Below are 55,687 nucleotides of genomic sequence, written 5' to 3' on the forward strand. Positions count from 1 at the left end.
CCCCCGAGGTCGTACGGGCGGTGGAGAGCCTCGCGCGGCTTCCCGACGGGCTCAAGGGCAAGCTGGCGGCGGAGCTGGGCGGCATCTACGTCGGCCAGGGCGGCGTGCCCGACCTGGACGACATGGGTTATCTGCGCGGCGCGCCGCTGCCCTCGGGCCGGGCGACGTGGGACGTCTGCGCCGGAGCGTACGGCGACCGCAAGGTCGTGGTGGGGGACCGGCCCTCACCTACCCCCGACGTGATGATGCACGAGATCGGCCACGCCCTCGACGACGTGGACGCCCCCCGCGACGAGTGGGTCTCGGACTCCCCGGAGTTCGCCGCCCTCTACGAGCAGTGCGTGCCGGTCCTCGCCTCGGCCTTCCACCTCCAGCCGGGGAACCTGGGCCGCAAGGAGTTCTTCGCCGACGCCTTCGCGGCCATCGCCTCCCGGCAGCGACCCGCCCTCGTGGACATGCTCGGCGGGGACACGCGGATGGCGCTCAATGTCATGCTGTTCTTCAACCGGCGCTACGGAATCTAGGTGATCTGGGATGTACGTCATCCGGCTCGCTGACGGGACCCTGCGCGTGCCGCAGAGCCTGTCCAGCGATGACGGGCGTCTGATAGGCAACGCGTACGTGGAACTCTCACCGGGGGACCCCGACTACGACCGCTGGCTGCCCGAGGCGCTGACCGAGGAGGAGATGGCCGCACGGCGACGCCGGTGGCGTGAGGAGAACGACGAACTGGAGCGCGAGTTCCTGGCCTTCAAGGCGGAACAGGACAGCTAGAGACGCCGGGGTGACTCCACGGTGACCCTGCGGCTTCCGGGTAGGGCGCGCAGGATCACCGATGGTGTGACGTCATAAGTCGTCAGACGCGGGGGGACTCACCTGCCGGCCGTTCGGCCGTCAATACGTCCTCGCCGCGCAGAAGGGCGTGCACTTCCGACTCGCGGAAACGCCGGTGCCCTCCGGGGGTACGGATGCTGCTGATGCGGCCTGCCGCGGCCCAGCGTGTCACCGTCTTTGGGTCGACCCGGAAGAGGGCGGCAACCTCTCCGGGTGTCAGCAGACGCTCGCTGCTACTCTCCACAATCTCTCCCCCTCGCATCCCGCTTCCTGCCAGCGGGCGGACAGGTAACCAGTGTGCCGAGCGAAGCCTGATATATCCGTGCTTTTCAACAAAGATCACGGGTTGTTATCGACTGACTGCCCGATTGTTATATGATAGAGCCTCTTTGGGACTCTCGTGGGTGTTTCTTTACGTAACTGATGTGTTGGGCACACTAGCAGCGCTCGCGCTGGATGCGAAGAGCGCCACTCCCATACCACGCTCACTTTGTGGACGCAGTGGCGTAGCCTCGACGATGTGCATCCCGCCATCGTTTACACAGCGTCTCGGCTCGGCCTGCTGGCCGTGAGCATCGGCGTGCTCTACCTGCTCGGCCTGCGAGAGCCCTTCATCCTGCTGGTCGTGGCGTTCCTCGTCAGCGGAGTGGCCAGCTATGTCCTGCTGTCCAAGCAACGCGACGCGCTCAGCGCACGAATCGCCAAGAATCGGGAGTGATCACGGCAGCGGGAACATGCCGATCCGGGCATGGTACTCGTGACCGAGCCGGATTGTGTCACTACCAACCAGTAGCCCAGCCGGATGGGCGAGAAATGCTTTGACGCCGATTCCGCGGTCTCTGGTGGGGTTCCACGACAGGGCTCTGCCGGTGGTCGGATGGATCGCCCCGATGCCCGGCCGCGCCACCGCGCCCGGGCCGGCCGAGTCGCTCCCTGTCGGGTTGTCGAGCCAGCGCTGGTGCCCCCCGACGTAGACGGCGGACCCGGTCACCGCGACCGCGTACAGCGAGTCGCCGCCGGTGTGGTTGACCCATGTGGGCCGGGTCCCGCCCCGTACATGGGTCTCGAAGCGCGCTGCGCTGTCGCACAGCTTGCGCGGGCCCCCGGGGCCTCCGCTGGTGACCACCACGAAGTAACGGCCGTCAGGGGCGAAATCCAGGCCTCTGACGTAGCTCGGGAAGGCCGCGCTGCAGGAGGGCGCGTAGGCGTCGGTCCGCCAGTCGGCGACCTTCGCGCGGGCGGCGCCCACGTCGATCAGGCCGAGCTGGGGGCGGGACAGGCCGTCGAGGGTCGTGAAACTGCCGTCGACGGCCAGCCGGCTCCCGCTCAGCGCCATGGCGTGGACCCTGGTGCGCGATCCCCGGGGCGCTCCCGGTGTGATCGCGAACTCCGGGTCCACGGCGCCGGTGACGGCGTCCACCCGGGCCAGTGCCGTACGAGGCGTGCGGCCGACGTGGGTGAAGTCGCCGCCCAGGTAGAGACGGGAGCCGCTCCGGACGAGGCTGGTGACCGAGCCGCCGAAGGCGTGAGCGCGGAAGCCGGTAACCGGGGAGCCGTCGGACAGCCGCAGCCGGACCACCTTGCGGGTCGTGACCCCGTCGGTGGCGGAGAACCCGCCGCCGGCGTAGACCGTGCCGTCGGCGCCGGCCGCCAGGGAGGTGACCGCGCCGTTGAGGTACGGCTCGAAGCCGTGGACGATCCGCCCGGTGGCCAGGTCGTAGGCGAAGATGTTGGTGCGTTCCAGGACTGCGGAGTCCCGCGCCTCGCGCACCTCCGTGAACGAGCCGCCGACCACCACCGTGCCACCCACCAGGGTGATGGCGTTGACGATGCCGTCGAGCACGTGGGGAGTGGTGTCCACCGGGTCGGCCGAGACGACCCGTCCGTGCGCGACGGAACCGGCGGCGGCGACACCGGGCGGAGCGGCCAGCGTCGCGGCGACGGTCAGCGTCGTCGCGGCCAGCGTCGCGGCCGGCACGGAAACGGTTCTGGCAAGCATTCACCAAGTCCTAGCAGACCCTTGGTAATCGCGTCGCTACTTTCCGTGGATTGCCCGCTCAGGCCTAGGCTTGTCCCCATGACGCGCGCTTCGCTGGACAAGCAACCGCACGAGGTCGCCTCGATGTTCGATCGCACGGCCCGGCGCTACGACCTGATGAACGACCTGCTGTCCCTGGGACAGGACCGTTTCTGGCGCAAGGCCACCGCGGACGCGGTCGACGCCGGGCCCGGCGAGCTCGTGCTCGACCTGGGCGCGGGCACGGGCACCTCGACCGACGCCTTCACCGCGCTCGGCGCCCGGGCGATCGCCTCCGACTTCTCCCTCGGCATGCTCCGCACCGGCGTCGAGAGGCGGGGCGGCTCCGGCATCTCCGGTGGCGGGGTGCGCGGGGTCAGCTTCATCGCGGGCGACGCCCTGAAGCTGCCGTTCGCCGACGACTCCTTCGACGCGGTGACGATCTCCTTCGCCATCCGCAACGTCAACGACACCGAGCAGGCGCTGCGCGAGATGCTCCGCGTGGCCAAGCCGGGCGCCCGCCTGGTGATCTGCGAGTTCTCCCGCCCGACGAACGGCGCCTTCGACCGGGTCTACACCGAGTATCTGATGAGGATGCTGCCGGTCGTGGCCGGGGCGGTCAGCTCCAACCCCGACTCCTACGAATACCTCGCCGAGTCGATCAGGTCCTGGCCGGCCCAGGCCGAGTTCGCCCGGATCATCCAGCGTGCCGGCTGGAAGAAGGTCGCCTGGCGCAACCTCTCCCTGGGCATCGTCGCCCTGCACCGCGCCTACAAGCCCGCGTCCTGAGGCGCTCCGGTGCCTTCTGGGGTGTTCCGGGGCGTTCCGTCCCCCGACCCGGAGCGCCGTTGCCCCGGGTCTTCTCTCCGTACGGCTACCGCCGGAACTCGATGATGACGACGTGCCCCCACCGCGCGTGGGGGCGGACGGCCGCCTCACCGGCGAAGCAGGCGACCTTGATCTCCGGGAGATAGTCCTCGAAGAGTTCGAGGCTCATCCCCGACCTGCACCAGACGTACAGCTCCAGCCGCCCGTCCCGGTGCGGGATCGTCCCCATCACCAGGGGCAGCCATTCCTGCGGGGTCCGCATCGAGGTCCTCTGGCACAACCCCTGGAAGCGGTGCCTGACGACCAGCCCGCGGAACTGGTCACCCACCGCCCGCCGGGCCGGTGGGCAGCCGGCCGCGGCGATCAGCGGCAGCAGATAGACCGGCAGCCACACGGGCTGCTCGGCCAGTTCCGACACCACCGGGACGACCCCCGAGGCGACGAGGATCTCGACACGCCACCGGATGATCCACCCCAGCTGTGCCAATGGTCCCCGGGCGCGGGGAATGCGAGGGTGGTACCGGGGATGCCCCGGCCACCCGGGAGGGTCATCGCCCATGGGCCCCTCCCACCCGCTTCCCCCCGCCGGACCCGACTCCGACAGGTTCCGCGGCGACCCGGGGAGACTCCCCGGTCCCTGTCGTTGGCCCGGTCCCGGACACGGCCTCGCGGCTGTCCCGAGTCGGACTCTCGCCCTTGTCTCCTGTCCCGATCCCGGATGCGGCCTTCACCGGAACCTCGGCCTTGCCGCCGTCCTCCGGCAGGCCGGAGACGTTCTCCCGGCCGCCGTCCGGGTCCAGTCCGAGCCGGTCGAACCGGGGATCCCGGTACCGCCTGACGAAGAGAGTCGCCTTGACGACCCGCCAGCCGTTCCGCTCGGCGAGCCTGTCGTCCTCCTCCCAGATTTTCCGCTCCGCCTTTTCGATAAGGCGGGTCCGTAACCCCTTGCGGGGTTGTCGTGACGGAGTAGCGTTGGACATGTTCCACGGCTCCTGTTCCCGTCGCTGATGAGATGAGGGGGGCTGCGGGATTCCGGGCGGATGGGTCGCAGCCATCCGCCCGTTCGCGTGGATGCTCGCTTCTCCGGCCGTGGAGCTACGGAGGATGCGCTGTCGCGGTTGCCGGACTCACCTGGATGTTTTCCCCTCGTCGCCTGGTATGGCGGGATAAACTCAGCATGTGCCGCAGGGACGCCCCGTGCAATTCCCGCAGGGATGATGCGCGGGAGTCCTGGCGGGATGAAAACCGACCTTCCCGGCAAGGATTGCAAACCCTTCCTAAAGGGCATACCTACAAGGTTTGCGAAAGGAGAGCCTGGGTGACCGGAACCGGAAGTCCCACACTCCGCCGCCGCAGGCTCGCCGTAGAGCTGCGCCGCTTACGCGAGGCTGCCGGTCTCACCGGGGTCCAGGTCGCCAAGGAACTCCGCTGGTCCACCTCCAAGGTGTCACGCCTGGAGACGGGACAGGTGGTTCCCCAAGAGGGGGATGTGGAGAAGCTCCTCCGATATTTCAACGCCGATTCGGAGACGAGTGGACGGCTGCTCGGCCTCACGCGGGACGCTCATCGCAAGGGGTGGTGGGAAAAGTATGCCGAGGATATGCCGGAGCAGGTGATCACCCTCGCCGGTCTGGAGGACGAGGCCGCGGAGATCCGTTCCTGGTATGCCAACGTCGTGCCAGGAATGCTCCAGACGTATGGCTATGCCTCGGTGATCAACGGCCTTTACCAATCGCTTCAAGCCTTGCCTTCTGGAAAGATCGAGCGCCGGACTCAGTTTCGTTTGCGGCGACAGGAGCTACTCACCTCGGGAAAGTTGGATTACTCCACAATCCTCGACGAGGCGGTGCTCCGGCGACGTTACGGCAGCCAGGAGGTCATGAAGGAGCAGCTCCGCTGGCTACTGGAGGTGTCGGATTCTCCCAACGTGAGTATTCGTGTTCTTCCTCTCGACGCCTCTCACCCCGCGGATGGGAGCCACTTCATCCTCATGAAATTTCCGGAGGTTCCCGGGCTCGGCACCCTCTATGACGAACTTCTCTACACCGAGGATTTCCCCGTTTCCAGCCTTGCTGAGGATGAGAGCGTTGTGTACATGTATTCAATCCTCTATGGGAACCTTGAGAAGGTGGCCCTCGACCAGCGGCAATCCAAGAAACTGATCGCATCGCTCGCCCGATGATGCGTTGCACCCCCGTTCGACTGCGATAGCTGCTAGGTTGACGATCCCATTTTTCATCTGTCGCATACGACTCTGGAGCATCAATGGAGCTATCTGTTCTCCATGCTCAGAACCTTCCGTGGCGGAAGAGCAGCTTCAGTACGGGCACTGGAGAGTGCGTCGAGATCGCTCCGCTTGCTGGAGACGGCATTGCCGTGCGTGACTCCAAGGACCCGTCCGGGCCGGTGCTGACCTTCACTCGCGGGGAGTGGCGGGCCTTCGTCGCTGGGGTCAGGAACGACGAGTTCGACATCTGAGACGGCCCGATCTTGAGCCCCCGTGAGTCGCTTGTCGGCTTGCGGGGGTTTTCGCATGTCGGATCCGGGCAACGGGGGATAGATCGCCGATCCCGCCTGACATCAAGGGTGGGGAAGGCGTTAGACTGCCGCCCGACAAGTTTGTGAAGACCTTCACAAAGGAACGAAAGGCCCCTTACCCCGAGGCCGTCGAAGCATGTAGGACAGGACAGGTCCCGTGACCGTGCCAGCCGCCCCGCAGCGGAGTGTCGCTGAGGCTGACGCCGACGTCATCGTCGTCGGCGCCGGGCCCGCCGGGTCGACCACCGCTTTCCACCTCGCACAGGCCGGACTCGACGTCCTGCTGCTCGAGAAGACCACATTCCCCCGTGAGAAGGTGTGCGGCGACGGGCTGACGCCCCGAGCGGTCAAGCAGCTCATCGCGATGGGGATCGACATCAACGCCCCCGGATGGGTCAGGAACAAGGGCCTGCGCGTCGTCGGCGGGGGGCTGCGCTTCGAGCTGGACTGGCCGGAGCTGGCCAGCTATCCGGACTTCGGGCTGGTGCGCACCCGGCAGGACTTCGACGAGATCCTGGCCGCCAACGCGGTGCGGGGAGGCGTGCGCCTGCTGCAGGGCGTCAACGTCACCGGGCCGATCCTCGACGACCGCAGCGGCCACATCGTGGGCGTGACGGCCAAGAAGGACGGAGAGGACGTCTCCTACCGCTCCCGCCTGGTGGTCGCCGCCGACGGCAACTCCACCCGGATCTCCCTGGCGATGGGGCTGCACAAGCGCGAGGACCGCCCGATGGGCGTGGCCGTACGCACCTATTTCACCAGCCCGCGTCACGACGACGACTATCTGGAGACGTGGCTGGAGCTGTGGGACGGCGACCAGCTGATGCCCGGCTACGGCTGGATCTTCGGCGTCGGCGACGGCACCTCCAACGTGGGCCTGGGGCTGCTGAACACCAGCGAGTCCTTCAAGGGCATGGACTATCGTGACCTGCTCAAACGTTGGGTCAAGAACATGCCTTCGGAGTGGGGCTACACCGAAGAGAACATGACGACCCCGATCAGGGGCGCCGCGCTGCCCATGGCCTTCAACCGGCAGCCGCACTACACGCGGGGCCTGGTGCTGGTCGGCGACGCGGGTGGCATGATCAACCCGTTCAACGGCGAGGGCATCGCGTACGCGATGGAGACCGGCCAGATCGCGGCCGAGACCATCGTCCAGGCTCTGGGCCGGGCCACCCCCGCGCAGCGTGAGCGCGTGCTGCGCGCTTACCCCCAGATCCTCAAGGACGCATATGGTGGGTACTTCACTCTAGGACGCGGCTTCGTGGAACTCATCGGCCGCCGTGGCGTGATGAACTTCGCCACCCGTCACGCGCTGCACCATCCCGGGCTGATGCGCTTCGCGCTCAAGCTGCTTGCTAATCTCACCGACCGGCGAGGCGACGCATCCGACAGGATCATCAACGCTCTGTCGAAGGTCGCGCCACCGGCATGACCTCACAAAACACGCGGAACCCGGAGCGAGCCGAGATGATCGCCCTGCCTAGACTTGTGAAACACACCACTGTGACGAGCTACGCGCCAGCGCGCGTGGAGATGGGAGAGGAGGCGTAGCGATGGAGCTGTACGCACCCATTCTGGTGCTCGCCGTGCTCGCGGCGGGCTTCGCGGTCTTCTCGGTGACGATCGCGCCCTTCACCGGACCCAAGCGCTGGAACCGCGCGAAGCTCGACGCTTACGAATGCGGCATCGAGCCCACCCCCCAGCCGGTCGGCGGCGGTCGCTTCCCGCTGAAGTACATGATCACCGCGATGCTCTTCATCGTGTTCGACATCGAGATCATCTTCCTCTACCCGTGGGCGGTCGCCTTCGACCAGCTCGGGCTGTTCGGGCTGGTCGAGATGGTGCTGTTCATCGTCACCGTGCTCGTCGCCTACGCGTACGTGTGGCGCCGCAAGGGTCTGGACTGGGATTAGGACTATGGGACTTGAAGAGAAACTCCCGAGCGGTTTCCTGCTGAGCACGGTCGAGCAGGTCGCCGGCTGGGCACGTAAGAACTCGGTCTGGCCGGCGACCTTCGGCCTGGCCTGTTGCGCCATCGAGCTGATGTCCACCGGCGGTCCCAAGCACGACCTGGCGCGCTTCGGCATGGAGCGCGCCTCGGCGTCTCCGCGGCAGGCCGACCTGATGATCGTCGCGGGGCGGCTGTCCCAGAAGATGGCCCCCGTCCTGCGGCAGATCTACGACCAGATGGCCGAGCCCAAGTGGGTCATCGCCATGGGCGTGTGCGCCTCCAGCGGGGGCATGTTCAACAACTACGCGATCGTGCAGGGCGTGGACCACGTGGTCCCGGTCGACATCTACCTGCCGGGCTGCCCGCCGCGGCCCGAGATGCTCATCGACTCGATCGTCAAGCTGCACGACAAGATTCAGAACATGAAGTTCGGCGCGCACCGCGCCAAGCAGATCGACGAGCTCGAACTGCAGGCGCTCCGGACGCTGCCGCTGATCGACCAGGGAAACGCCAAGTGAGCCGGAGCGGCCGATAATGAGCACGGACAACCTTCCCGGGGTGCCGGAGGAGCCGATCGCGCGCCTGGGCATGTTCGGTGCCCAGGACTCCGGTGACACCTCCGGTTACGGCGGTCTGGTCGTACGGCGCGCGCCGCGGCTGTCGACCCCCCGCCCCTACGGCGGCTACTTCGACACCGTCGCCGACGAGCTGGAGCGCGCGCTCGGCGGCGACCTGGCCGACGCGGTCGAGCGCGTGGTCGTGGACCGCGGCGAGCTGACCTTCCACGTCAAGCGCGAGCGCCTGCTGGAGGTTCTGCGCCACCTGCGGGACGACCCGGCGCTGCGCTTCGAGCTCTCGCTGGGCGTCTCCGGCGTGCACTATCCGCACCTGGAGGGTGAGGAGCTGCACGCGGTGTACCACCTGTGCTCGATCACCCACAACCGGCGGCTGCGCGTCGAGGTGTCCTGCCCCGACACCGACCGGCACATCCCGTCCAGCGTGTCGATCTACCCGACGCACGACTGGCACGAGCGTGAGACCTGGGACTTCTTCGGGATCATCTTCGACGGCCACCCGGCGCTGACCCGGATCATGATGCCGGACGACTGGGACGGGCACCCCCAGCGCAAGGACTACCCGCTCGGCGGCATCCCGGTGGACTACCGCGGCGCCGAGATCCCCCCGCCGGACCAGAGGAGGTCGTACAAGTGAGTGCTCCTTACGAGGAGACCACGGAGGGCAAGGTCTACACGGTCTCCGGCAACGACTGGACCGAGCTGGTGGCCACGCTCAGCGGTCAGCAGGACGAGCAGCTCGTCGTCAACATGGGCCCGCAGCACCCGTCCACGCACGGCGTGCTCCGCCTGATCCTCAACCTGGACGGCGAGACGGTCACCGAGGCCCGCACGGCCATCGGCTACCTGCACACCGGCATCGAGAAGACCTGCGAGTACCGCACCTGGACCCAGGGGACCACGCTGGTCACCCGGATGGACTACCTCTCGCCGATCTTCAACGAGACCGCCTACTGCATGGCCGTGGAGAAGCTGCTGGGCATCACCGAGCAGATCCCCGAGAGGGCGCAGGCCATCCGGGTGATGATGATGGAGCTGACCCGCATCTCCTCGCACATGGTGGCCATCGGCACCTTCGGCATGGAGCTGGGCGCGACCACGCCGTTCCTCTTCGGGACCCGCGAGCGCGAGCTGGTGCTCGACGTGATGGAGTACATCACCGGCCTGCGGATGAACTTCGCCTACGTCCGGCCCGGCGGCGTCTCCGTCGACCTGCCGGCCGGGGCCGTGGACAAGGTCGGCGAGCTGCTCAAGGAGATGCCCAAGCGCATCAAGGACATGCGCAAGCTCCTCGACGCCAACCCGGTCTACCTGGCGCGAACCAAGGACGTGGCCTACCTCGACCTGACCGGTTGCATGGCGCTGGGCATCACCGGCCCGATGCTGCGGGCCGCGGGCCTGCCGTGGGACCTGCGCAAGTCGCAGCCGTACTGCGGCTACGAGACCTACGACTTCGAGGTCGCGACCCAGAAGACGGCCGACGTCTACGGCCGCTACCTGGTCAGGATGACCGAGATGGAGGAGTCGCTCAAGATCGTCGAGCAGGCTCTGGACCGGCTGGCCGGCCCGCTCAAGGGCCAGCGCGTGATGGTGGACGACAAGAAGATCGGCTGGCCCGCGCAGCTCGCGCTGGGTCCCGACGGCTACGGCAACTCGCCCGACCACATCGCGCACATCATGGGCGGCTCGATGGAAGCGCTGATCCACCACTTCAAGCTGGTGACCGAGGGCTTCCGGGTCCCGGCCGGTCAGGCGTACGCGAGTGTGGAGGGGCCTCGCGGCGAGCTCGGCGCCCACGTCGTCAGCGACGGCGGCACCAAGCCGTACCGGGTGCACTTCCGTGACCCGTCCTTCACGAACCTGCAGGCCGTACCGGCGACGTGCGAGGGCGGCATGGTCGCCGACGTCATCTCCGCCGTGGCCTCGATCGACCCGGTCATGGGAGGTGTGGACCGATGAGTGGACCGATGAGCGGTTCGCCGAAGGAGAGCCCCGCGGACTACTCGAGCCCCAAGGGCAGCACGACCCTGAACCCCTCCGAGGAGGGGGTCGCGGTCGTGAGCCCGGGCGAGGAGGGGCGGGTGACCGCGCGCGGGAGCTACTCGCCCGAGGTCCGCGAGCGCCTGGAGCGGGACGCCAAGGAGATCATCTCCCGCTACCCGAGGACGCGCTCGGCGCTGCTGCCGCTGCTGCACCTGGTGCAGTCGGAGGACGGCTACGTCTCGGACGCCGGCCAGGAGTTCTGCGCCGAGATGCTGGGCCTGACCAAGGCCGAGGTCGTGGGCGTGTCCACGTTCTACACGATGTACAAGCGCCGCCCGATGGGCGACTACCACGTCGGCGTGTGCGTCAACACGCTGTGCGCGGTCATGGGCGGCGACCAGATCTGGGACGAGCTCTCCGAGCACGTGGGCGTCGGTCACGACGAGACCAGCCCGGACGGCAGGATCTCGCTGGAGCGGCTGGAGTGCAACGCCGCCTGCGACTTCGCCCCCGTGATGATGGTCAACTGGGAGTTCTTCGACAACCAGACCCCCGCCTCGGCCAAGCAGCTCGTCGACGACCTGCGCGACGGCAAGAACGTCTCGCCGACCCGCGGGCCGAAGAAGCTGTGCACCTTCAAGGAGGCCTCGCGCGTGCTCGCGGGCCTGCCCGACGACCTGGCCGGCGACGGCCCGTCCGCCGCGGGCGCCTCGCTGGAGGGCCTGAAGGTCGCCAAGGCCAACGGATGGAAGGCCCCTGAGGCATGACGACTCTCACTCCGGTCCTCACCGCGAACTGGGACCGGTCCGACTCCTTCACCCTGAACGGCTACGGGGAGTACAAGGCCGCCAAGAAGGCGCTGGGCATGGACCCCGACGCCGTCATCCAGGCGGTCAAGGACTCCGGCCTGCGCGGCCGCGGCGGCGCGGGCTTCCCCACCGGCATGAAGTGGGGCTTCATCCCGCAGGGTGACGGCAAGCCGCACTATCTGGTGGTCAACGCCGACGAGTCCGAGCCCGGCACGTGCAAGGACATCCCGCTGATGATGGCCAACCCGCACTCGCTGGTGGAGGGCGTGATCATCACGTCCTACGCCATCCGGGCGAACCAGGCCTTCATCTACGTGCGCGGCGAGGTCCTGCACGTCATCCGCCGCCTGCACGCGGCGGTCCGCGAGGCGTACGAGGCCGGCCTTCTCGGCAAGGACATCTTCGGCTCCGGCTACGACCTCGACCTGGTCGTGCACGCCGGCGCCGGCGCCTACATCTGCGGCGAGGAGACGGCCCTGCTCGACTCGCTCGAGGGCTATCGCGGGCAACCTCGTCTCAAGCCTCCGTTCCCGGCGGTGGCGGGCCTGTACGCCTGCCCGACTGTGATCAACAACGTCGAGTCGGTCGCGAGTGTTCCCTCGATCATCGCCAACGGCGCCGACTGGTTCGCGCGCATGGGCACCGAGAAGTCGACCGGCTTCGGCATCTTCTCGCTGTCCGGCCACGTCACCCGGCCGGGCCAGTACGAGGCGCCGCTCGGCATCACGCTGCGCGAGCTCCTCGACATGGCGGGCGGCATCCGCGCCGGCCACCGGCTGAAGTTCTGGACGCCCGGCGGATCGAGCACGCCGATCTTCACCGACGAGCACCTGGACGTGCCGCTCGACTTCGAGTCGGTCGGCGCCAAGGGGTCCATGCTCGGCACCCGCGCCCTGCAGATCTTCGACGAGACGACCTGCGTGGTGCGCGCGGTGATGCGGTGGACCGAGTTCTACGCGCACGAGTCCTGCGGAAAGTGCACCCCCTGCCGGGAGGGCACCTACTGGCTCAAGCAGGTGCTCATCAGGCTGGAGAAGGGTCAGGGCACCGAGGAGGACCTGACCACCATCACCGACATCGCCGACAACATCCTGGGCCGCTCCTTCTGCGCCCTGGGCGACGGCGCCACCAGCCCCATCCACTCCTCGGTGAAGTACTTCCGCGAGGAGTATCTCAAGCACTTCGAGATCGGCGGTTGCCCGTTCGACCACGCTCCGTCCACGGCCTGGGGGGACGCGAAGTGATCAGGGGAGCAGCCAGCAAGCACATCACCGTTTCGGTCATGGGGCCGACGGAGGAGGCGCCATGACGGTAGAAGCGAGCACCCCGGCCCAGGCGCCGGTGGAACTGGTCACCCTGACCATCGACGGGTTCCAGGTCAGCGTCCCGAAGGGCACGATGATCATCCGGGCGGCGGAGCTGCTCGGCATCCAGATCCCGCGCTTCTGCGACCACCCGTTGCTGATCCCGGCCGCCAACTGCCGCCAGTGCCTGGTGGAGATCCCGGACGCGGGCAACGGCCGCGGCTTCCCCAAGCCGCAGCCCTCCTGCGCCATCGAGGTCGCCCCCGGCATGGTGGTCCAGACCCAGCTCACCTCCCCGGTCGCCGAGAAGGCCCAGCGCGGTGTCATGGAGCTGCTGCTCATGAACCACCCGCTGGACTGCCCGGTCTGCGACAAGGGCGGCGAGTGCCCGCTGCAGAACCAGGCGATGTCCAACGGCCAGGGCGAGAGCCGCTTCCAGGAGAAGAAGCGGGTCTTCGCCAAGCCGGTGCCGCTCTCGACCGAGGTGCTGCTGGACCGCGAGCGCTGCGTGCAGTGCGCCCGCTGCCTGCGCTTCTCCGAGGAGATCGCCGGTGACCCGCTCATCGAGTTCTTCGAGCGCGGGGCCAAGGAGCAGGTCGGAACCGCCAACGGCGAGCCGTTCCAGTCCTACTTCTCGGGCAACACCATCCAGATCTGCCCGGTGGGCGCGCTGACCAGCGCCTCCTACCGCTTCCAGGCCCGTCCGTTCGACCTGGTCTCCACTCCGACCGCGTGCGAACACTGCGCCAGCGGCTGCTCGCTGCGCACCGACCACCGCCGCGGCCGGGTCACCCGCCGCCTGGCCGGCAACGACCCGGAGGTCAACGAGGAGTGGAACTGCGACAAGGGCCGCTTCGCCTTCACCTACGCGACGCAGCCCGACCGGCTGAAGACCCCGCTCGTCCGTAACGAGGAGGGCGTGCTCGTGCCGACCTCCTGGCCCGACGCGCTCGCCGTCGCGGCCCAGGGCCTGGCGGCCGCCCGCGGCCGCGCGGGCGTGCTGGTCGGCGGCCGCGTCACCGTCGAGGAGGCGTACGGCTACGCGAAGTTCGCCCGGATCGCCCTGGGCACCAACGACGTCGACTTCCGCTCCCGGCCGCACTCCGCCGAGGAGGAGCAGTTCCTCGCGCACGCCGTGGCGGGCAAGGGCATCGAGGTGCGCTACCGCGACCTGGAGCAGGCCCCGGCCGTGCTCCTGGTGGGCTTCGAGCCCGACGAGGAGTCGCCGATCGTCTTCCTGCGGCTGCGCAAGGCCTGGCAGCGCAGCAAGCTGAGGATCTTCTCGATCGCCCCGTTCGCCACCGCCGGACTGGGCAAGATGAACGGCACGCTCATCCCGGCCACGCCGGGAACCGAGCCCGACGTCCTGGAGTCCCTGGCCTCCGGTGCCTCTCCGGCCGCCGAGGCGATCAAGCTGCCGGGCGCCGTCATCCTCGCCGGCGAGCGGCTGGCCACCGTCCCGGGCGCGCTCTCGGCGCTCCTGCGGCTGGCCGAGGCCAGCGGCGCCCGCCTGGCCTGGATCCCGCGTCGTGCCGGTGAGCGCGGCGCCATCGAGGCCGGCGCCCTGCCGAGCCTGCTCCCGATCGGCCGTCCGGTCGCCGACGAGACCGCCCGCGCCGAGGTGGCCCGGGCGTGGAACGTCACCTCGCTGCCCGACACCCCGGGCCGCGACACCGCGGGGATCCTGGCGGCGGCGCGCAACGAGGAGCTGGACGCCCTCGTCGTCGCCGGCGTCGACCCCTACGACCTGGCCGACCCGGAGGCCGCCCTGGCGGCCCTGGAGAACACGCCGTTCATCGTCAGCCTGGAGCAGCGCGCCAGCGCGGTCACCGACCGCGCCGACGTGGTGCTCCCGGTCGCCGCGGTGGCCGAGAAGTCGGGCACGTTCGTCAACTGGGAGGGGCGCGGCCGTACCTTCGAGGAGGCCCTGCACGTCACCGGTGTGATGAGCGACCTGCGGGCCGTCTCCGCGATCGCCGACCACATGGACGTGCACCTGGGCCTGCCGGACGCCGCCGCCGCCCGCCGCGAGCTGGCCGCGATCGGCGCCTGGCGGGGCCCGCGGGCCGCCGCCCCGGCGGTGGGCACCCGCGCGGTGCCGGCCCCGGCGGCCGGTGAGGCCATCCTCGCCACCTGGTACCGGCTGCTCGGCGAGGGCCGGCTGCAGGCCGGCGAGCCGTACCTCGCGGGCACCGCCCCGGCGGCCGAGGCGCTGGTGTCACCGGTCACCGCGGCCGAGGTGGGCCTCGTCGACGGCAGCAAGATCACTGTCAACTCCGGGCGGGGTTCGGTGAGCCTGCCGGTGCGCATCGCCGATCTGCCCGACCGGGTGGTGTGGCTGCCCGCCGGCTCCGACGGCTGCTCGGTGACCCGCGATCTGCGCGCCGCGGCCGGTGACATCGTCAAGATCGGAAGTACCTCATGAGCGGGAGAGAAACCGGCGCAGTGAGCGAAGCGGCCCGCGAAGCACCGGCGGCCCGCGCAGCGAATGGGGAGCGGTGAACGACTTATGAACTCGTGGTCTCTTCTGGCGGCCGCGCCGGCCGAGCCGGCCCTTCCGAGCCTCGACGACTTCGGCAAGGATCCCATCGGGATCATCATCCTCAAGGCCGCGGTCATCTTCATCGTCCTGATGCTGGGCGTGCTGTTCGGCGTGTGGTTCGAGCGCAAGCTCATCTCCCGCATGCAGAACCGGTACGGCCCCAACCGGGCGGGTAAGTTCGGCCTCCTGCAGTCGGTGGCCGACGGCCTGAAGATGGGTCTGAAGGAAGACCTGATGCCGCGGACCGTGGACAAGGTGATCTACTTCATCGCCCCGGTCGTGCTGTCGGTCCCCGCCTTCATGGCCTTCTCGGTCATCCCGATGGGCCCGAAGGTCAACATGTTCGGCGTCGAGACGCCGCTGCAGCTGACCGACCTGCCGGTCGCGGTGCTGCTGGTGCTGGCCATGGCCTCCATCGGCGTCTACGGCATCGTGCTGGCCGGGTGGGGCTCCCGCTCGCCGTACGCGATGCTGGGCGGCCTGCGCGCGAGCGCCCAGGTGGTCTCCTACGAGATCGCGATGGGCCTGTCGTTCGTGGGCGTCTTCCTGTTCGCGGGCACGCTGTCCACCTCGGGCATCGTCGCGGCTCAGGCCAAGGGCACCACGTTCTCGCTGGGAGGGCTCGACATCCCGATGCCCTCCTGGTACATGATCCTGCTGCTCCCGTCCTTCCTGATCTACATCGTCACGATGCTGGGCGAGACCAACCGGGTCCCGTTCGACCTGCCCGAGGGCGAGGGCGAGCTGGTCGGCGGCTTCCAGACCGAGTACTCCAACTCGCTGAAGTTCGCCGTCATCATGCTCGCCGAGTACGTCAACGTCTTCGTGGTGTCGGCGGTCTCCATCACCCTGTTCATGGGCGGCTGGCACGCCCCGTGGCCGATCTCCCTGTGGGACGGCGCCAACACCGGCTACTGGCCGCTGCTGTGGTTCTTCGGGAAGATGGTGCTGCTGTTCGCCTTCTTCATCTGGTGCCGCGCCTCGCTGCCCCGCGTGCGCTACGACCAGCTCATGGCCCTCGGCTGGAAGATCCTCATCCCGGTCAACCTGGCCTGGATCCTGCTGGTGGCCACCATGCGGGCCCTGCGCCTGGACACCGCCGACCGGACCGCCGTGATGATCCTGGGCGCCGTCGTGCTCGTCGGGTGCCTGGCCATCTGGCTGCGTTTCGACACCGTCCTGCAGCGGCGCAGGGAGGCCAAGGCCGAGCAGGTCGAGGCCGAGTTCAAGACGCTCGAAGCCGAGCCCGCCGCCGGCGGCTTCCCGGTGCCTCCGCTCGACCTGCCGCACTACCGCGGGGCGACGGCCGTGGAGGCGCGCGCAAACACGACTGCGGAGGTTCCCAGTGGGAGCAACTGATTGGTTGAACCCCATCAAGGGGTTCGGCGTGACCTTCCACACGATGTTCAAGAAGGTCGAGACGGTCAACTACCCCGAGGAGAAGCGGCCCACGGCTCCGCGCTTCCACGGCCGGCACCAGCTCAACCGCTGGCCCGACGGCCTGGAGAAGTGCGTCGGCTGTGAGCTGTGCGCCTGGGCGTGCCCGGCCGACGCGATCTACGTGGAGGGCGGCGACAACACCGAGACGGAGCGCTACTCCCCGGGCGAGCGCTACGGCCGCACCTACCAGATCAACTATCTGCGCTGCATCCTGTGCGGCCTGTGCATCGAGGCGTGCCCGACGCGCGCGCTGACCATGACCAACGAATACGAGCTCGCCGACTCGACCCGTGAGAGCCTGATCTACACCAAGGAGATGCTTCTCGCGCCGCTCGGCCCGGGCATGGAGGCTCCGCCCCACGCCATGCGTCTCGGCGAGACCGAAGAGGACTACTACCGGCTGGGACGCAACAATGGGTGAGACCATCACGTTCTGGGTGCTGGCGGTCACTTCCGTGGCCGCGGCGCTCGGGCTCGTCTTCAGCCGCAAGGCGGTCTACTCGGCGCTGATGCTCGGCGTGGTCATGCTCTCGCTGGCCGTGCTGTACGCCGTCCAGGACGCGCCCTTCCTCGCCGCGGTGCAGATCATCGTCTACACCGGCGCGGTCATGATGCTCTTCCTATTCGTGCTCATGCTCGTCGGCGTGGACTCCTCGGACTCCCTGGTCGAGACGATCAAGGGGCAGCGGTTCTGGGCGATCATCGCCGGTCTGGGCTTCGCCATCCTGCTGGCCCTGGCGGTCGGCAACGTGGCCTTCAGCCCCGCCACGGGCCTGGGACAGGTCGTGGCGAGCAGGGACGGCAACGTCCCCACCCTGGCCGCCTCGATCTTCACCCGGCACGTCTTCGCCTTCGAGGTCACCTCGGCGCTGCTGATCACCGCCGCGCTCGGCGCGATGGTGCTGGCCCACCGCGAGCGGGTCCGGCCCAAGGCCACCCAGCGCGACCTGGCCCGCGCCCGGTTCGCCGGTCCGCAGCCCTCGCCGCTGCCCGGTCCCGGCACCTACGCCCTGCACAACGCCATCGACATGCCGGCCCTGCTGCCGGACGGCACGGTGGCGGTCACCTCGATCAACCGGGTGCTCGCCCGGCACGAGATGGAGGAGGGCTTCGAGCCGACCGATCCGGAGAAGGCCGCGCTCATCAAGCAGGTCCTGCAGAAGGACGACGCCAGGGACGCGGATCCGGCGGAGGGTGACAAGCCCATCCAGGTGAAGGACGCGCTCCAGGACGAGAACGCGCTTTCCGAGGAGGACGGCAAGTGACCACCCACTACCTGGTGCTCTCCGCGCTGCTTTTCGCGATCGGGGGCGTCGGCGTGCTGGTACGGCGCAACGCGATCGTGGTGTTCATGTGCGTGGAGCTCATGCTCAACGCCTGCAACCTGGCGTTCGTGACCTTCGCCCGGCAGCACGGCAACCTGGACGGCCAGCTCATCGCCTTCTTCGTGATGGTCGTGGCCGCGGCGGAGGTCGTGATCGGCCTCGCCATCATTGTGATGATCTTCCGAACCCGCAGGTCGGCGTCCGTGGACAACGCCAACCTGCTGAAGTACTGAGGAGTGCCAGGTGCAATCTCCTGCTGAGATCGTCCAGCACTCCGGTGGGGTGATCGGGGTCTCCTGGCTGATGATCGCGCTGCCGCTGCTGGGCGCCGCGATCCTGCTGCTGGGCGGCCGCCGTACCAACAAGTGGGGCCACTTCCTCGGCGTCGCCATGTCGCTGGGCGCCTTCGTGGTGGCCGTGCTCTCCTTCGTGGAACTGCTCGGCCTGAACCCCGAGGACCGCCGCCGGGCGTTCGAGCTGTTCGAGTTCATCCCCGGCATGGTGAACATGGGGATGCTGATCGACCCGCTGTCGATCAGCTTCGCCCTGCTGATCACGGGTGTCGGATCGCTGATCCACATCTACTCGATCGGCTACATGTCGCACGACCGCGACCGCCGCCGGTTCTTCGCCTACCTCAACCTGTTCGTCGCGGCCATGCTCCTGCTGGTCCTGTCGGACAACTACGTCGGCCTGTTCATCGGCTGGGAGGGCGTGGGTCTCGCGTCCTACCTGCTGATCGGGTTCTGGCAGCACAAGCCCAGCGCGGCCACCGCCGCGCAGAAGGCGTTCATCGTCAACCGCGTCGGCGACTTCGGCCTGCTGATCGGCATCTTCACGATCTGGACGACCTTCGGCTCGCTGGCCTTCGCCGACCTCACCCACCAGGTGACGGGCCAGGCGTCGGAGGGCACGCTGACCGCGATCGGCCTGCTGCTCCTGCTCGGCGCCTGCGGCAAGTCCGCCCAGCTCCCGCTGCAGTCCTGGCTTCTGGACGCGATGGAGGGCCCGACCCCGGTCTCGGCCCTCATCCACGCCGCGACCATGGTCACCGCCGGCGTCTACCTGGTGGTCCGCTCCGGCGCCTTCTTCGAGGCCGCCCCGACCGCGCAGCTGGTCGTCACCATCGTCGGCGTCGCCACGCTGCTCGCCGGTGCGATCATCGGTTGCGCCAAGGACGACATCAAGAAGGGCCTGGCCGGTTCGACGATGTCGCAGATCGGCTACATGATGCTCGGCGCGGGCCTCGGCCCGGCGGGCTACGCCTTCGCGATCGGCCACCTGATCACGCACGGCTTCTTCAAGGCCAACATGTTCCTGGGCGCCGGCTCAGTCATGCACGCCATGAACGACGAGGTGGACATGCGCCGCTACGGCGCGCTGTTCTCGGTCATGAAGGTCACCGCGGTCACCTTCATCATCGGCTACCTCGCGATCATCGGCTTCCCGCTGCTCTCCGGTTACTACACCAAGGAGGGCATCATCGAGACGGCGATGCACCACAACGAGATCCTCGGCTGGCTCGCCGTGCTGGGTGCCGGTCTGACCGGCTTCTACATGTCGCGGATGGTCTTCATGACCTTCTTCGGCAAGAAGCGCTGGGCCGAGGACGCGCACCCGCACGAGTCGCCCGCGGTGATGACCGTGCCGCTGATCATCCTGTCGATCGGCTCGATCGGCCTGGGTGCCTACCTGGTCCTGGGCAACCGGTTCCTGACCTTCCTGAGCCCGGCGGTCGGTCTGCCCCAGCCGGCGGACATGCCCGAGCCCCACGTCTTCGGCGTGGGCCCCGCGGCCCTGGCCACGCTCGCCCTGGTCGCCGCCGGCGCCGCCTTCGCCTGGTTCCGGTACGGCGCCGCCGAGGTGCCCGCCGTCGCCCCGCGCGGCTCCTTCCTCACCACCTTCGCCCGCCGCGACCTGTACGGCGACGCCCTGAACGAGGCGCTGCTCATGCGCCCCGGCCAGTGGCTGACCCGCATCGCGGTGTTCTTCGACAGCCGCGGCGTCGACGGCCTGGTCAACGGGCTGGCCGCGGGCATCGGCGGAACCTCCGGGCGGCTGCGCCGCGTGCAGACCGGCTACGTCCGCTCGTACGCGCTGTCCATCCTCTTCGGTGCCGCCGCCGTCGTTGGCGCGCTGCTCTACGTAGGGAACATGTGATGCCCTGGCTCTCGATCCTGATGGCCGTGCCCGTACTGGGCGCGGTCGGGGTGGCACTGCTCCCCAAGGGCAGTGACAAGCTCGCCAAGCAAGTGGCCCTGCTGGTCTCGCTGGTGGTGCTGGGACTGACCGTCGCCATGGCGGTGCAGTTCAGCCCCAACGGCAACCGCTTCCAGTTCGAGGAGAAGTACTCCTGGATCCCCAGCTTCGGGGTCCACTACGGCGTCGCGGTGGACGGCATCGCGCTCGTGCTGATCGCGCTGTCGGCGATCCTCGTGCCGATCGTCATCCTGGCCTCCTGGCACGACGCCGAGGGCGCCGTCGCGGCGCCGGTCCGTGACGCCAAGGGCGCCACGGAGACCGCCGACGTCAAGACCGAGGTGGTCCCGCCCAAGCGCTCCGCGAAGACCTACTTCGCGCTGCTGCTGGTGCTGGAGGCCATGATGATCGGCGTCTTCGCGGCGACCGACATCTTCCTCTTCTACGTCTTCTTCGAAGCCATGCTGATCCCGATGTACTTCATGATCGGGTCGTACGGCGGCGTGCAGCGGTCCTACGCGGCCGTCAAGTTCCTGCTCTACTCGCTCTTCGGCGGCCTGCTCATGCTGGTCGCGGTGATCGCGCTCTACGTGGTCGCCGAGAAGAACACCTTCATGTTCCCCGAGCTGATCGGGGCCATCCAGGACCCGACCACGCAGAAGTGGCTGTTCGCCGGCTTCTTCATCGCCTTCGCGATCAAGGCCCCGCTGTGGCCGTTCCACACCTGGCTGCCCGACGCCGCCGCGCAGGCCCCGGCCGGCGCCGCGGTCCTGCTGGTGGGCGTGCTGGACAAGGTCGGCACCTACGGCATGCTCCGCTTCTGCCTGGAGCTGTTCCCGGAGGCGTCGAAGTTCTTCACCCCGCTGGTCATCGTGCTGTCGGTGGTCGGCATCATCTACGGCGCGATCGTGGCCATCGGCCAGACCGACATGAAGCGCCTGATCGCCTACACCTCGATCTCGCACTTCGGCTTCATCGCGCTGGGCGTCTTCGCGATGACGCAGAACGCCCAGTCGGGCGCCACGCTGTACATGGTCAACCACGGCTTCTCGACCGGCGCGCTGTTCCTGGTCGCCGGGTTCCTGATCTACCGCCGCGGTTCCGCCCAGATCGCCGACTACGGCGGCGTGCAGAGCGTCGCCCCGCTGCTGGCGGGCGCCTTCCTGATCGCCGGCCTGTCTGGTCTCTCGCTGCCCGGCCTGGCGCCGTTCGTCAGCGAGTTCATGGTCCTGATCGGCACCTACGAGCGCTACGCGGTCCCGGCCATCATCGGCGCGACCGGTGTGATCCTGGCGGCCATCTACATCCTGTGGATGTACAAGCGCACCATGAACGGCCCCACCGCCGAGTCGGTCAAGGGCTTCACCGACCTCAACGGCCGGGAGAAGTGGGTGGTGGCCCCGCTCATCGCACTGATCGTCGCGTTCGGCTTCTACCCGAAGCCGCTGCTCGACGTGATCAACCCGGCGGTGGACAAGACCCTGACCAACGCCCAGGTGACGGACAAGCAGCCCGTCTCCACCGTCGCTGAGAAGAAGGGGGCCGGCCAGTGAACGGCGGCACCATCGAGGCGCCAACGATCGAATACGCCCTGCTCGCGCCGATGCTGCTGGTCTTCGGCGCGGCGATCGTCGGCGTGCTGGTCGAGGCGTTCGCGCCCCGCTACCTGCGCAAGTCGATCCACGTGCCGCTGACCCTCCTGGCCCTGCTCGGCGGCTTCCTGCTGACGATCCTGCAGGCGGTCAGGGACGGCGTGCCGACCACGCCGGCGGCCATGGGCGCCGTCGCGGTGGACGGCCCAGCCCTGTTCATCTGGGCGATCATCCTCATCCTCGCCTTCGTCAGCACGCTGCTGATCAACGACGACGAGCAGTTCGTCGCGCAGGCGGCGGCCGTACCGGGAAGCACCGACGAGGAGGAGGCGGTCCGCAGCGGTTACGCGCAGACCGAGGTCTACCCGCTGCTGCTGTTCTCGGTCGGCGGCATGCTCCTGTTCCCGGCCGCCAACGACCTGCTGGTCATGTTCGTGGCCCTGGAGGTCCTGTCCCTGCCGCTGTACCTGCTGTGCGGCCTGGCCCGCCGGCGCCGCCTGCTGTCGCAGGAGGCCTCGGTCAAGTACTTCCTGCTGGGCTCGTTCTCCTCGGCCTTCTTCCTGTACGGCGCCGCGCTGCTGTACGGCTACGCCGGGTCGCTCGACCTGAAGGCCATCAGCGCCGCGCTGGGCACGGTCGCCGGTCAGGACACCCTGCTGTTCGTCGGCATGGCGATGCTCGGCGTCGGCCTGCTGTTCAAGATCGGTGCCGCGCCGTTCCAGGCGTGGAAGCCCGACGTCTACCAGGGCGCGCCCACCGCGGTCACCGCCCTGATGGCCTCCACCGTCCTGGTGGCCGCCTTCGGCGCCGTGCTGCGGGTGTTCTGGGTCGCCCTGGGCAACCTCGACTGGGACTGGCGCCCGGTCATGTGGGGCGTCGCGATCCTGACGATGATCGTCGGTGCGATCCTGGCCATCACCCAGACCGACATCAAGCGCATGCTGGCCTACTCCTCGATCGCGCACGCGGGCTTCCTGCTCACCGGTGTGATCGCCACGGGCGCCTTCGAGCAGAACCGGGAGGCCCTGTCGGCCATCCTGTTCTACCTGGCGGCCTACGGCTTCACCACGGTCGGCGCCTTCGCGGTGGTCACCATGGTCCGCGACGCGGGCGGCGAGGCCGGGCACCTGTCCCGGTGGGCCGGTCTCGGCAAGCGGGCGCCGGTGCTGGCGGGCATCTTCGCGTTCTTCCTGCTGGCCTTCGCCGGCATCCCGCTGACCAGTGGATTCTTCGGGAAGTACGCCGTGTTCTCGGCCGCGGTGGCCGGTGACGCGCTGCCGCTGGTCGTGGTGGGTGTGGTGACCTCGGCCATCGCCGCGTTCTTCTACGTCCGCGTGATCGTGCTGATGTTCTTCAGCGAGCCGGCCGCCGACGGCCCGACTGTGGCGATGCCCACCATCGGCACCTCGGCTGTGGTGGCCCTGGCCGCTGCGGCTACCGTAGTGCTCGGGGTCTTCCCGGAGCCGGTGCTGAACCTGGCTGACCAGGCCGCGTCCGCGTTGTTCATTCGCTAGGGAGTCGGATACTCATGGCTGCGCCACCGGTTGTTGATCTGCCGCTCGTCGACGAACGGCTGGCGCAGGACCTGGCGGCAGGCCTGGCCCAGGTCGAGAAGCTGCTGCGGTCCTCGGTGGAGAGCGAGGACGCCTTCGTCACCGAGACGTCCAAGCACCTCATCGAGGCGGGCGGCAAGCGGTTCCGGGCGATGCTCGTGCTGCTGGCCGCCCAGTTCGGCTCGCCGCAGGCCCCGGGGGTCGTGCCCGGGGCCGTGGTCATCGAGCTGACCCACCTGGCGACGCTCTACCACGACGACGTCATGGACGAGGCCCCGGTCCGCCGGGGCTCGCCGTCGGCCAACGCGCGGTGGGACAACACCGTGGCCATCCTGACCGGCGACTACCTGTTCGCCCAGGCGTCGGAGATCCTCGCCGACCTCGGTTCGGAGATCATCCGGATCCAGGCCCAGACCTTCTCCCGCCTGGTCCGCGGCCAGATCCGCGAGACCATCGGCCCCCGCCCGGGGGAGGACCCGGTACGGCACTACATCGACGTGCTGGCCGACAAGACCGGTTCGCTGATCGCGACCTCCGGCCGGTTCGGCGCGATGCTGAGCGGGGCCGATCCCGAGGTGGTCGAGCGGGTGACCGGCGCCTGCGAGGCCATCGGCGTCGCCTGGCAGCTCAGCGACGACCTGCTGGACGTCGCCTCCGAGTCCGCGGAGTCGGGCAAGACCCCCGGCACCGACCTGCGCGAGGGAATCCGGACGCTGCCGGTGCTCTACGTCCTGGCCGGGGACGACCCGGCCGACGCGCGCCTGCGCGAGCTGTTGGCCGGCCCCGTGGCCGAGGAGGACGTCGAGGAGACCCTCCGTCTGCTGCGCGCCAACCCCGCCATGGGGCGGGCCCGCGCCGAGCTGATCTCCTGGGCCGACCGCGCCCGCGCCGACCTGTCCGGCCTGCCGGACATCCCGGCCCGCGCCGCCTATCTGGCGCTGTGCGACTACGTGGTGGAGCGCTCGGGCTGATCCCGGTGGCTTGTTGTGCGTGCATTTTTTGTGCGTGCACGTATACTCCGGGTCGAGTGGCTCATCACAGAAGGAACTCACAATGACGTGGGATCTGTTCGCACTGCTGTACGCCCGGGTGGAAGCCGAGCTGGCCAAGACACTGCAGCGAGGCCACGGCCTCGGACTGTCGGAGTACCGCGCGCTCAGGCAGCTGGCCGGCTCCTCCTGCGGTGAACTGCGCATGCAGGAGCTCGCTGAGGCCGTGGGGCTGAACCAGAGCTCGGTGACCCGCCTCATCGCCCGGCTGGAGGAGGCGGGGCTGACCCGCCGGACGCTCTGCTCCGACGACCGCCGCGGCGTCTACTCCGTGATCACCGACGCGGGACGGGCCCGCCTGGCCGAGGCAGGGCCCGCCTACGAACGCTCGCTGGAGGCCGCTCTGGAGCGGGCGGAGGAGGATCCGGCGCTCAAGCCGCTGGTCGCGGCGGTACGGGGAGCCGGGGTCCCTTCCGTGTAGGGACGGCTCCGCTCAGGCCGGGACGGGCTCGCTCTCCCGCAGCCTCTCGGCGCGACGGGACTCGCGGGCCGTACGCAGGCTGTCCCAGGTGAAGACCGACAGGGCCAGCCAGACGATGGCGAAACCCGCCCACCGGCTGGCGGGCATGACCTCGTGGGCGATGAACACGCCGCACAGGAACTGCAGGACCGGCGCGATGTACTGCAGCAGCCCGATCGTGGTGAGCGGCACCCGGATCGCGGCGGCGGTGAAGCACAGCAGCGGGACGGCGGTGACCACGCCGGCCCCGGCCAGCAGCAAGGCGTGCCCGGCGCCCGCGGTGCCGAAGGTGGCCGTGCCCTGCTGCTGGAGATAGAACAGATAGCCCAGCGCGGGCAGGAGCAGCACCAGCGTCTCGACCGCCATGCTCTCGGCCGCGCCGACCTGCGCGATCTTCTTGACCAGGCCGTAGGTGCCGAAGCTGGCGGCCAGGACCAGGGCGATCCACGGCAGCCGGCCGTAGTCGACGGTGAGCACGACGACGGCCAGGGCGCCCAGGCCGACCGCCACCCACTGCAGGCGCCGCAGGCGCTCCTTGAGGAGGAAGACCCCGAACAGGACGCTGACCAGCGGGTTGATGAAGTAGCCGAGGGAACTCTCGACGACGTGCCCGGTGTTGACCGCGTAGATGTAGACGCCCCAGTTGACCGTGATGATCACTGCGGCGAGGACCAGCAGGCCGAGCTTGCGAGGGGTGCGCACGAGCTCGCGGATCCAGCCCCAGTGCCGCCGTACCGCGAGGATGGCGAGGACGGCGACGAGCGACCACGCCATGCGGTGCGCCAGGATCTCCAGGGCCCCGGAGGGCTTGAGGAGCGGCCAGTAGAGGGGGAACAACCCCCACATGGCGTAGGCGGCGACGCCGTACAGGACACCATGGCGTGATTCAGGCATGTCACCTATTTTGACTACTTACCCGATTTAATACAAATTAGCAGTGCTTGTCCAATGGTTAAGAAATCCTTACGGGAACATCGCGGACCCCTGCGCGGTTGCAGAGATCTGAGAAGGTGTCAGGAGGAGGTTCACGATGGGCTGGCTGTTCGGCAAGGACAAGACTTCCATGGTGTCCCAGGAGAACGCGCTCCCGGGACGCGAGACGCGCATGCCGGTGCCCGACCGCCACATGGTCCTCGACGCCCCGCTCGCCCCGCCGTACCCCGAGGGCGCCGAGATCGCCGACTTCGGCCTCGGCTGTTTCTGGGGCGCCGAGCGCAAGTTCTGGCAGACCCCCGGCGTGGTGTCCACCTCGGTCGGCTACGCGGGCGGCTACACCCCCAACCCGACCTACGAAGAGGTCTGCACCGGCCTGACCGGCCACACCGAGGTCGTCCGCGTGGTCTTCGACCCGTCCGAGGTCTCCTACGAGGAACTCCTGCGCGTCTTCTGGGAGGCCCACGACCCCACCCAGGGCATGCGCCAGGGCAACGACGTCGGCACCCAGTACCGCTCGGCCGTCTACACCCACTCCCCCGAGCAGGAGAAGTCCGCCCTCGCCTCGCGCGACGCCTACCAGAAGGTGCTCACCGAGTCCGGCTACGGCCAGATCACCACCGAGATCGCCCCCGCCGGCGAGTACTACTTCGCCGAGGACTACCACCAGCAGTACCTGTTCAAGAACCCCGGCGGCTACTGCGGAATCGGCGGCACCGGGGTCTCCTGTCCGGTGGGCATCGCTCCTGCCGGAGAGTGACCAACGTCGTCATCGACGCTGAGAGGAGCGCGCCTGCGATCTGCGGGCGCGCTCCTTGCGTCTTCGCCGGTGAACGGGCTGGGCGGCCAGGTTTCCGCAATCGACGAGAAGTCCGTGCGACCAGGGCATATGCCCCACAGGGAAGCGGAGGGTTATTGGGGTAACGATTGCCTGGGCTCAGCTTTCGGTCCTCGCTTCCCCTCCTGCCTATGTGCGATTATCGCACCATGAAGGGGTCTGAGGGTTGGGCGGACATCGGTGAACGCGTACGTGAGTGTCGCATGGCGGCCGGCATGTCACAGGAGCAGCTTGCGTCCGCGCTGAAACTCGATCGGACGATGATCGCCAAGATCGAGCGGGGAGTACGCCGAGTCGATGCGCTTGAGCTTGCCAAGCTGTCATCTGTGCTTCGGGTTCCGCTGAGTCACTTTCTCAATCCGCCTCCGGCTGTCATCTCCCGCCGTGTGGAACTCGCCGATGACACGGTGACCGATGCGGCACGGCAGTCCTACCGCTTGGAAGTGGCCCTCTCCACATGGCTGGCCGACATCCGGCAGCTCGTGGAGCTGGGGGAGTTCTCCTTGCCTGCGATAGAGCGGTACCCGGAGGCGATTCAGGATGCGCCGGGCGCCCGCGGTGCAGCCCTCTGGGTGAGGAGTCGGCTCGGGACCGGGCTTGACCCCATCGATTCGCTCATGAGCGTCTGCGAACAGCTGGGGCAATTGGTCGCGGTGGTTGAGGCGCCGGGCGAAGGCGCTTCATTGGTCGAGGGCGACCTTGCCGTGGCGGTTGTCAGCAGGCATGGTGATCTCGGGCGTCGCCGCGCGTCCGCGGCTCACGAGCTGGGGCATCTGATCGTAGGCGACGAGTACTCCGCTGACATAGGCGTCCATGTCTCGCGTGATGACAGGGAGGCGATCATCGATGCCTTCGCTGCGGAGCTTCTCCTTCCACTGGAGGTCTTCCGCGGTACAGCTCATTCAGGTTCGGTGGCGAAGCGGGAGGAGTTGGTGGCCCTTGCTGCGCGTTTCAGGACATCCTGGTCGTTGACCGTACGGCAGGCCGTTGAAGCGGAGGTCATCGATGAGAACGCCGCGAAGGAAATGCGCAAGCGAAATCCGACGCGTGCGGAGCTGATGGAGGCGGTCGGATGGGCGCCGCAGCCTGATCTGGAAACGGTTCGAGTGCCTCCGGGCTTTGCGCACGCGGTGATGGAGTCCTTCAGGAAGTCGCGCATAACGGCGTCACGTGCTGTCGAGCTCATGCGAGGTCAGATCATGACGACCGATCTGCAGTTGCGTGACGATGCGGATCTCGAGCTTTGAGCAGCGCTGAGCCGGATCCCCTCCTGGTGTTCGACGCGATGGGCCTGAGCCATTTCGCTCGGGCGGAACGTCTGGACGTGCTTCGAGATCTGCTGATAGGCGTCACCTGCCTCACCACCCACGTGGTTCGGGAGGAGATACGCGAGGGATGTCAGGCGTATCCGATCCTTCAGACGGTGCTGGACGCGAACTGGCTTGGCCTGGCGAGGCTCGACTCCCTGGATGAGATCAGGTGCTTCGCGAAGTGGGTGCAGCGCATCGGATCCTCCGAACGCGACCTGGGAGAGGCCAGCGTGTTCTCGGCGGCCGAACTGTCCCAGGGGATCGCCATCACCGATGACCGCGAAGCCGTAGCGGTGGGCAGGGCGCATGGCCTGCAAGTCCACGGCACCGTATGGCTGCTCGCTCGTGCGTGCCGGGACGGAAAGCTCAACGAAGTGGCTGCCGGGAATATCGTGGAAGCCCTGAGAACAACGGGAATGCGTTTGCCGTGTTCTGGTTCGACTTTCGGATCCTACGTCCGTCGTAATGGGACTGTCTGATCTTCTTGCCGGGCCCATGTAGTGATCGCCTGGCATGCCCGAGGCCGACCATGGGCCGGAGCCGTTTCCGGGGGCAGGCACCACTGCAGAGGGTACGGGGTGCAGTTCGTCATTCCGCTGCGATCCCCAAGGTCAATCCCGGGAGTACACCGATCGTCGATCTCGGTGAGCGTGAGTGGCCTTCCATCGTTGGGAACGACGACGGTCCAGCAGATGCCGTTCTCCGGCCAGTGCCCCTTGAGCAGGCGTCGGTAGTAGTGGTACTCCTCGGAGCCCGCAGACTGGCCATCGCTCATGTCATGCAGCTCCGTCACTTCGGGCCGGTCGGAATGCAAGATCTTCCCAGATGGGCCTGACAAGATCAGGCACCGGGCGATAGCAGGAAGGACGGTCAGGGATGCTCGTTGAGTTCGTTGACGATTCGGGCCCTCCGATCCGTAGGGAAGGGTGGAGGCCTCGTCATCCGGTGGCGGGCGGACCCGGGCCGCAGGGCTCTGGCAGGGTACGAGGACGAGGATGTCCCCGGCAGCGCCGCCCTCACCTCCGAGGAGCCTCATGTCGGTGACCGAGTTCACCGGGGTGACCGGGGACGGAGATCGTGGCATCACTTCCAAGGGAGGGTTGTACGAGTTCTGGACCGACGAGGGCGCCCGCATCTGCCTCCACGACACCGGCTTCCGACGCCTGACCTATGAGCCCGGCAGGCCGCCGATGCTGGAGCTGGAGTTTCTCTACGACCCGGAGTGGACTCCGCCCGGACTGTCGAAGACGCCTGTCGTGGTCTTCCGGTTCGAGGACGTCCGCGTCGTCGAGTGGCACGAGGACCAGGAGGGCCATGACTGCGTGAGGGCCTGTCCTGATGCCCCGCCGGGGCAGGTCGGGCAGTTCGACTGGGACGGCACCGACCTGTTCACGCTGGACACCTTCACAGTGCGCCTGCTTTTCCACGCCCGGCGAGCGGCAGTAACCGTGCGCGCGAAGTAGTCCGATGAGCGTGCCTTCCCAGTCGGCGTCGGCGCGTGGGTCATGCGTACGAGACCTCAAACGATCACCGGGAAGGCACACCCCTTCCCGGCCGGTTCACAGGTCTCAGGCATCGCTCGTGAGCTGGACGTTCACCTCTTGCCGGCCGCCCAGGTGACGGCGTCGTCCTGCTCGGCCAGCCCGAAGGCTCTGGCCTCGCCCGGCATGGCCCAGGCGAACAGCCGGAACCCGTCTTTCATCCAGGCGTGGTCGGTCACGAGCGCGATGCGTTCCCAGGCGTTCCAGTCGCGAACGCCCATCTTGAGATCCTGCCAGGCGGCTCCTGGCTCCATGCCTTCGAATTTGGCCCTGAAGACGAGCACGATGCGGATCTTGCCGCTTTCCTTGACGGCGGTGTCCAAGGCCGGCAGAAGCGTGCCGGTGTAGTCCTCCGCGGTCAGTCTGTCGAGAGTCTCGACGCCCAGGACCCCTTCTGGCATTCCATCGAGCATGCGGATCATGGATGCGCTCCTATCGGTGGCCTGCATCCGTACGCCGACGTTAGCGGTGCGCCGGGTGCTCGCAGTCCCCCGATGGGGGTGAGACGAACTCGGCGCGATCTGGCAGCCGATGTTCCCTGGATTTCACGGGTCGCTTCGGCCGGCTGATCAGAGACCCGTGCGGGTGAACATCAGATGGGTGACTCCGCTGGGCGAGGAGGTGGTCTCGATCTCGTAGTCCTTCTCGAGGCCCTCCAGGCCGTCCCAGAGGCGTACGCCCCGGCCGAGCAGGATCGGGACCACCACGATGTGCATGTGGTCGACGAGTCCGGCGGCGAGGAAGCCGCGGATCATGGTGGGGCCCCCGCCGATGCGTACGTCCTGGCCGCCCGCGGCCTCGCGGGCCGTCTCGAGCGCCTCGGCGGGGGAAGCGTCGATGAAGTGGAACGTCGTGCCGCCCTCCATCTCGATCGACGGGCGCGGGTGATGGGTGAGGACGAAGACCGGTGTGTGGAACGGCGGGTTGGGACCCCACGGGCCCTTCCACTCCGGGTCCTTGTGCCATCCGGGGTAGCCGAACTTCCCGGCACCCATGATCTCGGCGCCGATCCCGGAGGTGAACAGCCGCAGGAAGGCGTCGTCGACGCCGCCCGTGCCGCCGGGACGGCCGAGCATCCCGCGGCCCCACCGGGTGGCGAACATCCAGTCGTGCAGCCGTTCGCCGGCGTGCCCGAACGGCGCGTCGAGACTCCGGCCTTCACCGGTGGCGAAACCGTCGAGCGAGACGGAGATGTGCTGGACGCGGACGAGTGACATGGTCGGTATTCCTTTCTCTCGGATGGTGGACCTCCGCCGGATCAGCGACCGTGCTCGACGGATGGTCCTACCAGCGCTCCACGAGGTGCTCGCGACCAGACGGCGGGTCGTACGGCTCCGGCCAGTAGTCGACGATCCGGCTGATCAGTCCCTGATCGGAGATCTCGAACCACACGCACGCGTCCTGATGCCCGGTGCCGACGCGCGCGTCGATCCACGCCGCGGCGTGGCGGCCGTCGGCGACGACGCGCCGTACCCGCAGGTGCCAATCGCCGGGATACTCCATGTTGAACTGGAGGAAAGCCGACTTCCCGCGGATCCGTTCCCGGGTCTGCGGCATCTCGTACACCACATCCTCGGCGAGCAGGGCGCCGAAGCGCTCCCAGTCACGCTGCTCGGCGCTGTCAACGTAGGCGTGTACGGCATGCCGGCTCTGGGAGGTCTCATCCATGCACCGGACGCTACATCCGGGCACCGACAGCCGTGATCTCACGTCAGAGGTGCCTGGTGGTAGGACAGCCGTACTTCGACCCCTGAGGCCCGCCCGTTCTCGGTTAGCGCGGTGCCTGTACTGGCCGGCGTCCATACCCACGGCCGTATGTGATCAGCACGTACGTCTCCGTCGGCGGCTCTGCGGACGAGCTCGTCACGGAGAACGGAGCGGAAGTCGTCGGCCTCCCTCTTGTCGGTGAAGCCGTACGGCACAGCGCGCTGCTTCCGATCGGCCTGTACGAGCTGGGCGATGCGAATTCCCTCGGCCAGCGGTTCTCCCGGCCCGGATGCAAGGAGTTCAGCTTGAACTCCCAGTAGAGGGAGGGATCCCCGTCGTCTCCGCTGGAGAGCGGATCCAGCAGATCCAGGAGCCTCCGCCCCTGAGGGCACAGCCGGTAGGCCGTGTTGAGACGTCGGGGCCGATGCCCGAGCAGGAGACTGGTCAACATGACGCCGGCGAACCACTCGCGTCCGGCGCGGGCGCAAGCGACGCGCTCTGCTGCAGGATCGGGGACAGCCATGATCGCCTCCCGGGGGCCGGAGCAAGCGACTACATCGTCCCCTGTCGGCCGGTGAAATCCCAGAGACCGCGCGATCATGTGCGCATTCGGGTTCCGGCTCGCGTGGGAGCGTGTCAGTCTGCCCGCATGCCAGTGGTCGGTACGGTGACCCGTCTCGATCTCAAGCCGGCCCGGGCCGTGGGTGGGACGGAGTCTGGGTCGAGGTGTACGGCGTCGCCGGCGATGTTCTGCGGGCGCAGGAGGGCTTGCCTGCCGTGTGGCTCAGCTTGGGTGGGCAACGCCCGGTCTGCCGCGGACGTGCTCCACGGGTGGGCTCACCCGCCTGGCACGCACCGCCGTACCCGCTCCCGGGCTGTGCGAGCCGGTGGCGTCAGGGGTGGACTTTTTCGGCTCCGATTCGCTGGATGCGTTCGGTGCCCCACTCTCCCAGAGGGGCCAGGGCGGCGTTGAGCGAGACGCCGTGTTCGGTCAGGGAGTACTCCACCTTCGGGGGGACTTCGCGGTAGACCTCGCGGTGCACGAGGCCGTCCTCCTCCATCTCCCGCAGGTGCTGGATCAGCATCTTCTCGCTGACGCCGGGCAGGGCGCGGCGGAGTTCGGCGAACCGGCGGGTTCCGTGGTCGTGCAGTTCCCACAGGATCAGGGACTTCCACTTGCCGGCGACGACGTCCATCGCCGCGTCGATGCCGCAGAAGTAGGGGCCGTTGCGTGCTGACTTCGTCATCTACCCCTCCGAAAGGCACTTACTAAAAGGTAAGTACCTGACTAATTAGTCCGTACTGGCCAAATCTACAGGCAGTGGAAAGGATCGACTCGAACGACGGAACACGAGGGGATCTTGAAGATGACGACCGATGACGACGTCCGGGTGAGTGTTCTCGGGCTGGGGGCGATGGGGAGCGTTCTCGCGGGCGCTCTGGTGAAGGCCGGGTACGCGACGACGGTGTGGAACCGTTCGCCGGGCAGGGCGGAGGAGCTTGTCGCGCGGGGGGCGGAGGCCGCCGCCACGGCCGGTGAGGCGGTCCGGGCCGGTCAGCTGGTGATCACGTGCCTGCTGGACCACGCGTCGGTCCGTGAGGTGCTCGACCCGCTCTCCGGTGAGCTGGCCGGGCGGACCCTGATCAACGTGACCACGACCTCACCGGCCCAGTCGCGGGAGACGGCCGCCTGGGCAGCCCGGGCCGGGGCCGCGTATCTGGACGGCGGCATCATGGCCGTGCCGCACATGATCGGCCAGCCGGGGGCGTCGATCCTCTACAGCGGGTCGGCCGAGGTCTTCGACGAGTACAGGCCGCTGCTCGATCTGTGGGGGGACAGCACCTATTTCGGGGAGGACGCCGGGCTGGCGTCCCTGTACGACCTGGCCCTGCTCGCGGGCATGTACGTCATGTTCGCCGGGTTCATGCACGGCGCCGCCATGGTGGCGCCGGCCGGTGTGACGGCGCGCGAGTTCGCCGCCATGGCCGCGCCCTGGCTGACCGCCATGACCGGCGGCTTCCACGGGTTCGCCGAGGTCATCGACGGCGGGGACTACACCGTCGAAGGACAGCAGAGCCTCCGGTTCTCCGACCTCGGCGACATCCTGGCCGCCAGTTCCGACCAGGGCGTCAGCACCGAGGTGGTCGCCATGGTCCAGCGGCTCATCCAGCGCCAGATCGACGCGGGCCACGGGGAGGAGGGCTTCGCCCGGATCATCGAGAGCATCAGGCGGCCGGCCTGAGGACCCATCCACTCCCCGGCTCCCGTACGCCCGGGCGGCTCAGAACGAATCGGTCGGCTTCAACGGCTCCGGCGTGACCTCCAGCATCACCGTCCGGTCGCTGACCGCTCGCGCCTCCCACACGAGCCAGTCCTGTCCGACCGCGTCGGCGGAGACGGGCTCATACGACAGCTGGAAGGCCTGCTTCGCCTTTCCGTCGTAGAAGTTGCTCGTGGTGGAGTCCGGGTCGGATCTCACCCGCCGGAAGACCACATCCAGATCGCGCTCACGAACGTCGGCGAGCACCTGGGCCACGGTACGGTCCTTGACGGTGACGCCCTCCAGGACCTCGCCCCTGTGCGTGGCGGGGCTGTCCGTCTGGTACGGCTCGCCCGGCCGGGCCGGGCGGCCCAGCTGGGTCCGGACCTTCTCGGCGAGTCCGACGGGAACGCGGAAGACCAGGAGGCAGCCCGGCGTACCGGGCGTGCACCCCTCGGGCTCGACGCCGGCGCTGAACTCGCCGGACGACTCGAAGGTCATGGGGCCGCCGGGGTCGAACACGGGCGCGACGGGCTGCCCGACCAGGCCGGGGGAGGCCGGTACGAGTTCCAGGGTGACGTCCAGTCCCAGGGACGCGAAGCCCTCGCGGTACCTCTCGTGCTCGGCCAGCGGATCCTTGATCCGGGCCACCCAGTTCCTCCCCTCCTGGACGATGTCGATGGCGGCGCTGGCGTAGGACTTCGCACCGGCGCCGCCGCCCGGCACGAGACTCGGGCCGAGCACGGCGGCCGCCACGACCCCGGCCAGGACCACGGCCCCGGTCGCCAGCCGCCATGCCGCCCCCGCGCGAGTGGTGCCGGTCAGGCCGGGGAACCGCAGCCTGACTCTCCGGCGGGCCGGTACGGCGCGCCGCGCGGACGGCTCCCACCCGATGGCCCGGGCCAGTTCGTCCGGGTCGCGCTGGGGGATCTGGGATCTCATCCTCTTCAGCGGTTCGAGGTCATTCATCTGCGAGTCCATCTGCGGGTCCATCTGCGAGAGCTCCACCGTCTCCAACGGATTTGCGGATCTTGGTGCGGGCCCGGTTGATCCGTGAGCGCACTGTGCCCACGGGAATGCCCAGGACGTCGGCGACCTGCTGGTAGGTCAGCTCGCCCCAGGCGGTCAGGAGGAGAACGTCGCGCTCTTCCTTGCGCAGGTCCGCGAGGGCGGCCGACAGGCGGACGGTCTCCGCGGCGGCCGTGACGCGGTCGGCGACCAGGTCGGCGTGGCCCTCCAGCACCGGATCGACGCCGGTGCGGGCGAGCGCCCGGTAGAACCGGACCTCCGATCTGTGGTGACGGCGGATCAGGTTGGTGGTGATGCGCCACAGCCAGGCCCGCACGTCACCGCGGGCGGAGTCGTATCCTCCGCGGCCGCGGAAGGCCTGGTGGAACGTCTCCGCCACGATGTCGTCGGCGAGGTCGCCGCCGAGGCGGCGTGCCGCGTACCGGTGCAGCGGCGGAGCGTGCCGCCGGAACAGCTCACCGAAGCACCCGGGGTCGCCCAGGGACTCCGCGACCAGTGACGCGTCGTCCCGTTCCTGGTAGGCCGCATCGAGGGAGCCCATGTACGCCTTTCTAGTAGGGGGTCACACCCCCTACTAGCCCGAAGCCGGGTGAGAGGTTCCGGCCGGGACGGCATCGTGGCTCCGGGCGGGCGGGGTCTCCCCGCCGGAGGGGACCGGCCGCCGGGTCAGGGCGGTGACGCGGGCGGCCAGGACGGCGACGTTCGCCGCGGCCATGACCGCGAACCAGACGACCAGCGGCATCGAGTAGTAGCAGAGCTGCTCGAAGGTGATGTCCCGCCCGCCGCCGATGAGCCGGGTGAGCAGGTCCGGGAGGCTGACCAGGAGGGCCAGGGGGACGAGCCGGGGCGACAGCCGCAGGGCGAGCCGCCAGGACGGCCGGGTGGCGAGCCGGTCCGCCCAGGCCCGCGTGCGCCGCAGTGTGCGGACGGCCAGGAGCAGGCTCAGCAGGGTCAGAGCGCCCAGCACCAGATCGACGGTCAGCCGCACCGAGTCGGCGGCCGGCGCTTCGCCGCCGGTCACGAGTGCGGCCAGCCGGTCGGCCAGCGCTCCGACGCCCTCGTTGCCCAGGCCGAGGCCGCTGTTGCCGATGACCGCGATGCCGTAACCGCCGGGCAGCAGCAGCACCTGGGCGGTGTAGGTGAACCAGACGCCGTCGTGGCCCACTCTGCCGTCCCGGTCGCGCCAGCCCAGCCCGTAGGGCCACCGCCGGTCCGTCGAGGTGTGCATGGCGGTGATGCCCGACGGCGACACGAGCCGTGTGCCGTCGGCCGCCCGGCCCGCGTTGTTCTGCACGATCAGCCACCGGGCCAGGTCCTCGGCCGTGCTGATCACGCCGTCGGAGCCGTTGACGAACCGCTCCGGCTCGGTGGCGGGGATCGACGCCCCGTACGCGTAGAGATGTCCCCGGCGCACCTCGCGCGGCAGATCGCGGGGGGTCTTGTCGATCGTGGCGGTCGCCCGCATGCCGAGCGGGCCGAACACGTGGCGCCGCAGGTAGTCCGTGAACGGCTCACCCGAGACGACCTCCACCAGCCGGGCGGCGAGGTGGTAGTTCGTGTTGGTGTAGGAGTGCTTCGTGCCGGGGTCGGCGGCCAGCGCGGAGTCGCGGGCCCGCGTCACGGCGCCCGCGAGCGAGTCCGGCTGCGGCAGGCTCTTCTCCGCGAGCGTGCCGTCGCTGATCCCGGAGGTCTGGTTCAGCAGCTCGCGCACCGTGATCCGCGCGCCCCGGGGGTCGGCGACCCGGAAGTCCGGCAGATAGTCGCGCACCGGCGCGTCCAGCGTCACCTTGCCGGCCTCGGCCAGCTGCATCACCGCCAGGGCGGTGAACGACTTGCTGACCGACGCCACCGGCATCGGCGTGCGCGCGGTCACCGCCGCTCCGGACGAGTCGCGGCCGTACCCGCCGGTGTACAGCACCCGGTCGCCCTCGGTGATCGCGACGGCGACGCCCGGGTATCCCGACGTGTCCGCGAAGTCGGCCACCACCCGCCGGACCGCCGCCTCGTCCGGTCTCTCACCCGCCGACGCCGGGCCCGGCATCGCCGTGATCATCAAACCGGTGACCACCGTGATCACTGTGGCCGCCGTACCCCGCCACCAGCCCCTGCCCTGTCGCACACCGCGCTCCGATCGTCTCGTCGAACGTCGGCCACGCTATGGATCACGGGTGTGCGGCCACAGGAACCGAAGGGCAGCGACCACCCCCGACTTTCGTCAGGTACGAGAGCGGGCTGGTGCGTCCGGGGAGAACGGAGGGAGGCGGGACCGGTGACGGGCGCGAGCAGGACCGGACACCGCGGTGGCGAGTACGGCGCCGCCGCGCGGGCGGGGGCCGTCAGCGGGCGATCAGCGTGCCCGGCAGGGAGAGGGTCCTGGTCTCGGTCACCCGGCGGTTCTTGATCCAGAACAACCGGACCGACTCGCCGTCGGCGGTGGCGAGTTCGGGGACGGTGTCGCCGTCCAGGTCGAGCAGCGCCACGTTGGCCCCGCCGGCCCGGATCCGGATCGGCGGCCGCGGCCCGCCGGCCGAGCCGTACAGGACGGCGATGTCGCCCGTGGCGCGGGCGGCCGCGACGATGTCGCTGCGGCCGTCCCTGTCGATGTCGCCGGTCGCCAGCGACCCGGCGTGGTCGTTGCCGGGAGCGCTGGTCCCCGTGATCCCGGGCAGCGCCACGATCTTCTTCCGGCGCTTGTCGATGCCCGAGGGCCCGCCACGCAGGATGAGGAGCTTGCCGGTGCCGATCCCGGCGACCACGTCGGCGTACTTGCCGCCGTGGACGCGGCCGACCCGCACCGACCAGCCGAAGGGGTCGCGCGTGCACTGGGCGGTGTTCGCCTCGTTGTCGGCGCCCTTCGAGCCGCCCGCGCACGCCTCGACGTCCATGACGCGGCCGTCCACGTTCCCGCTGGTCACCATGGTGTCGCCGGCGAGCGTCACTCCCTTGGCCGATCCCCTGAACACGTGGACGGCCCCGCCGATGTCGTAGCCCGGCCGCCCGGACGGCGCGGTGACCACCAGGTCGCTGTAGCCGTCGCCGGTCACGTCCCCGGAGGCCAGGGCGGCGCCGAACAGGCGGCTGTGCTGGCTGAAGCCGACCACCCCGGGTGTGTTCTCGCTGAGTCGCAGGGCCCGGGAGGAGGTGAGGCCGCCGCGGGAGCCGTACAGGACGACGGCCGCGCCGCCGTGTGTCGCCGCGCTGTCCAGCGTGGTCTCCGGCGCGCCGACGGCGATGTCGGTGTAGCCGTCCCGGTTGAAGTCGGCGGTGGTCAGCGCGTTGCCGAACCCGTGACCGGCGCCCAGCGGGGGGACGCCGCCCCGGCCGGGGGTGAAACGGACGGTCCGGCCGAGGTGGGGGTACGCGCGCCGGCCGTAGGCGACGGTGAGCGTGCCGCCGCCGCCGGCGGCCACGTCCGCGAGGCCGTCACCGTTGAAGTCGCCCGTCGACAGCGCGGTCACCCGCCGGCTCAGGGTGGTGGCCTTGCTGCCCAGCGGCTGGACCATGAATGATCCCGGGCCGCCCACCACCAGATCGGCCCGGCCCTCGCCGTTGACGTCCCCGCGGACGGGGTCGGGAGACACGGTGGCCCCGACGCAGAGCGCGGCGGCCAGCACGACGATCACTACGCGAGGGGGCATGGGGGGATGCTAATCCTCATGTTCCGCCACGGACGGCATATCACGATAAAGGGATGAATCCGGCATGACGTGATCCGCTCGGGAATCCCGGGGGTCCCGGGGATAGAGGGCGGCCAGGGCGTGGGCGGTCTCGGCCATCCGGGCTCTCAGCTCGGCGGGTTCCAGCACCTCGACCTCGGCGCCGAGCTTGAGGAACTCGGTCCGCGCGTGCGTCAGCGACTCGATGGGTACGCCGGCCGTGACCCAGCCCCGGGCGTCGGGCGGGCCGGCCGTCTCGTCCACGGCGCCGACCACGGCCGAGCCCATCAGCTGGGCGATCCGCTCACGCCCGGCGGGGGAGAGCCGGACGGTCGCCCGGCCCTGGAACAGCCGCGACCGGAAGTCCGCCAGGTACGCGCTCCAGTGCCCGGCCAGGTCGAAGTCACCGGGCCGCTCGAACGTCTCGCCCGTCACCCGAAGGGTGAGGATCTGGTTGACCCGGTAGGTGCGCATCATGCCCTCGCACCGGGCCACGAGGTACCACTTGCCGGCCTTGAGGACCAGGCCGTACGGCTCCAGCGTCCGGTCCACCTCGGACGGCTCCGCCCAGCGGCTGTAGAGCACCTGGATGACGCGCCTGTTCCAGACGGCGTCCGCCACGTCCGGCAGGTGGGGCACCCGGTCCCCGTCGTAGTACCAGCCGGGCGCGTCGAGGTGGAAGTGCTCCCGCACGCTCCGGGACCCCTCGCGCAGCTCGCGCGGGAGCGCGGCCTCGATCTTGAGCTCGGCCGCGGCGGCCAGGGCGCCGAGGCCGAGCTCGGCGGCCGGTCCGGGCATCCCGGCCAGGAACAGCGCCCGCGCCTCCTGGGCGGTCAGGCCGGTCAGGCGGGTCCGGAACCCGTCGAGGAGCCGGTAGCCGCCCCGGTGCCCGGCCTCGCCGTACAGCGGGATCCCCGCGGCGTGCAGCGACTCGACGTCGCGGTAGATCGTGCGGACGCTGACCTCCAGCTCGTCGGCGAGCTGCCGGGCGGTCAGCAGGCCGCGTGACTGGAGCAGCAGGAGGATGGAGAGAAGCCGGGACGCTCGCACACCACTGACATTACGTGTCAGTGGAGGGGTCATACGGTCCGGTCATGGCGTTCATCGAGAAGAACATGCGGCCGCTGGACCCGATCGTCGTCGACGGCCGTCCGTACAAGCGCTATCACGTCGACCGGCCCGACAAGCCGATCGAGCCGGAGGTCGAGAAGGCGGCCTACGAGTATCTGCCGAAGCTCGTGCCCGCGCCCGCCGACGACTCCCCGGCTGGCTGGATCGTCCTCCACAGGGGCGGGGACACCGGCGCCTACCTGCTCGTCTACACCTGGGCCTGGGACAACGTGGTGGAGGTGAACATCGCCGCGGCCGGTCAGCCCGCCGTCGGCTGCCCCGACGAGGACCCGGCGAACTTCGTGCGCGAGACGCGGCACTGGGCCGGGTGCGTGTGGGAGCTGCCCGCCCTGGAGCACGAGCGGGCCGCCTGGGTCCGGCACATGTTCGTCAAGGACACCCCGGACCTCGACGGCTACCTCGCCGACACCCGTCCGGAAAGCCCGGTGGGACTGTGAACGACTTCGACTTCTTCGTCGGCGCCTGGGACGTCGTCAACCGCAGGCTGCTCAAGCGCGACGCCGGGAGCGACGAGTGGGAGGAGTTCCCCGGCCGGAGCGTCGCCCGCGGTTTCTTCGGCGGGGCGGGAAGCTTCGACGAGATCACCTTCCCGACCAAGGAGTTCGACGGCGCGACGGTCCGCGTCTACGACCCCGGGCGGGAGGAGTGGTCCATCCACTGGATCAACAGCACGCGGGGTCTCGACCCGGTCCCGGTGGTGGGCCGGTTCACCGACGGGGTGGGTACCTTCTACGCCGACGACACCGACGAGGGCCACCCGATCCGGGTCCGGTTCATCTGGTCGCGCATCACGCCGGAGTCGTGCCGGTGGGAGCAGGCGTTCTCCTACGACGGCGAACGCACCTGGGAGACCAACTGGACCATGGACTTCACCAGGGTCTCCTAGTTCCGCGCCGGGCGGGCCGACGACCGCACCCGTCGGCCACGCCCACGTCGGCGGCACGAGATGCTGGAAGGCACGAGATGCTGGAGGGCATGAGATCCGATGACCGCGTGCCCGGTGGAGTGCCGGGCGTCGACGTTCCCGACCGGCGGGGCCGTACCGGCCTGGACCGGGTGGGACTGGACCTGACCGGCAACCCCCGGGTCCGGGTGCGCGAGGTGGAGCTGCTCTCGTCGAGCTGGTACGTGCTCCGCAGGACGACGTTCGACTACCGGCACTCCGACGGGCACTGGAGCGTGGAGGAGCGCGAGACCTACGACCGGGGCAACGGCGCCACCGTGCTGCTCTACGACGCCGAGCGGGCCACGGTGCTGCTGATCAGACAGTTCCGCTATCCCGTCTATGTGAACGGCCATCCCGACGGGTACCTGCTGGAGACCGCGGCCGGTCTGCTCGACGACGACGACCCGGAGACCGCGATCCGGCGGGAGGCCGCGGAGGAGACGGGCTACGACATCGGCGAGGTCCGGCACGTCTTCGACGTCTACATGAGCCCCGGCTCGATCACCGAGCGGGTGCACTTCTTCGCGGCGCCGTACAGCGCGGCCGACAAGGTCTCCGAGGGCGGCGGACTGGCCGAGGACGGCGAGGACATCGAGGTGGTGGAGCTGCCCTTCGCGAAGGCGCTGGAGATGATCGGGACGGGGGAGATCGCCGACGCGAAGACCATCATGCTCCTGCAGTGGGCGGCGCTGTCGGGTCCGTTCGCACCCTGAGCCGGGCCCGTTCGCGTCCTGGGCGGGGCCGTCCGGCGTCCGCCGCTGCGTTTCCCTTCGGGAAGCGGTCTTTCCCCGCGGTAGGAGGCCTTTCCCGGCGGGGAGGGGCGGCGAATACAGGCGGGCGCCGCCCCGGCCGTTTGCGGGAACTCGCGCGTCTCTCCGGAAAGGCTCCTGACCGGGACTCCGGAAAGGCTCCTGACCGGGATGGAGGCGTCTGTTATTCGAAACCCGGGGGCACGGCGGCCGCCCCGCGGCCGGGAGGCCGCCGTACCCCCGGCGGAGCTGCGCCTTTCCGGAACGCTCCAGGAGCGGTCCAACGCGTCGCCGTGCATTCTCCGCATGATCATATTCATTAAAAGCTGACACTTTGTATTTAGTGTTGTCAAACTGTCATTTACCAATATGTCTATTGCCGTCAGGCGTTTCCCTACCATGTCGGCATGGACCTGGAAGTGCGCCATCTTCGAGTCATCCATGCCATCGCTGAGCATGGCAGCATCTCCAAGGCGGCCTCCTCGCTCGGCCTGTCCCAGCCGTCCCTGGCCGGTCAGCTGCAGCGCATCGAGCGCATGCTCGGCGGGCGTCTGTTCGAGCGCGCCGCGGAGGGAAGCCGTCCCACCCCGCTGGGCGAATGGATCATCGAGCGTTCCGGCTCGGCGCTGCACGCGTTCGACGCCCTGCGGTACGACACCCGGCACTACGCCCAGCGGGGGGCCGATCCGGTCATCCGCGTCGGGTGCGCGGACACGGCCCTGGCCAGCCACGTCACCACCTGCCTGTACGAGCTGTTCCCCGAGGCCGGGCTCACCGTCCGCACCGAGGAGTGCATGGACCTCCTGCCCTCCCTCCTGGAGGCCGGGCGGCTGGAGCTGGCCGTCCTGGCCGACTATCCCGGGCACGAGCTGACCTCCTCCTCCGGCGTGCTGTACGAGGCCTCCGTGGTCGAACCGATCTTCGTCGGGCTCTCGGCGTCGCACCCGCTGGCCGGCCGGGAGGAGATCGACCTGGCGGACCTGGCCGAGGAGCACTGGGCGATGTCGCCCAACACCGAGGCCGGCTACCACGAGCACTTCTGGACGGTCTGCCGGAGGTACGGCTTCACCCCGCGCCTGTCCTTCTCGGTGAACAGCACCCTCGCCCGCGACCTGATCAGGGCGGGCAAGTGCGTGGCGACGTTCCGCCCCACCGCCGTGGAGCATCCCGGCGTCGTCATCCGCCCGCTCGTCGGCTCCCCGCTGCTGATGCGCAACGTCATCGGCCGCACTCCGTACGGGCTCCCGGCCGGGACCATGATGAAGCTGGTCGGCACGGCGATGCGCAGGTACAGGCGGCAGGCGATGAAGGTCCCCATGTACGCGGCCTGGCGCAGGCGGCGCGGTTCCGGCGCTCTGGACGGACGCCTCGCCCACCCGGCCGGGATCCTGTAGCGCCCGCCTCTCACCGCGATCCCGGCCCCTCCCGCACAGGGGCCCCATAGGGCTCCCATAGGGCTCCCATAGGGCGAACCTATGGAGAACTGGAGGGTTCTGCGCCGGGTGTTACTGATGCGACCTTTGGTCCAGCCCTGGCCGGCCACGGCTCCTACGTCCCCCACACCCCCCGGGGACGCTCGAAAGGAGTCATCCAGAGTGAAGACCAAGGTCAAGTTAGGGGCCGCGGCCGTCCTGGCCGTCGCCGTCCTGACCTCGCCCGCGCTCGTGGGCACCGCGGGCGCCGCGGCACCCCCGTCGGGCCCGACGGACCCGGTGCCGCTCAGCGGCGTGCGGGAGAGCAGGGACGCCTTCGTCCCGCCCGGCCCGGACGACCGCAAGCGTGCGATCGCGACCGCGAACAAGACGCTGGCGGCGGAGTCCGGGACGGTGCGCAAGGCGCCTGAGGACAAGTTCGAGCAGGTCCGTGTCGTCACGGGCACACACGGCGTCCAGTACGTCCACTACCGGCGGATCTATGACGGGCTGCCGGTCTACGGCGGCGATGTGATCGTCGTGACGGACAAGAGCGGCGAGACGGCGCAGAGCCTCAGCTCGGGTCAGAGCGCCGCGATCGACGTGGACACCACGCCCGCCGTGAGCGCCCAGAGCGCCGCCGCCACCGCGCGCGCGGAGCTGAAGAGCGTCAAGAGCACCGCCGAGCCCGTCCTCGTGGTGCACGCGGCCACGGCCGAGCCCCGGCTGGCCTGGGAGGTCCTGGTCACCGGCCGGACCGCCGAGGCCCCGAGCGTGCTGCACGTCTACGTGGACGCCCGGACCGGCGCCGTCATCGACAAGGTGGACGACGTCAGGGCCGGAACCGGCAGCGGCCACTACAACGGCAACGTGACCATCGCGACCTCCGGGTCCGGCGGCTCCTACTCCATGACGGACACCACCCGTCCGGGCCTGCGCTGCGGCGGCCAGAACGGCTCCGCCTACACCGGCCCCGACGACAACTGGGGCAACGGCCAGGGCACCAACCTGGAGACCGCCTGCGTCGACGCGATGTACGCGGCGCAGAAGGAATGGGACATGCTCCGTGAGTGGCTCGGCCGCAACGGGTTCAACGGCAACGGCGGCGCCTTCCCCGCGCGGGTCGGCCTGAACGACGTCAACGCCTACTGGAACGGTTCCTACACCAACTTCGGCCACAACCAGGCCAACACCAAGCAGGCCACCCCGATCGACGTGGTCGCCCACGAGTTCGGCCACGCGATCTTCCAGTTCTCCGGCGGCGGCGGAGCGGGCAGCGGCAACGAGGCCGGCGGCCTGAACGAGTCCACCGGTGACATCATGGGCGCCCTGACCGAGCACTACATCAACGCGCCCGCGACCTACGACGAGCCCGACTATCTGGTCGGCGAGGAGGTCAACCTGGTCGGGCAGGGCCCGATCCGCAACATGTACAACCCCGGCGCGCTGGGCGACCCCAACTGCTACAGCTCCTCGATCCCCAACACCGAGGTGCACGCGGCGGCCGGTCCGCAGAACCACTGGTTCTATCTGCTGGCCGAGGGCACCAACCCGCCCGGCAAGCCGTCCAGCCCGGTCTGCTCCGGCCCGTCCACGCTGACCGGCATCGGCGTCCAGAAGGCGGGACAGATCTTCATGGGCGGCCTGAACACCAAGACCGTCCCCTGGACGCACGCCAAGGCGCGCGTGGCCACGCTGAACGCCGCCAAGACGCTGTTCCCGGGCAGCTGCACCGAGTTCAACGCCACCAAGGCGGCCTGGAGCGCGGTCAACGTCCCGGCGCAGAGCAACGAGCCGACCTGCCAGGCGCAGGGCGACGACTTCAGCGTCTCGGTCTCCCCGGCCTCCGGCACCGTCGACGCGGGCGGCTCGACCACGGCCACCCTCTCCACCGCCGTCACCAACGGCAACGCGCAGACCCTGACCCTGTCCGCGACCGGAGCGCCCTCGGGCACCCAGGTGAGCTTCAACCCCGCCACCGTCACGGCGGGCCAGAGCTCGACGGTGACGATCACCACCTCGTCGGGCACCCCGGCGGGAACCTCCCAGATCGCGCTGAAGGCCACCGGCTCCACCACGAGCAGGACGGCCACCTTCGCCCTGACCGTCGGCGGCGGCGGACCCGGCCCGGTCGAGCCGCCGGACATCAGCCTCGCCAACGTCAAGGCGCACCTGCAGCAGTTCCAGAGCATCGCCACGAACAACGGCGGCAACCGCAGGTCGACCGGGGCCGGCTACACCGCCTCGGTGTCCTACATCGAGCAGAAGCTCACCGCCGCGGGCTACACCGTGCGCCGGCAGTCCTGCACCTCGGGCTGCACCGGCGGGTCCGGCCCGAACCTGATCGCGGACTGGCCCGGCGGTGACGAGAACCAGGTCATCATGGCCGGCGCCCACCTGGACAGCGTCGCGGCCGGACCCGGCGTCAACGACAACGCCTCGGGCTCGTCGGCCCTGCTGGAGGTCGCACTGACCCTGGCGGCCACGAGGCCGCAGACGGCCAAGCACGTGCGGTTCGGCTGGTGGACCGACGAGGAGCAGGGCCTCAACGGCTCGGAGTTCTACGTCAACTCGCTCGGCGCCACCGAGCGGAGCAAGATCAAGGTCTACCACAACTACGACATGGTCGGCTCGACCAACGGCGGCTACTTCATCAACAACATCACCACCGAGGCCGCCCGTCCCCTGAAGGAGTTCTATGACAGGCTGAACCTCCAGCCCGAGGAGAACACCGAGGGCGCCAACCGCTCCGACGACGCCTCCTTCCGCAACGCCGGCATCCCCACCTCCGGCGTGGCGGCCGGGGCCAGCGCCACCAAGACCTCGGCGCAGGCCGCCAAGTGGGGCGGTACGGCGGGCCGGGCGTTCGACCCCTGTTACCACCAGGCGTGCGACACCCTGACCAACATCAGCGACACGGTCCTCGACCGGGCCTCGGACGCCGCGGCGTACGGGATCTGGAAGCTGGCCGTGAGCTCGGACGGCGGCGGGCAGGACGACTTCTCCGTCTCGGTGAACCCGGCCGCCGGCACCGTCCAGGCGGGCGGCTCGCTCACCGCGACGCTGACCACCGCGGTCACCCGCGGCGCCGTCCAGGACATCACGCTCAGCGCGTCCGGGGCGCCCGCCGGGACCACGGTGGCCTTCGACCCGGCGACGATCAAGGCGGGCGCGACCTCCGCGGTGCGGATCACGACCTCCGCGAGCACCCCGGCGGGCACCTACCCGATCGCGCTCAAGGCGACCGGCACCGCGGCGGCCCACTCGGTCACCTACACCCTGACGGTCGGCGGGACCGGCGGCGGGCGGACGTTCTCCAACGACACGCCCTTCCCGATCAACGACGGCTACCAGGACTCCACCGACATCCCGGTCACGCTCACCGGTTCCCCGAACGCCACGTTCGAGGTCACGGCGGACATCGACCACACCTGCTCCCAGGACCTGCGGCTGACCCTGGTCCAGCCGAACGGGACGCGGCGGGTGCTGAAGTACGAGTCGTACGGCAGCTGCACGCCGTACGACGGGCCGGTGCGGTTCACGGTGAGCAACACCGCCCGCCTCGGGAACGGGACCTGGACGCTGGTCGTCGGGGACTACTTCCAGAACGACACCGGCACCTTCAACGGCTGGAAGATCACCTTCTAGCGGTGCCACCCGGCCGGAGGGCGCAGGGGCCCTCCGGCCGGACCGCGGGCGGGTCGTCCCCGACCGCGCGGAGCGGGTACGGCCTGCGGCGGCCGTACCCGCTCAGGTCGTCCCGCGCCCGGGACTCAGGCTGTCCCGCGTCCGGGACTCAGGCCGTCTTCCGTCCGAGATAGGTGAGGGGGCCGGCGTCGGGGACCTCGATCTCGTGGAAGCCGAGCCGGTCGTAGAAGGCGCGGGCGGCGGTGTTGGCGGTGACCATCCCGAGGTGGACGGCCGGGACCCCCTTGCGGTGCAGCGCGTCCAGGAAGGTCAGCATCAGCTCGCGCCCGTGCCCCCGGCGCTGGTGGTCGGGGAGCAGGTCGATGTGGAGGTGGGCCGGATAGTCGGCCAGCTCCGGGACGATCATGCGCTCCGGCCGGTACATGAGATCGATCATCGACTCGCTGGGGGTGGTCGGCGGGCCGTCGAGCGCGGGGAAGCGCTCTCTCATCCGGGGCAGCCACTCCCGGCGGTAGTTCCCGACGAAGGCGGCCGTGTCCGCGGTGCCGAGGACGTAGCCGACGGCACGCTCCCCGTCGTCGAGGACGAAGGTCAGATCCGGCTCCAGTTCGGCGTAAGGAGCGGCGAAAATGCTGGGCATCAGGTCGAGGTCGGGATAGATGTGCCGGGAGTCGCCGCCTTCGTGGGCGGTCCGGACGCAGATGTCGTAGAGGGCGGCGCGATCATCGGGGCGGTAGGGCCGGACAGTCGTCATGGGAGCCATGATGCTTGCTGTGGGAGCGCTCTCACAAGGTTTTCGGCCGGTAAGTGGGGTCTGACATGAGGGAATCGTCCCTGTTACGCTGCACCGCATGATCGAGGTGGAGCTGCGCGGCTGGCGGCCCGACGACGTGCCCTTCGTGCTGGAGGCCTTCCGCTCGCCCGACATGGCCCGGCAGTCCTCCCACCCGATCGACACGCCCCGCGCGGCGCTGGAGTGGATGGCGCTGTGGGGGTTCCGGGACGACGCGCAGGCCTTCGCGGTGGTGGCCGGCGGCGAGGTCGTGGGCAACGTCGCGGTGAGCAACATCGACGCCCACGACACCGGGTGGGTGTCCTACTGGACGTCGCCGCGCGCCAGGGGCAGGGGTGTCGCGGTGGCCGCGGCGATCAGGCTGGCCGAGTGGGCGTTCAACGAGCGGGGGCTGTTCCGGCTGGAGCTGGGGCACAGCGTCGGCAACGCCGCCTCCTGCGCGGTCGCGATCAGGGCGGGGTTCGCGGTCGAAGGGGTCGAGCGGGCCAAGCTGCGTTACGGCGACGTCCGCCACGATGTGGAGCGGCACGCCCGCCTGGCCACCGACTGACACGCCGTACGGCGCGCCGGGGGAACTCCGGGAACGGGGACTACAGGGCCCTGAGGCCGGACAGGACGTCGCGCAGGATGTTCTCGCGGGGGGCGGCGATGGTGGTGGGAGGGGTGCGGACGGTCAGCAGCCCGGCGTTGCGCAGGTCGCCGAGCAGGACCCGGACCACCCCGACGGGCAGCCCGGTCCGGGAGGCCGCCTCGGCCACCGTGGTCGGCCGGCGGCAGGCGTCCAGCAGGCGCAGGTGTTCCGGGGGCAGGTCGGGAGGGGCCGGTCTGATCGCCGCGACCGTGGCGATCAGATCGAACCCCTCACCGGCCGGACGGGTCCGGCCCCGGGTCACGGTGTAGGGACGGATGATCGGTCCGGGATCCGGGTCGGGCCATCGGTCCGTCATCGGTCGTCATCCTCCTCGGCTCTGCGCCACCCCGCGCGGAAGGAGGTCAGGACGGTGCTCGGGGTGACGGTCTCGGTCTCCGGGGCGGGCCGCACCCGCCGGGGCAGGCCGTTGCCCGGGACGGTCTGACCCGTCTGCTCGGACACGGCCGTCTGTTCGGGCGTGAGCTGGGGAGACTGCTCGGGGGCGCTCCAGGAGGACTGTTCGGGCGCGGTCCAGGAAGACTGGTCGGACGCACTCCAGGAGGGCTGCTCGGGCGTGCTCCAGGGGGACTGGTCGGACAGCGCGTCCCACGGCGCCGGGCCGGACGAGGCGGACCAGGCCGGCTGCTCGGACGCCGCCCGGGACGCCGGGGCGTGCTGGGGCGCGGCATGCCGGACGCGCTTGGGCAGCCCGCTGTCGGTGGTGGGGATCCGCTCCACCTCGACCGAGTAGGGGTAGGCGGGGGCGGAGGGCAGTTCCGGCGTCTCGGCGACCAGCTCGGCGGGGATGAGCACGATCGCGGTGGTCCCGCCGTACGGCGACGGCCGCAGCGAGACGCGGACGCCGTGGCGGGCGGCGAGCCTGCCGACCACGAACAGGCCCAGCCGGTCGCTGTCGGCCAGGTCGAACTCCGGCGGGTCGGCCAGCCGCTCGTTGATGTGGGCCAGCTCGGCGGGGGTCATGCCGAGACCGCGGTCCTCGACCTCGATCGCGTAGCCCCTGGCCACCGTCTCGCCGTGCACGCGCACCGTCGTGTTGGGCGGGGAGAAGATCGTGGCGTTCTCCACCAGCTCGGCGATCAGGTGGATCACGTCGGTGACGACCGTGCCGACGAGCGCCGGGCCGCTCGGCACGGTGATCGTGACGCGGCGGTAGTCCTCGACCTCCTCGACGGCGGCGCGCACCACGTCGTAGATCTCCACCGGCACCCGCCAGCCGCGGGCGGGGACCGAGCCGGACAGGATGATCAGGCCCTCGGAGTGCCGGCGCATGCGGGTGGTCAGGTGGTCCAGGGCGAACAGGTCGTCGAGGGACTCGGGGTCGACGGCGCGCCGCTCCATCGCCTCCAGCATGGTCAGCTGCCGGTGCAGGAGCGACTGGCTGCGCCGGGCCAGGCTCACGAAGACCTTGTTGACGCCCTTGCGCAGCTCGGCCTGGCCGACGGCCGCCTCGACGGCCGTGCGCTGGACCGAGGCGAACGCCTCGCCGACGCTCACGACCTCGGCGGTGGTGCCCTGGTGCAGCTCGGGGGTGGCGGACTCGGCCTTGGTGCAGACGTCCTCGCCCTTGCGCAGCCGGGCGACCACGTCGGGCAGGCGCCGGTCGGCGAGGTCGAGGGCGGCCCGCTGCAGACCCACCAGCTCGGTGCCGATCCGGCGGCCGAACCGCACCGAGATGAAGATCGACGCCACGACCGCGATCAGGCCGACCCCGCCGACGATGCCGACGCGCAGCAGGATCGAGGTGGCCAGCGGCGCGGAGCGGTCGCTGTTGCGGCGGCTGACCTCGCCGCCGAACCGGTCGAAGGTGTCCGAAAGCGCCGTGGCGGCCGTCGCCCAGGAGGCGTCGGGGCGCGAGGCCGTGGCGAACGTCTGCTCGATCCGCTCGAACGTCCGGTAGGGGGCGCTGGCGGCGAGGCTCGCGTAGGGGGCCCGGAGCTCCTGGTCGAGCTGGTTGAAGCCCATGGAGTAGAGCAGCTTGCGGCCGGCGGCCAGCTCGGCGAAGGCCGCGCGGTCCTGGTCGTCGACGGACTTGGCGGCCACGACTCCGGAGATCAGCGCGGCCTGCCGGCTCAGCAGCTCGCGGCTGCGCCCCATCACGACGATGGCCCGGGTCTGGTCGACGAGGGAGGCGTCCTGGGTGATGTACATCTTCTCGTAGGCGTCGAAGATCGACCAGACGATCGAGGAGTAGGCGTCGAGGGTCTGCTGCCGGGTGGCGGAGCGGGAGTCGACCCCGGTGCGGATCGTGGTGAGCTGGTCCAGCTCGGAGGTGAGATGGGCCACCCGCGCCTGCAGCGCCTCGCTCATGTCACCGCGGTACTCCTCGGACATCTGCCGCAGCTGCTCGCGTGCCGTGTTCGTCCGGGCCCGCTGGTTGTCGAGCGCGGAGCGCGCGGACAGGTCGCCGCCGAGCAGGCTCAGGGAGAGCAGCCGTTCGTGCTGCAGAGCCGTGGTCAGCGTCCGGGTGGGGACGACCACGCTCTCGTAGAGCGCCCCGCTCCTGAGCAGGTCCACTCCGCCCTGCAGCGTGGACGTGGCCGCGAACCCCCAGATCGCTACCAGCGAGACGAGTGGCACCAGCAGAAGGGTGAATATCTTCGTCTTGATCGAGTATTTTCGGCCACCCATAATGCCTCGCATTACGTGTATGCGCGGTTAACAGTGGCGAAACCCTAGCAATCTCTACGACCTACGGCCAGAGACATACAGGCCTAACCATAAGAAAGCATTTGTATCTCCCTGGATGACACGGAACCCGGAGCCCGCCGGGCACGTCTGTAGATGACAAGAGGGGGAGGCACGCCCATGACGAGGGTTGCGGAACTGATCGAGGCCGAGCTGGCCCGCACGGCCGAGGCGGTGCTCGCCGAGGGCGGCGAGCTGGAACGCGCGGGGGCGGTGCAGCTGGTCAGGTTCGGGCCCGCGTTCATCGCCGCCGAGGTGGGCGGCGGCCGCGAGCGCGTGGAGCTCCAGGTCGTCGACGGAGCCCTGAAGTGGTACTGCACCTGTGACGCGGGCAGGCAGGGCGCGTTCTGCACCCACTGCGTCGCGACGGCTCAGTCGGTCAGGAGGAGGACGGACAAGAACGCCTCCTGCGGCGTCCCGTCGGAGACGGCGTCCGACAGCACGGTCCGGATCGCGTCGTAGGCCGGCCGGTCGGCGCCGCTCAGCACCGAGGGCTCCGACCAGACCAGCACGTGCTCTCCCGGCGGCAGCCATGACAGGTCGGTCAGGCAGTCGTACAACGCGTCGAGGTTGTGCCCGAAACGCTCGGGGAACGACAGCGCCTCGGCGATCGCGGTCATGGCCTCGGCGGAGGTGGTGACCGCCGTACCGTCCACCCGGTGCGGTGTGACGGCGCGCAGCATCTCCTCGTAGGCCGTCAGCGGACCCCGCTCGAACATCCCCCTGGACAGCACCGGCCACCCCCGCATGGCTTCTGACGTTTCCTCCTGCCTACCCCCGGTGCGGTGAAAAGAAACGGAAGAATCGGACATCGAGGGGAAGAGAGCGATTAATCAGTGGACATCATTGTCTAGTTGTCTGACAATCTCGGTGTGTCCTCGACTGTGACCACGGGAACCGTGACCGCGCAAGCCGCGCCCGCCAGGAAGCTCGCCGTCGTCGGGGCCGCCGTGCTGTGGGGTACGGCGGGCACCGCCGGACTGCTCGTCAGCGGCGTCGACCCCGTCTCCCTCGCCGCCGCCCGCCTGGTGATCGGCGGACTGGTGCTCGCCGTCGCCGCCGGCGCGGCCGTGCGGAGGCTGCCGCGCAAGGGGCTGCTCGCCGCGGCCGCTGTAGGGGTGGCCGCCTACCAGCTGTGCTACTTCGCCGCCGTCAGCAGGACCGGGGTGGCCATCGGCACCGTGGTCGCCATCGGCAGCGGCCCGGTGTTCACCGGGCTGCTCTCCTGGCTGATCGACAGGGTGGTTCCCACCCGGCGCTGGGCCGGGGCGACCGCCGCGGCGATCATCGGCTGCGCCGTCCTCACCGGCGGGGGAGGCGAGGCCCGCGCGGACGGGATCCTGCTCGCGCTCCTCGGCGGTCTGATCTACGCCTTCTACGCGGTGAGCGCCGCCCGGGTGATCGGCGCGGGCGCCTCCTCCGACGCGGTCATGGGCGCGATGTTCGGCGGGGCGGCGCTGCTGATGCTCCCGGTCCTGCTCGGCACGGACCTCGGCTGGCTCACCGAGCCGCGCGGCCTGCTGACCGCGCTCTATCTCGGCGGCGCCACCACGGCGCTGGCCTACCTGCTGTACGGCAGGGGCCTGCGCACCACCCCGGTGGCGACCGCCGCGACCCTCGCCCTCGCCGAGCCCGCCGTCGCCGCCCTGCTCGGCGTCGTCGTCCTGGGCGAGCACCTGACCGCGATCTCGGCCGCCGGGTTGCTGCTGCTGGGCGCGAGCCTGGTGGCGGTCGCCCTCCCCGAGCGGAAAGCGGCACAATCACTCCTGTGACGCTCCCGCTCCGTCCCGTCTCCGCGGTCGCCGCCCTGGCCGACGCGCTCCGCCGCCGGGTGCTGTCCGGCGAGATCGAGCCCGGCACGGCGCTGCCGGAGCAGGAGCTGTCGGCGGCCTACGGCGTGGCCCGTCCCACCGTCCGCGAGGCGCTGGCGGTCCTGGTCCACGAGGGCCTGCTCAGACGGGAACGGCACCGCAGCGCCCAGGTGGCCGAGGTGACCGCGGCCGACCTGGACGACCTGATGTTCGTCCGGCGCCCGCTGGAGGACCTGATGGCCGTCTCCCTGACCGGGCGGCGGGTGGCCGAGGCCGACGGGGCGCTGGCCCGCATGGCCGCCCTTCCCGGCGACGCCCCCTGGTCCGACGTGGTCGCCGAGCACATGGCGCTGCACCAGGCGCTGATCGTGGCGGTGGGCAGCCCGCGGCTGGAGCGCCTGTACTCCGCGCTGGCCGCCGAGACCCGGCTGGGCCTGGTCCGGCTGCGCACCCTCTACGCCGACCGGGACGTACTGGTCGCCGAGCACCGCGACCTGCTCGACGCCATCGCGCGCGGACCGTCGCCGGAGGCCCGCCGCGCCGTCGCGGAACATCTGGACCACGGCTGGGGAGAGTCTTGACACTCGGACTTCAGCGGTTCTATTGCACGGGAAGGCCCTAAGTCGTCACAATCGCGGCCATGCACGGCAATTCAGTGCCGGATACGTACGTGTACGTCACCGAGGAAGGCGTGACCCGCCACTACGCGGACGGAAGCGTCGACGCGCTCGCATGGGAAGACGTCGTCGAGGTACGGGTCGTGGGGGCCACGGACACGGACATCCTGTACATCCTGCTCGACCGGGACGGGCAGGGATGCGTCGTGCCCAAGTCGGCGACCGACGGAGCGTTTCTCACGCGCCTGCGGTATCTCCCGGATTTCGATCTGGACCGGCTCAGCGCGGCGGTGAGCGCCGCCCGTGATTCGTACGTCGTGGTCTGGCGCAGTCCCGATCCGCCCTCGGCCCTGCCCGACCTGGAGTACGACTGACCCCCGTGAGGGTCAGGTCGCCATTTCTGTGTGTCCGCAGCTGATTACACAGCGAGTTCAAATGGTTGAAAGTACACATTTGGACCGTTCCGTCAAGGCGTGGATATCCGCTTATGTCGGCCACTAGTGGCCAACGGCCGCTATTCCGCTCTTCCTAAGTGATCAATATGATTTCGAGGGTACTCGCGGCTTTCTGAGGCTTTTGCGAAGCCTGTCAACCCTTAGCACCTTGTGTACGTCTGCTAGCTGTTAATACCCGGGCAGTTGGGTGGGGAATGGTATGCGGGTGGGGACAGAGGGGCCCGCTGGCGTGCTCCTCGACGGTGTGGCACGTTCCGCATCGAGCATATGGACACGTTCGTATGCCCGTTTGCTGGTGGCGGGAGATCTCGCCTGCGCGGTCCTGGCCTGCGAGATCGTGCTCGGGGTCAGGTTGTGGCTGGGCGCGTTCATTCCGCTGGGCGAGGCGGTGTTCGGCCTCGCGCTCGCTCTGTGCTGGCCTTTCGCGCTGGCCCTGGGCGGCGCCTACCGCCGGCGCGCGCACGGCGAGGGAACGGAGGAGTTCCGGGCGGTTTTCCAGGGGGGAATCGGTCTTACAGCGGCTGTCGCTATTGGCGCTTACGCGACACAGACCAGCATTGCCAGGAGTTTTGTCATGGCAATGCTGCCCGGTGCCCTGTTTCTCACGGTCTTCTTTCGCTATCGCATGCGAAAAAGGCTGCATCGGCGCCGCGCCGCCGGTGATTACATGCGCCAGATGGTCGCCGTCGGTCACCGGGAGTCGGTGCTCGACCTGGTGATACAGCTGCGAAGACAGCCGTATCACGGAATGGCCGTGGTGGCGGCGTGCCTGCCGTCCGGCGCCGAGCGGGCCGACGTCGGCGGGGTGCCGGTGCTCGGCGACTTCACCGACGTGCCCGAGGCGGTGGCCAAGGTGAAGGCCGACGCCGTGGCCATCCTGGCCTGCCCCGAGCTGGACGGCACCGCGCTGCGCCGGCTCGCCTGGGAACTGGAGAACGACCGCGTCGACCTGTTCGTGGCGCCCGCGCTCATGGACGTGGCGGGCCCGCGCGTCAGCATCCGCCCGATGGCCGGGATGCCGCTGCTGCACGTCGAGCATCCCGAGTTCACCGGCACCCGCTACTGGGTGAAGAACCTGTTCGACCGCTGCGGCGCCGGGTGCGCGCTGGTGGTGCTGGCCCTGCCCATGCTGCTGATCTCGGCGCTGATCCGGGCCACCAGCCCGGGACCCGCGCTGTTCCGGCAGTCCAGGGTGGGCAAGGGCGGCGTGGAGTTCCGGGTCGTGAAGTTCCGCACCATGGTCGAGGGGGCCGAGTCCCTCAAGGGCCACCTGCTGCCGGAGAACGAGTCCGACGGCGTGCTGTTCAAGATCCGGAAGGATCCGCGGATCACCCGGGTGGGAGCGTCCCTGCGCCGCTACTCCCTCGACGAGCTGCCGCAGCTGCTCAACGTGATCCGCGGGGAGATGTCACTGGTCGGTCCGCGCCCCCCGCTGCCCGAGGAGGTCGAGCAGTACGGCGTGGACGTCCGCCGCCGCCTGGTGGTCAAGCCCGGGATGACGGGCCTGTGGCAGGTCAGCGGACGCTCCGACCTGTCCTGGGAGGAGTCGGTCCGCCTGGACCTGCGGTACGTGGAGAACTGGTCCCTCTTCCTGGACCTGCAGATCCTCTGGAAGACCTGGAGCGCCGTCGTCCACGGAGAAGGGGCCTACTAGACGTGAAAGCACTCGTGCTCGCCGGGGGGTCGGGCACCCGATTACGGCCGATCACCCACACCTCCGCCAAGCAGCTCGTCCCCGTGGCCAACAAACCGGTGCTCTTCTACGGACTGGAGGCCATCGCGGCGGCCGGCATCCGGGAGATCGGGATGGTCGTCGGCGACACCCAGGCCGAGATCGAGGCCGCCGTCGGCGACGGGACCGCCTTCGGCCTGGAGGTGACCTACCTGCGCCAGCGGGCGCCGCTCGGCCTGGCCCACGCGGTGCTCATCGCCCGCGACTATCTGGGCGGCGACGACTTCGTCATGTACCTCGGCGACAACTTCATCGTCGGCGGGATCGACGACCTCGTGGAACGCTTCGCCCGGGACCGGCCGGCGGCGCAGATCATGCTCACCCGGGTCGGCGACCCCCGGCAGTTCGGCGTCGCCGAACTCGACGCGCGGGGCCGCGTGATCCGGCTGGAGGAGAAGCCCCGCGTGCCCAAGAGCGACCTCGCGCTGGTGGGCGTCTACCTGTTCACGCCGGAGGTCCACGAGGCGGTCGCCGAGCTCAAGCCGTCCTGGCGGGGCGAGCTGGAGATCACCGACGCGATCCAGTGGCTGATCGAGGACGGCCGGCGGGTCGAGTCGTCCGTCATCTCCGGCTACTGGAAGGACACCGGCGACGTGACCGACATGCTGGAGGTCAACCGGCTGGTCCTGGAGTCGGTGGAACCCCGGCTGGACGGCCGGGTGGACGGCGCCAGTGAGCTGATCGGCCGGGTGGTCGTCGAGCCCGGCGCGGCCGTCGAGCGGTCCCGCATCGTCGGCCCGGCGATCATCGGAGCCGGGGCCAGGATCCTCGACAGCTAC

58 protein-coding genes (2 of these 58 only partly in view) are annotated in these 55,687 nt (G+C 69.4%); 41 read left to right on the forward strand and 17 right to left on the reverse strand.

Features of this window, described 5'->3' with window-relative positions; translation table 11 throughout:
* Window positions 1–524, forward strand: the 3' portion of a protein-coding gene (locus tag Psi01_RS07880) for a hypothetical protein (protein WP_204063277.1). It extends 307 nt beyond the left edge of the window; only the last 524 of its 831 coding nucleotides appear in the window; its start codon lies beyond the left edge, outside the window; the stop codon is at window positions 522–524.
* A 10-nt stretch (window positions 525–534) separates the two neighbouring features.
* Window positions 535–774, forward strand: coding sequence for a hypothetical protein (locus Psi01_RS07885; RefSeq protein ID WP_203876614.1), 240 nt, complete (start codon window positions 535–537; stop codon window positions 772–774).
* Window positions 775–856: 82 nt separating this feature from the next.
* On the opposite strand, the gene Psi01_RS07890 is transcribed toward Psi01_RS07885, so the two are convergent.
* Window positions 857–1,096: a BldC family transcriptional regulator gene (locus Psi01_RS07890; protein ID WP_012887349.1), complete on the reverse strand. Its 240-nt coding sequence runs from the start codon at window positions 1,094–1,096 to the stop codon at window positions 857–859.
* Window positions 1,097–1,354: 258 nt separating this feature from the next.
* On the opposite strand from Psi01_RS07890, the gene Psi01_RS07895 reads away from it, so the two are divergent.
* Entirely contained in the window at window positions 1,355–1,552 is a 198-nt protein-coding gene (locus tag Psi01_RS07895) for a DUF4229 domain-containing protein (RefSeq protein WP_204063278.1), read from the forward strand.
* Here the strand turns inward: Psi01_RS07895 and Psi01_RS07900 are convergent, their stop codons facing one another.
* Entirely contained in the window at window positions 1,553–2,833 is a 1,281-nt protein-coding gene (locus Psi01_RS07900) for a delta-60 repeat domain-containing protein (RefSeq protein WP_204063279.1), read from the reverse strand. It abuts the gene before it with no gap.
* A 78-nt stretch (window positions 2,834–2,911) separates the two neighbouring features.
* On the opposite strand from Psi01_RS07900, the gene Psi01_RS07905 reads away from it, so the two are divergent.
* Entirely contained in the window at window positions 2,912–3,640 is a 729-nt protein-coding gene (locus tag Psi01_RS07905; protein WP_204063280.1) for a demethylmenaquinone methyltransferase, read from the forward strand.
* 85 nt (window positions 3,641–3,725) lie between these two features.
* On the opposite strand, the gene Psi01_RS07910 is transcribed toward Psi01_RS07905, so the two are convergent.
* A complete protein-coding gene (locus Psi01_RS07910; protein WP_204063281.1) occupies window positions 3,726–4,166 on the reverse strand; it encodes a hypothetical protein in 441 nt (146 codons plus the stop codon).
* A gap of 831 nt (window positions 4,167–4,997) precedes the next feature.
* Here Psi01_RS07910 and Psi01_RS07915 point away from each other — a divergent pair.
* The 19 genes from Psi01_RS07915 to Psi01_RS08005 all read left to right on the forward strand — a co-directional run bounded on the left by Psi01_RS07915 (window position 4,998) and on the right by Psi01_RS08005 (window position 24,963).
* Window positions 4,998–5,861 (forward strand): helix-turn-helix domain-containing protein, encoded by an 864-nt coding sequence (locus Psi01_RS07915; RefSeq protein ID WP_204063282.1) that lies wholly within the window; start codon window positions 4,998–5,000, stop codon window positions 5,859–5,861.
* An 83-nt stretch (window positions 5,862–5,944) separates the two neighbouring features.
* Window positions 5,945–6,157: a DUF397 domain-containing protein gene (locus Psi01_RS07920; protein ID WP_204063283.1), complete on the forward strand. Its 213-nt coding sequence runs from the start codon at window positions 5,945–5,947 to the stop codon at window positions 6,155–6,157.
* Window positions 6,158–6,374: 217 nt separating this feature from the next.
* On the forward strand, window positions 6,375–7,652 hold the full coding sequence (locus Psi01_RS07925) for a geranylgeranyl reductase family protein (RefSeq protein ID WP_204063284.1): 1,278 nt from the start codon (window positions 6,375–6,377) through the stop codon (window positions 7,650–7,652).
* Between the two features lie 121 nt (window positions 7,653–7,773).
* Entirely contained in the window at window positions 7,774–8,133 is a 360-nt protein-coding gene (locus Psi01_RS07930) for an NADH-quinone oxidoreductase subunit A (RefSeq protein WP_203876621.1), read from the forward strand.
* Between the two features lie 4 nt (window positions 8,134–8,137).
* Window positions 8,138–8,689 (forward strand): NuoB/complex I 20 kDa subunit family protein, encoded by a 552-nt coding sequence (locus tag Psi01_RS07935; protein WP_184937870.1) that lies wholly within the window; start codon window positions 8,138–8,140, stop codon window positions 8,687–8,689.
* 16 nt (window positions 8,690–8,705) lie between these two features.
* A complete protein-coding gene (locus Psi01_RS07940) occupies window positions 8,706–9,383 on the forward strand; it encodes an NADH-quinone oxidoreductase subunit C (protein ID WP_204063285.1) in 678 nt (225 codons plus the stop codon).
* Entirely contained in the window at window positions 9,380–10,705 is a 1,326-nt protein-coding gene (locus Psi01_RS07945; protein WP_204063286.1) for an NADH-quinone oxidoreductase subunit D, read from the forward strand. Before Psi01_RS07940 ends, Psi01_RS07945 begins: the two co-directional genes overlap by 4 nt.
* A gap of 8 nt (window positions 10,706–10,713) precedes the next feature.
* Window positions 10,714–11,496, forward strand: a complete 783-nt coding sequence (gene nuoE, locus Psi01_RS07950; protein WP_239127297.1) for an NADH-quinone oxidoreductase subunit NuoE — start codon at window positions 10,714–10,716, stop codon at window positions 11,494–11,496.
* Window positions 11,493–12,782, forward strand: coding sequence for an NADH-quinone oxidoreductase subunit NuoF (gene nuoF / locus Psi01_RS07955; protein WP_204063287.1), 1,290 nt, complete (start codon window positions 11,493–11,495; stop codon window positions 12,780–12,782). The genes nuoE and nuoF overlap by 4 nt, the downstream gene beginning before the upstream one ends.
* A 61-nt stretch (window positions 12,783–12,843) precedes the next feature.
* Window positions 12,844–15,267 carry an NADH-quinone oxidoreductase subunit G gene (locus tag Psi01_RS07960; RefSeq protein ID WP_204063288.1) on the forward strand — a complete coding sequence of 808 codons (2,424 nt, stop codon included), beginning with the start codon at window positions 12,844–12,846 and terminating at the stop codon, window positions 15,265–15,267.
* Between the two features lie 84 nt (window positions 15,268–15,351).
* Window positions 15,352–16,743, forward strand: coding sequence for an NADH-quinone oxidoreductase subunit NuoH (gene nuoH / locus Psi01_RS07965; protein WP_204063289.1), 1,392 nt, complete (start codon window positions 15,352–15,354; stop codon window positions 16,741–16,743).
* Window positions 16,730–17,245: an NADH-quinone oxidoreductase subunit NuoI gene (nuoI, locus tag Psi01_RS07970; protein ID WP_204063290.1), complete on the forward strand. Its 516-nt coding sequence runs from the start codon at window positions 16,730–16,732 to the stop codon at window positions 17,243–17,245. The genes nuoH and nuoI overlap by 14 nt, the downstream gene beginning before the upstream one ends.
* Window positions 17,238–18,089, forward strand: a complete 852-nt coding sequence (locus tag Psi01_RS07975; RefSeq protein ID WP_204063291.1) for an NADH-quinone oxidoreductase subunit J — start codon at window positions 17,238–17,240, stop codon at window positions 18,087–18,089. Before nuoI ends, Psi01_RS07975 begins: the two co-directional genes overlap by 8 nt.
* Complete coding sequence (gene nuoK / locus Psi01_RS07980; protein WP_203876629.1) at window positions 18,086–18,382, forward strand: NADH-quinone oxidoreductase subunit NuoK; 297 nt, start codon at window positions 18,086–18,088, stop codon at window positions 18,380–18,382. Before Psi01_RS07975 ends, nuoK begins: the two co-directional genes overlap by 4 nt.
* 70 nt (window positions 18,383–18,452) lie before the next feature.
* Window positions 18,453–20,309: an NADH-quinone oxidoreductase subunit L gene (nuoL, locus tag Psi01_RS07985; RefSeq protein ID WP_204063386.1), complete on the forward strand. Its 1,857-nt coding sequence runs from the start codon at window positions 18,453–18,455 to the stop codon at window positions 20,307–20,309.
* Window positions 20,309–21,901 carry an NADH-quinone oxidoreductase subunit M gene (locus Psi01_RS07990; protein ID WP_204063292.1) on the forward strand — a complete coding sequence of 531 codons (1,593 nt, stop codon included), beginning with the start codon at window positions 20,309–20,311 and terminating at the stop codon, window positions 21,899–21,901. Before nuoL ends, Psi01_RS07990 begins: the two co-directional genes overlap by 1 nt.
* Window positions 21,898–23,454, forward strand: coding sequence for an NADH-quinone oxidoreductase subunit NuoN (nuoN, locus tag Psi01_RS07995; protein ID WP_275424499.1), 1,557 nt, complete (start codon window positions 21,898–21,900; stop codon window positions 23,452–23,454). The genes Psi01_RS07990 and nuoN overlap by 4 nt, the downstream gene beginning before the upstream one ends.
* 14 nt (window positions 23,455–23,468) lie before the next feature.
* Window positions 23,469–24,464: a polyprenyl synthetase family protein gene (locus Psi01_RS08000; RefSeq protein ID WP_204063293.1), complete on the forward strand. Its 996-nt coding sequence runs from the start codon at window positions 23,469–23,471 to the stop codon at window positions 24,462–24,464.
* An 82-nt stretch (window positions 24,465–24,546) separates the two neighbouring features.
* Window positions 24,547–24,963, forward strand: coding sequence for a MarR family winged helix-turn-helix transcriptional regulator (locus tag Psi01_RS08005; protein WP_204063294.1), 417 nt, complete (start codon window positions 24,547–24,549; stop codon window positions 24,961–24,963).
* Between the two features lie 12 nt (window positions 24,964–24,975).
* On the opposite strand, the gene rarD is transcribed toward Psi01_RS08005, so the two are convergent.
* Complete coding sequence (gene rarD, locus Psi01_RS08010; protein ID WP_204063295.1) at window positions 24,976–25,896, reverse strand: EamA family transporter RarD; 921 nt, start codon at window positions 25,894–25,896, stop codon at window positions 24,976–24,978.
* Between the two features lie 136 nt (window positions 25,897–26,032).
* Between rarD and msrA the strand changes: the two genes are divergently transcribed.
* The 4 genes from msrA to Psi01_RS08030 all read left to right on the forward strand — a co-directional run bounded on the left by msrA (window position 26,033) and on the right by Psi01_RS08030 (window position 29,546).
* Complete coding sequence (gene msrA / locus Psi01_RS08015) at window positions 26,033–26,695, forward strand: peptide-methionine (S)-S-oxide reductase MsrA (protein ID WP_204063296.1); 663 nt, start codon at window positions 26,033–26,035, stop codon at window positions 26,693–26,695.
* 227 nt (window positions 26,696–26,922) lie between these two features.
* Window positions 26,923–28,020 (forward strand): helix-turn-helix domain-containing protein, encoded by a 1,098-nt coding sequence (locus Psi01_RS08020; RefSeq protein ID WP_204063297.1) that lies wholly within the window; start codon window positions 26,923–26,925, stop codon window positions 28,018–28,020.
* Between the two features lie 26 nt (window positions 28,021–28,046).
* Window positions 28,047–28,562, forward strand: a complete 516-nt coding sequence (locus Psi01_RS08025; RefSeq protein ID WP_204063298.1) for a PIN domain-containing protein — start codon at window positions 28,047–28,049, stop codon at window positions 28,560–28,562.
* A gap of 555 nt (window positions 28,563–29,117) precedes the next feature.
* Window positions 29,118–29,546, forward strand: coding sequence for a hypothetical protein (locus tag Psi01_RS08030; protein WP_204063299.1), 429 nt, complete (start codon window positions 29,118–29,120; stop codon window positions 29,544–29,546).
* A 131-nt stretch (window positions 29,547–29,677) separates the two neighbouring features.
* Here the strand turns inward: Psi01_RS08030 and Psi01_RS08035 are convergent, their stop codons facing one another.
* The 3 genes from Psi01_RS08035 to Psi01_RS08045 form a co-directional block, all read right to left on the reverse strand.
* Window positions 29,678–30,046, reverse strand: coding sequence for a SpoIIAA family protein (locus Psi01_RS08035; protein WP_204063300.1), 369 nt, complete (start codon window positions 30,044–30,046; stop codon window positions 29,678–29,680).
* A gap of 147 nt (window positions 30,047–30,193) precedes the next feature.
* A complete protein-coding gene (locus Psi01_RS08040; RefSeq protein WP_204063301.1) occupies window positions 30,194–30,841 on the reverse strand; it encodes a dihydrofolate reductase family protein in 648 nt (215 codons plus the stop codon).
* A 67-nt stretch (window positions 30,842–30,908) separates the two neighbouring features.
* Window positions 30,909–31,292 carry a nuclear transport factor 2 family protein gene (locus Psi01_RS08045; protein ID WP_239127301.1) on the reverse strand — a complete coding sequence of 128 codons (384 nt, stop codon included), beginning with the start codon at window positions 31,290–31,292 and terminating at the stop codon, window positions 30,909–30,911.
* A 149-nt stretch (window positions 31,293–31,441) separates the two neighbouring features.
* Here Psi01_RS08045 and Psi01_RS08050 point away from each other — a divergent pair, with 149 nt between their 5' ends.
* Window positions 31,442–31,651 (forward strand): hypothetical protein, encoded by a 210-nt coding sequence (locus tag Psi01_RS08050; protein ID WP_204063302.1) that lies wholly within the window; start codon window positions 31,442–31,444, stop codon window positions 31,649–31,651.
* A gap of 573 nt (window positions 31,652–32,224) precedes the next feature.
* Here the strand turns inward: Psi01_RS08050 and Psi01_RS08055 are convergent.
* Window positions 32,225–32,578, reverse strand: a complete 354-nt coding sequence (locus Psi01_RS08055; protein ID WP_239127302.1) for a winged helix-turn-helix transcriptional regulator — start codon at window positions 32,576–32,578, stop codon at window positions 32,225–32,227.
* A 120-nt stretch (window positions 32,579–32,698) separates the two neighbouring features.
* On the opposite strand from Psi01_RS08055, the gene Psi01_RS08060 reads away from it, so the two are divergent.
* Window positions 32,699–33,574, forward strand: a complete 876-nt coding sequence (locus Psi01_RS08060) for an NAD(P)-dependent oxidoreductase (RefSeq protein ID WP_204063303.1) — start codon at window positions 32,699–32,701, stop codon at window positions 33,572–33,574.
* Window positions 33,575–33,613: 39 nt separating this feature from the next.
* On the opposite strand, the gene Psi01_RS08065 is transcribed toward Psi01_RS08060, so the two are convergent.
* The 5 genes from Psi01_RS08065 to Psi01_RS08085 form a co-directional block, all read right to left on the reverse strand.
* Window positions 33,614–34,534: a hypothetical protein gene (locus Psi01_RS08065; RefSeq protein WP_204063304.1), complete on the reverse strand. Its 921-nt coding sequence runs from the start codon at window positions 34,532–34,534 to the stop codon at window positions 33,614–33,616.
* A gap of 19 nt (window positions 34,535–34,553) precedes the next feature.
* A complete protein-coding gene (locus Psi01_RS08070) occupies window positions 34,554–35,162 on the reverse strand; it encodes an RNA polymerase sigma factor (protein ID WP_204063305.1) in 609 nt (202 codons plus the stop codon).
* Between the two features lie 33 nt (window positions 35,163–35,195).
* On the reverse strand, window positions 35,196–36,740 hold the full coding sequence (locus Psi01_RS08075; RefSeq protein WP_204063306.1) for a serine hydrolase domain-containing protein: 1,545 nt from the start codon (window positions 36,738–36,740) through the stop codon (window positions 35,196–35,198).
* 217 nt (window positions 36,741–36,957) lie between these two features.
* A complete protein-coding gene (locus Psi01_RS08080) occupies window positions 36,958–38,259 on the reverse strand; it encodes an FG-GAP-like repeat-containing protein (RefSeq protein WP_204063307.1) in 1,302 nt (433 codons plus the stop codon).
* Window positions 38,260–38,268: 9 nt separating this feature from the next.
* Window positions 38,269–39,327: a helix-turn-helix transcriptional regulator gene (locus Psi01_RS08085; protein WP_204063308.1), complete on the reverse strand. Its 1,059-nt coding sequence runs from the start codon at window positions 39,325–39,327 to the stop codon at window positions 38,269–38,271.
* Window positions 39,328–39,371: 44 nt separating this feature from the next.
* Between Psi01_RS08085 and Psi01_RS08090 the strand changes: the two genes are divergently transcribed.
* From Psi01_RS08090 to Psi01_RS08110, 5 genes are all read left to right on the forward strand, one after another.
* Complete coding sequence (locus tag Psi01_RS08090; RefSeq protein WP_204063309.1) at window positions 39,372–39,845, forward strand: hypothetical protein; 474 nt, start codon at window positions 39,372–39,374, stop codon at window positions 39,843–39,845.
* On the forward strand, window positions 39,842–40,294 hold the full coding sequence (locus Psi01_RS08095) for a hypothetical protein (protein WP_204063310.1): 453 nt from the start codon (window positions 39,842–39,844) through the stop codon (window positions 40,292–40,294). Before Psi01_RS08090 ends, Psi01_RS08095 begins: the two co-directional genes overlap by 4 nt.
* An 89-nt stretch (window positions 40,295–40,383) precedes the next feature.
* The gene (locus Psi01_RS08100) at window positions 40,384–41,067 is read left to right on the forward strand and encodes an NUDIX domain-containing protein (protein ID WP_239127304.1); all 684 of its coding nucleotides are present in this window, start codon (window positions 40,384–40,386) and stop codon (window positions 41,065–41,067) included.
* Between the two features lie 443 nt (window positions 41,068–41,510).
* Window positions 41,511–42,497, forward strand: coding sequence for a LysR family transcriptional regulator (locus Psi01_RS08105; protein ID WP_204063311.1), 987 nt, complete (start codon window positions 41,511–41,513; stop codon window positions 42,495–42,497).
* 201 nt (window positions 42,498–42,698) lie between these two features.
* Window positions 42,699–46,163, forward strand: coding sequence for a M28 family peptidase (locus Psi01_RS08110; protein WP_204063312.1), 3,465 nt, complete (start codon window positions 42,699–42,701; stop codon window positions 46,161–46,163).
* A 148-nt stretch (window positions 46,164–46,311) separates the two neighbouring features.
* Here Psi01_RS08110 and Psi01_RS08115 read toward each other — a convergent pair whose 3' ends face one another.
* The gene (locus Psi01_RS08115; protein WP_204063313.1) at window positions 46,312–46,917 is read right to left on the reverse strand and encodes a GNAT family N-acetyltransferase; all 606 of its coding nucleotides are present in this window, start codon (window positions 46,915–46,917) and stop codon (window positions 46,312–46,314) included.
* A 97-nt stretch (window positions 46,918–47,014) separates the two neighbouring features.
* Between Psi01_RS08115 and Psi01_RS08120 the strand changes: the two genes are divergently transcribed.
* Complete coding sequence (locus Psi01_RS08120; protein WP_204063314.1) at window positions 47,015–47,506, forward strand: GNAT family N-acetyltransferase; 492 nt, start codon at window positions 47,015–47,017, stop codon at window positions 47,504–47,506.
* A gap of 40 nt (window positions 47,507–47,546) precedes the next feature.
* Here the strand turns inward: Psi01_RS08120 and Psi01_RS08125 are convergent, their stop codons facing one another.
* Both Psi01_RS08125 and Psi01_RS08130 read right to left on the reverse strand, forming a co-directional pair.
* Window positions 47,547–47,903 (reverse strand): DUF742 domain-containing protein, encoded by a 357-nt coding sequence (locus Psi01_RS08125; protein WP_204063315.1) that lies wholly within the window; start codon window positions 47,901–47,903, stop codon window positions 47,547–47,549.
* Window positions 47,900–50,185, reverse strand: coding sequence for a sensor histidine kinase (locus Psi01_RS08130; RefSeq protein WP_204063316.1), 2,286 nt, complete (start codon window positions 50,183–50,185; stop codon window positions 47,900–47,902). The genes Psi01_RS08125 and Psi01_RS08130 overlap by 4 nt, the downstream gene beginning before the upstream one ends.
* A gap of 228 nt (window positions 50,186–50,413) precedes the next feature.
* Here Psi01_RS08130 and Psi01_RS08135 point away from each other — a divergent pair, with 228 nt between their 5' ends.
* Window positions 50,414–50,755 carry a hypothetical protein gene (locus Psi01_RS08135; RefSeq protein WP_204063317.1) on the forward strand — a complete coding sequence of 114 codons (342 nt, stop codon included), beginning with the start codon at window positions 50,414–50,416 and terminating at the stop codon, window positions 50,753–50,755.
* Here the strand turns inward: Psi01_RS08135 and Psi01_RS08140 are convergent.
* The gene (locus Psi01_RS08140) at window positions 50,665–51,042 is read right to left on the reverse strand and encodes a barstar family protein (protein ID WP_239127308.1); all 378 of its coding nucleotides are present in this window, start codon (window positions 51,040–51,042) and stop codon (window positions 50,665–50,667) included. The two genes, Psi01_RS08135 and Psi01_RS08140, sit on opposite strands and share 91 nt — an antisense overlap.
* Window positions 51,043–51,165: 123 nt before the next feature.
* On the opposite strand from Psi01_RS08140, the gene Psi01_RS08145 reads away from it, so the two are divergent.
* The 5 genes from Psi01_RS08145 to Psi01_RS08165 form a co-directional block, all read left to right on the forward strand.
* Window positions 51,166–52,065 (forward strand): DMT family transporter, encoded by a 900-nt coding sequence (locus Psi01_RS08145; protein ID WP_239127310.1) that lies wholly within the window; start codon window positions 51,166–51,168, stop codon window positions 52,063–52,065.
* Window positions 52,062–52,685 (forward strand): GntR family transcriptional regulator, encoded by a 624-nt coding sequence (locus Psi01_RS08150; protein ID WP_204063318.1) that lies wholly within the window; start codon window positions 52,062–52,064, stop codon window positions 52,683–52,685. Before Psi01_RS08145 ends, Psi01_RS08150 begins: the two co-directional genes overlap by 4 nt.
* A 59-nt stretch (window positions 52,686–52,744) precedes the next feature.
* A complete protein-coding gene (locus Psi01_RS08155; RefSeq protein ID WP_204063319.1) occupies window positions 52,745–53,095 on the forward strand; it encodes a hypothetical protein in 351 nt (116 codons plus the stop codon).
* A gap of 280 nt (window positions 53,096–53,375) precedes the next feature.
* A complete protein-coding gene (locus tag Psi01_RS08160; RefSeq protein ID WP_204063320.1) occupies window positions 53,376–54,830 on the forward strand; it encodes a sugar transferase in 1,455 nt (484 codons plus the stop codon).
* 2 nt (window positions 54,831–54,832) lie between these two features.
* Window positions 54,833–55,687, forward strand: partial view of a glucose-1-phosphate thymidylyltransferase gene (locus Psi01_RS08165; RefSeq protein WP_204063321.1) — the 5' portion only. The gene runs 213 nt beyond the window's last position; 855 of the gene's 1,068 nt are visible here — the first part of the coding sequence; its start codon is at window positions 54,833–54,835; its stop codon lies beyond the right edge, outside the window.

It is taken from the genome of Paraplanobispora siamensis (genome assembly GCF_016863175.1).
Taxonomy (GTDB): Bacteria; Actinomycetota; Actinomycetes; order Streptosporangiales; family Streptosporangiaceae; genus Planobispora; species Planobispora siamensis.

Coding starts and splice junctions, on each gene's coding strand:
- Psi01_RS08040 (WP_204063301.1), bottom strand. CDS start 30,841: ATGTCACTCGTCCGCGTCCAGCACATCTCCGTCTCGCTCGACGGTTTC.
- Psi01_RS08030 (WP_204063299.1), top strand. CDS start 29,118: ATGTCGGTGACCGAGTTCACCGGGGTGACCGGGGACGGAGATCGTGGC.
- Psi01_RS08005 (WP_204063294.1), top strand. CDS start 24,547: ATGACGTGGGATCTGTTCGCACTGCTGTACGCCCGGGTGGAAGCCGAG.
- Psi01_RS08120 (WP_204063314.1), top strand. CDS start 47,015: ATGATCGAGGTGGAGCTGCGCGGCTGGCGGCCCGACGACGTGCCCTTC.
- msrA (WP_204063296.1), top strand. CDS start 26,033: ATGGGCTGGCTGTTCGGCAAGGACAAGACTTCCATGGTGTCCCAGGAG.
- nuoL (WP_204063386.1), top strand. CDS start 18,453: ATGATCGCGCTGCCGCTGCTGGGCGCCGCGATCCTGCTGCTGGGCGGC.
- nuoE (WP_239127297.1), top strand. CDS start 10,714: ATGAGCGGTTCGCCGAAGGAGAGCCCCGCGGACTACTCGAGCCCCAAG.
- nuoH (WP_204063289.1), top strand. CDS start 15,352: ATGAACTCGTGGTCTCTTCTGGCGGCCGCGCCGGCCGAGCCGGCCCTT.
- Psi01_RS07885 (WP_203876614.1), top strand. CDS start 535: ATGTACGTCATCCGGCTCGCTGACGGGACCCTGCGCGTGCCGCAGAGC.
- Psi01_RS07935 (WP_184937870.1), top strand. CDS start 8,138: ATGGGACTTGAAGAGAAACTCCCGAGCGGTTTCCTGCTGAGCACGGTC.
- Psi01_RS07890 (WP_012887349.1), bottom strand. CDS start 1,096: ATGCGAGGGGGAGAGATTGTGGAGAGTAGCAGCGAGCGTCTGCTGACA.
- Psi01_RS08115 (WP_204063313.1), bottom strand. CDS start 46,917: ATGACGACTGTCCGGCCCTACCGCCCCGATGATCGCGCCGCCCTCTAC.
- Psi01_RS08160 (WP_204063320.1), top strand. CDS start 53,376: ATGCGGGTGGGGACAGAGGGGCCCGCTGGCGTGCTCCTCGACGGTGTG.
- Psi01_RS07940 (WP_204063285.1), top strand. CDS start 8,706: ATGAGCACGGACAACCTTCCCGGGGTGCCGGAGGAGCCGATCGCGCGC.
- Psi01_RS08090 (WP_204063309.1), top strand. CDS start 39,372: ATGGCGTTCATCGAGAAGAACATGCGGCCGCTGGACCCGATCGTCGTC.
- Psi01_RS08065 (WP_204063304.1), bottom strand. CDS start 34,534: ATGAGATCCCAGATCCCCCAGCGCGACCCGGACGAACTGGCCCGGGCC.
- Psi01_RS08155 (WP_204063319.1), top strand. CDS start 52,745: ATGCACGGCAATTCAGTGCCGGATACGTACGTGTACGTCACCGAGGAA.
- Psi01_RS08000 (WP_204063293.1), top strand. CDS start 23,469: ATGGCTGCGCCACCGGTTGTTGATCTGCCGCTCGTCGACGAACGGCTG.
- nuoF (WP_204063287.1), top strand. CDS start 11,493: ATGACGACTCTCACTCCGGTCCTCACCGCGAACTGGGACCGGTCCGAC.
- Psi01_RS07990 (WP_204063292.1), top strand. CDS start 20,309: ATGCCCTGGCTCTCGATCCTGATGGCCGTGCCCGTACTGGGCGCGGTC.
- Psi01_RS08055 (WP_239127302.1), bottom strand. CDS start 32,578: ATGACGAAGTCAGCACGCAACGGCCCCTACTTCTGCGGCATCGACGCG.
- Psi01_RS08105 (WP_204063311.1), top strand. CDS start 41,511: ATGGACCTGGAAGTGCGCCATCTTCGAGTCATCCATGCCATCGCTGAG.
- Psi01_RS08140 (WP_239127308.1), bottom strand. CDS start 51,042: ATGCGGGGGTGGCCGGTGCTGTCCAGGGGGATGTTCGAGCGGGGTCCG.
- Psi01_RS08080 (WP_204063307.1), bottom strand. CDS start 38,259: ATGCCCCCTCGCGTAGTGATCGTCGTGCTGGCCGCCGCGCTCTGCGTC.
- Psi01_RS07920 (WP_204063283.1), top strand. CDS start 5,945: ATGGAGCTATCTGTTCTCCATGCTCAGAACCTTCCGTGGCGGAAGAGC.
- Psi01_RS08125 (WP_204063315.1), bottom strand. CDS start 47,903: ATGACGGACCGATGGCCCGACCCGGATCCCGGACCGATCATCCGTCCC.
- Psi01_RS08135 (WP_204063317.1), top strand. CDS start 50,414: ATGACGAGGGTTGCGGAACTGATCGAGGCCGAGCTGGCCCGCACGGCC.
- Psi01_RS08045 (WP_239127301.1), bottom strand. CDS start 31,292: ATGGATGAGACCTCCCAGAGCCGGCATGCCGTACACGCCTACGTTGAC.
- Psi01_RS07905 (WP_204063280.1), top strand. CDS start 2,912: ATGACGCGCGCTTCGCTGGACAAGCAACCGCACGAGGTCGCCTCGATG.
- Psi01_RS07900 (WP_204063279.1), bottom strand. CDS start 2,833: ATGCTTGCCAGAACCGTTTCCGTGCCGGCCGCGACGCTGGCCGCGACG.
- Psi01_RS08070 (WP_204063305.1), bottom strand. CDS start 35,162: ATGGGCTCCCTCGATGCGGCCTACCAGGAACGGGACGACGCGTCACTG.
- Psi01_RS08035 (WP_204063300.1), bottom strand. CDS start 30,046: ATGATCCGCATGCTCGATGGAATGCCAGAAGGGGTCCTGGGCGTCGAG.
- Psi01_RS07960 (WP_204063288.1), top strand. CDS start 12,844: ATGACGGTAGAAGCGAGCACCCCGGCCCAGGCGCCGGTGGAACTGGTC.
- Psi01_RS08060 (WP_204063303.1), top strand. CDS start 32,699: ATGACGACCGATGACGACGTCCGGGTGAGTGTTCTCGGGCTGGGGGCG.
- Psi01_RS07975 (WP_204063291.1), top strand. CDS start 17,238: ATGGGTGAGACCATCACGTTCTGGGTGCTGGCGGTCACTTCCGTGGCC.
- Psi01_RS07930 (WP_203876621.1), top strand. CDS start 7,774: ATGGAGCTGTACGCACCCATTCTGGTGCTCGCCGTGCTCGCGGCGGGC.
- Psi01_RS08100 (WP_239127304.1), top strand. CDS start 40,384: ATGAGATCCGATGACCGCGTGCCCGGTGGAGTGCCGGGCGTCGACGTT.
- rarD (WP_204063295.1), bottom strand. CDS start 25,896: ATGCCTGAATCACGCCATGGTGTCCTGTACGGCGTCGCCGCCTACGCC.
- Psi01_RS08020 (WP_204063297.1), top strand. CDS start 26,923: ATGAAGGGGTCTGAGGGTTGGGCGGACATCGGTGAACGCGTACGTGAG.